The 55,993-nt window shown below is 72.0% G+C and carries 56 protein-coding genes (1 of these 56 cut by a window edge); 35 read left to right on the top strand and 21 right to left on the bottom strand.

From position 1 onward, the window contains the following. The first annotated feature begins 87 nt into the window (after positions 1–87). The 5 genes from A4R43_RS17840 (at position 88) to A4R43_RS17820 (ending at position 7,024) form a co-directional block, all read left to right on the top strand. Complete coding sequence (locus A4R43_RS17840; protein WP_113693364.1) at positions 88–1,461, top strand: NYN domain-containing protein; 1,374 nt, start codon at positions 88–90, stop codon at positions 1,459–1,461. A 129-nt stretch (positions 1,462–1,590) separates the two neighbouring features. Next, a complete protein-coding gene (locus tag A4R43_RS17835) occupies positions 1,591–2,115 on the top strand; it encodes a PadR family transcriptional regulator (RefSeq protein ID WP_113693363.1) in 525 nt (174 codons plus the stop codon). Continuing rightward, positions 2,112–2,792, top strand: coding sequence for an ABC transporter ATP-binding protein (locus tag A4R43_RS17830; RefSeq protein WP_113693362.1), 681 nt, complete (start codon positions 2,112–2,114; stop codon positions 2,790–2,792). Before A4R43_RS17835 ends, A4R43_RS17830 begins: the two co-directional genes overlap by 4 nt. Next, positions 2,789–5,107 (top strand): FtsX-like permease family protein, encoded by a 2,319-nt coding sequence (locus A4R43_RS17825; RefSeq protein ID WP_113693361.1) that lies wholly within the window; start codon positions 2,789–2,791, stop codon positions 5,105–5,107. Before A4R43_RS17830 ends, A4R43_RS17825 begins: the two co-directional genes overlap by 4 nt. A 135-nt stretch (positions 5,108–5,242) precedes the next feature. Continuing rightward, positions 5,243–7,024 carry a D-alanyl-D-alanine carboxypeptidase family protein gene (locus tag A4R43_RS17820; protein ID WP_113693360.1) on the top strand — a complete coding sequence of 594 codons (1,782 nt, stop codon included), beginning with the start codon at positions 5,243–5,245 and terminating at the stop codon, positions 7,022–7,024. Between the two features lie 573 nt (positions 7,025–7,597). Here the strand turns inward: A4R43_RS17820 and A4R43_RS17815 are convergent. After that, positions 7,598–8,212 carry a maleylpyruvate isomerase N-terminal domain-containing protein gene (locus A4R43_RS17815; protein ID WP_113693359.1) on the bottom strand — a complete coding sequence of 205 codons (615 nt, stop codon included), beginning with the start codon at positions 8,210–8,212 and terminating at the stop codon, positions 7,598–7,600. Positions 8,213–8,746: 534 nt separating this feature from the next. Between A4R43_RS17815 and A4R43_RS17810 the strand changes: the two genes are divergently transcribed. Continuing rightward, a complete protein-coding gene (locus A4R43_RS17810) occupies positions 8,747–9,799 on the top strand; it encodes an NlpC/P60 family protein (protein ID WP_113693358.1) in 1,053 nt (350 codons plus the stop codon). Between the two features lie 77 nt (positions 9,800–9,876). Further along, positions 9,877–11,022, top strand: a complete 1,146-nt coding sequence (locus A4R43_RS17805; RefSeq protein WP_205215363.1) for a glycosyltransferase family 4 protein — start codon at positions 9,877–9,879, stop codon at positions 11,020–11,022. On the opposite strand, the gene A4R43_RS17800 is transcribed toward A4R43_RS17805, so the two are convergent. The 3 genes from A4R43_RS17800 to A4R43_RS17790 form a co-directional block, all read right to left on the bottom strand. Next, complete coding sequence (locus A4R43_RS17800; RefSeq protein WP_236809229.1) at positions 10,991–11,815, bottom strand: sigma-70 family RNA polymerase sigma factor; 825 nt, start codon at positions 11,813–11,815, stop codon at positions 10,991–10,993. The two genes, A4R43_RS17805 and A4R43_RS17800, sit on opposite strands and share 32 nt — an antisense overlap. A gap of 86 nt (positions 11,816–11,901) precedes the next feature. Further along, entirely contained in the window at positions 11,902–12,528 is a 627-nt protein-coding gene (locus A4R43_RS17795) for a nucleoside/nucleotide kinase family protein (RefSeq protein WP_113697692.1), read from the bottom strand. Further along, complete coding sequence (locus A4R43_RS17790) at positions 12,521–13,087, bottom strand: TetR/AcrR family transcriptional regulator (RefSeq protein WP_113693356.1); 567 nt, start codon at positions 13,085–13,087, stop codon at positions 12,521–12,523. The genes A4R43_RS17795 and A4R43_RS17790 overlap by 8 nt, the downstream gene beginning before the upstream one ends. A 72-nt stretch (positions 13,088–13,159) precedes the next feature. Between A4R43_RS17790 and A4R43_RS17785 the strand changes: the two genes are divergently transcribed. From A4R43_RS17785 to A4R43_RS17745, 9 genes are all read left to right on the top strand, one after another. Further along, complete coding sequence (locus A4R43_RS17785) at positions 13,160–13,630, top strand: HXXEE domain-containing protein (protein ID WP_236809098.1); 471 nt, start codon at positions 13,160–13,162, stop codon at positions 13,628–13,630. A 30-nt stretch (positions 13,631–13,660) separates the two neighbouring features. Further along, complete coding sequence (locus tag A4R43_RS17780) at positions 13,661–14,884, top strand: cytochrome P450 family protein (protein WP_113693355.1); 1,224 nt, start codon at positions 13,661–13,663, stop codon at positions 14,882–14,884. Between the two features lie 25 nt (positions 14,885–14,909). Next, positions 14,910–16,193 (top strand): adenosylmethionine--8-amino-7-oxononanoate transaminase, encoded by a 1,284-nt coding sequence (locus A4R43_RS17775; protein ID WP_113693354.1) that lies wholly within the window; start codon positions 14,910–14,912, stop codon positions 16,191–16,193. Between the two features lie 236 nt (positions 16,194–16,429). Continuing rightward, on the top strand, positions 16,430–18,673 hold the full coding sequence (locus A4R43_RS17770) for a SulP family inorganic anion transporter (protein WP_113693353.1): 2,244 nt from the start codon (positions 16,430–16,432) through the stop codon (positions 18,671–18,673). Positions 18,674–18,684: 11 nt separating this feature from the next. Then, complete coding sequence (gene bioD, locus A4R43_RS17765; protein WP_113697690.1) at positions 18,685–19,407, top strand: dethiobiotin synthase; 723 nt, start codon at positions 18,685–18,687, stop codon at positions 19,405–19,407. Between the two features lie 73 nt (positions 19,408–19,480). After that, a complete protein-coding gene (gene bioB / locus A4R43_RS17760; protein ID WP_113693352.1) occupies positions 19,481–20,500 on the top strand; it encodes a biotin synthase BioB in 1,020 nt (339 codons plus the stop codon). Further along, complete coding sequence (bsaP, locus tag A4R43_RS44775) at positions 20,497–20,694, top strand: biotin synthase auxiliary protein BsaP (protein WP_113693351.1); 198 nt, start codon at positions 20,497–20,499, stop codon at positions 20,692–20,694. Before bioB ends, bsaP begins: the two co-directional genes overlap by 4 nt. A 14-nt stretch (positions 20,695–20,708) precedes the next feature. Further along, positions 20,709–21,317 carry a DUF2567 domain-containing protein gene (locus A4R43_RS17750; RefSeq protein ID WP_113693350.1) on the top strand — a complete coding sequence of 203 codons (609 nt, stop codon included), beginning with the start codon at positions 20,709–20,711 and terminating at the stop codon, positions 21,315–21,317. A gap of 71 nt (positions 21,318–21,388) precedes the next feature. After that, positions 21,389–22,447 (top strand): M48 family metallopeptidase, encoded by a 1,059-nt coding sequence (locus A4R43_RS17745; RefSeq protein ID WP_113693349.1) that lies wholly within the window; start codon positions 21,389–21,391, stop codon positions 22,445–22,447. Positions 22,448–22,453: 6 nt separating this feature from the next. Here the strand turns inward: A4R43_RS17745 and A4R43_RS17740 are convergent, their stop codons facing one another. Further along, entirely contained in the window at positions 22,454–23,173 is a 720-nt protein-coding gene (locus tag A4R43_RS17740) for an LON peptidase substrate-binding domain-containing protein (protein WP_113693348.1), read from the bottom strand. Between the two features lie 88 nt (positions 23,174–23,261). Then, a complete protein-coding gene (locus tag A4R43_RS17735; RefSeq protein ID WP_113693347.1) occupies positions 23,262–23,900 on the bottom strand; it encodes an NUDIX hydrolase in 639 nt (212 codons plus the stop codon). Positions 23,901–24,011: 111 nt separating this feature from the next. Here A4R43_RS17735 and nadA point away from each other — a divergent pair, with 111 nt between their 5' ends. The 4 genes from nadA to A4R43_RS17715 are packed head-to-tail and all read left to right on the top strand — an operon-like array spanning position 24,012 to position 28,812. After that, entirely contained in the window at positions 24,012–25,046 is a 1,035-nt protein-coding gene (gene nadA, locus A4R43_RS17730; RefSeq protein ID WP_205215362.1) for a quinolinate synthase NadA, read from the top strand. Further along, entirely contained in the window at positions 25,043–26,689 is a 1,647-nt protein-coding gene (locus tag A4R43_RS17725) for an L-aspartate oxidase (RefSeq protein WP_113693346.1), read from the top strand. The genes nadA and A4R43_RS17725 overlap by 4 nt, the downstream gene beginning before the upstream one ends. Next, complete coding sequence (gene nadC / locus A4R43_RS17720; RefSeq protein ID WP_113693345.1) at positions 26,686–27,564, top strand: carboxylating nicotinate-nucleotide diphosphorylase; 879 nt, start codon at positions 26,686–26,688, stop codon at positions 27,562–27,564. Before A4R43_RS17725 ends, nadC begins: the two co-directional genes overlap by 4 nt. A 51-nt stretch (positions 27,565–27,615) precedes the next feature. Further along, positions 27,616–28,812 carry a S8 family serine peptidase gene (locus A4R43_RS17715; RefSeq protein WP_236809097.1) on the top strand — a complete coding sequence of 399 codons (1,197 nt, stop codon included), beginning with the start codon at positions 27,616–27,618 and terminating at the stop codon, positions 28,810–28,812. An 83-nt stretch (positions 28,813–28,895) separates the two neighbouring features. On the opposite strand, the gene A4R43_RS17710 is transcribed toward A4R43_RS17715, so the two are convergent. The 8 genes from A4R43_RS17710 to eccCa all read right to left on the bottom strand — a co-directional run bounded on the left by A4R43_RS17710 (position 28,896) and on the right by eccCa (position 36,974). Continuing rightward, a complete protein-coding gene (locus A4R43_RS17710) occupies positions 28,896–29,222 on the bottom strand; it encodes a GatB/YqeY domain-containing protein (RefSeq protein ID WP_113693343.1) in 327 nt (108 codons plus the stop codon). Between the two features lie 46 nt (positions 29,223–29,268). Further along, the gene (locus A4R43_RS44630; RefSeq protein ID WP_113693342.1) at positions 29,269–29,703 is read right to left on the bottom strand and encodes a deaminase; all 435 of its coding nucleotides are present in this window, start codon (positions 29,701–29,703) and stop codon (positions 29,269–29,271) included. Beyond that, positions 29,696–30,370, bottom strand: a complete 675-nt coding sequence (locus A4R43_RS44625; protein ID WP_113693341.1) for a RibD family protein — start codon at positions 30,368–30,370, stop codon at positions 29,696–29,698. The genes A4R43_RS44630 and A4R43_RS44625 overlap by 8 nt, the downstream gene beginning before the upstream one ends. 18 nt (positions 30,371–30,388) lie before the next feature. Then, positions 30,389–31,702: a WXG100 family type VII secretion target gene (locus A4R43_RS42795; protein WP_162788508.1), complete on the bottom strand. Its 1,314-nt coding sequence runs from the start codon at positions 31,700–31,702 to the stop codon at positions 30,389–30,391. After that, complete coding sequence (locus tag A4R43_RS17690; RefSeq protein WP_113693340.1) at positions 31,699–32,088, bottom strand: hypothetical protein; 390 nt, start codon at positions 32,086–32,088, stop codon at positions 31,699–31,701. The genes A4R43_RS42795 and A4R43_RS17690 overlap by 4 nt, the downstream gene beginning before the upstream one ends. 101 nt (positions 32,089–32,189) lie before the next feature. After that, positions 32,190–32,492 carry a hypothetical protein gene (locus tag A4R43_RS17685; protein WP_113693339.1) on the bottom strand — a complete coding sequence of 101 codons (303 nt, stop codon included), beginning with the start codon at positions 32,490–32,492 and terminating at the stop codon, positions 32,190–32,192. 18 nt (positions 32,493–32,510) lie between these two features. Continuing rightward, complete coding sequence (locus A4R43_RS17680; protein ID WP_205215361.1) at positions 32,511–32,867, bottom strand: WXG100 family type VII secretion target; 357 nt, start codon at positions 32,865–32,867, stop codon at positions 32,511–32,513. A gap of 156 nt (positions 32,868–33,023) precedes the next feature. Beyond that, positions 33,024–36,974, bottom strand: coding sequence for a type VII secretion protein EccCa (gene eccCa / locus A4R43_RS17675; RefSeq protein WP_162788507.1), 3,951 nt, complete (start codon positions 36,972–36,974; stop codon positions 33,024–33,026). Between the two features lie 141 nt (positions 36,975–37,115). Here eccCa and A4R43_RS17670 point away from each other — a divergent pair, with 141 nt between their 5' ends. Genes A4R43_RS17670 through eccD form a run of 4 tightly spaced genes read left to right on the top strand, consistent with a single transcriptional unit; the run spans position 37,116 to position 40,754 of the window. Then, positions 37,116–37,847 (top strand): WXG100 family type VII secretion target, encoded by a 732-nt coding sequence (locus A4R43_RS17670; protein WP_113693338.1) that lies wholly within the window; start codon positions 37,116–37,118, stop codon positions 37,845–37,847. A 38-nt stretch (positions 37,848–37,885) separates the two neighbouring features. Beyond that, on the top strand, positions 37,886–39,040 hold the full coding sequence (locus A4R43_RS17665) for a WXG100 family type VII secretion target (protein ID WP_236809096.1): 1,155 nt from the start codon (positions 37,886–37,888) through the stop codon (positions 39,038–39,040). An 11-nt stretch (positions 39,041–39,051) separates the two neighbouring features. Further along, the gene (locus A4R43_RS17660) at positions 39,052–39,378 is read left to right on the top strand and encodes a YbaB/EbfC family nucleoid-associated protein (RefSeq protein ID WP_113693337.1); all 327 of its coding nucleotides are present in this window, start codon (positions 39,052–39,054) and stop codon (positions 39,376–39,378) included. Beyond that, on the top strand, positions 39,375–40,754 hold the full coding sequence (eccD, locus tag A4R43_RS17655) for a type VII secretion integral membrane protein EccD (RefSeq protein WP_113693336.1): 1,380 nt from the start codon (positions 39,375–39,377) through the stop codon (positions 40,752–40,754). Before A4R43_RS17660 ends, eccD begins: the two co-directional genes overlap by 4 nt. Positions 40,755–40,818: 64 nt before the next feature. Here eccD and A4R43_RS17650 read toward each other — a convergent pair whose 3' ends face one another. Beyond that, positions 40,819–41,964 carry a type VII secretion protein EccE gene (locus A4R43_RS17650; protein ID WP_418190829.1) on the bottom strand — a complete coding sequence of 382 codons (1,146 nt, stop codon included), beginning with the start codon at positions 41,962–41,964 and terminating at the stop codon, positions 40,819–40,821. A 145-nt stretch (positions 41,965–42,109) separates the two neighbouring features. On the opposite strand from A4R43_RS17650, the gene eccB reads away from it, so the two are divergent. The 4 genes from eccB (at position 42,110) to A4R43_RS42790 (ending at position 45,516) form a co-directional block, all read left to right on the top strand. Beyond that, positions 42,110–43,519, top strand: a complete 1,410-nt coding sequence (gene eccB / locus A4R43_RS17645) for a type VII secretion protein EccB (protein ID WP_113693335.1) — start codon at positions 42,110–42,112, stop codon at positions 43,517–43,519. 6 nt (positions 43,520–43,525) lie between these two features. After that, the gene (locus A4R43_RS17640) at positions 43,526–44,179 is read left to right on the top strand and encodes a LuxR C-terminal-related transcriptional regulator (RefSeq protein ID WP_236809094.1); all 654 of its coding nucleotides are present in this window, start codon (positions 43,526–43,528) and stop codon (positions 44,177–44,179) included. Positions 44,180–44,395: 216 nt separating this feature from the next. Then, positions 44,396–45,142 (top strand): DUF262 domain-containing protein, encoded by a 747-nt coding sequence (locus tag A4R43_RS17635; RefSeq protein WP_113693333.1) that lies wholly within the window; start codon positions 44,396–44,398, stop codon positions 45,140–45,142. 50 nt (positions 45,143–45,192) lie between these two features. Further along, positions 45,193–45,516: a hypothetical protein gene (locus tag A4R43_RS42790; RefSeq protein WP_162788506.1), complete on the top strand. Its 324-nt coding sequence runs from the start codon at positions 45,193–45,195 to the stop codon at positions 45,514–45,516. A 255-nt stretch (positions 45,517–45,771) separates the two neighbouring features. Here the strand turns inward: A4R43_RS42790 and A4R43_RS17630 are convergent, their stop codons facing one another. Beyond that, positions 45,772–46,563: a carbon-nitrogen hydrolase family protein gene (locus tag A4R43_RS17630; protein WP_113693332.1), complete on the bottom strand. Its 792-nt coding sequence runs from the start codon at positions 46,561–46,563 to the stop codon at positions 45,772–45,774. Between the two features lie 40 nt (positions 46,564–46,603). Between A4R43_RS17630 and hisD the strand changes: the two genes are divergently transcribed. The 5 genes from hisD to A4R43_RS43345 are packed head-to-tail and all read left to right on the top strand — an operon-like array spanning position 46,604 to position 50,941. Beyond that, positions 46,604–47,920, top strand: a complete 1,317-nt coding sequence (gene hisD / locus A4R43_RS17625) for a histidinol dehydrogenase (RefSeq protein ID WP_113693331.1) — start codon at positions 46,604–46,606, stop codon at positions 47,918–47,920. After that, positions 47,917–49,041, top strand: a complete 1,125-nt coding sequence (locus A4R43_RS17620) for an aminotransferase class V-fold PLP-dependent enzyme (RefSeq protein WP_113693330.1) — start codon at positions 47,917–47,919, stop codon at positions 49,039–49,041. The genes hisD and A4R43_RS17620 overlap by 4 nt, the downstream gene beginning before the upstream one ends. 29 nt (positions 49,042–49,070) lie before the next feature. Next, a complete protein-coding gene (locus A4R43_RS17615; RefSeq protein WP_205215360.1) occupies positions 49,071–50,186 on the top strand; it encodes a histidinol-phosphate transaminase in 1,116 nt (371 codons plus the stop codon). Beyond that, positions 50,183–50,782, top strand: coding sequence for an imidazoleglycerol-phosphate dehydratase HisB (gene hisB / locus A4R43_RS17610; protein ID WP_113693329.1), 600 nt, complete (start codon positions 50,183–50,185; stop codon positions 50,780–50,782). Before A4R43_RS17615 ends, hisB begins: the two co-directional genes overlap by 4 nt. After that, the gene (locus A4R43_RS43345; RefSeq protein ID WP_205215359.1) at positions 50,783–50,941 is read left to right on the top strand and encodes a hypothetical protein; all 159 of its coding nucleotides are present in this window, start codon (positions 50,783–50,785) and stop codon (positions 50,939–50,941) included. It begins immediately after the preceding gene. Here the strand turns inward: A4R43_RS43345 and A4R43_RS17605 are convergent. The 5 genes from A4R43_RS17605 to soxR are packed head-to-tail and all read right to left on the bottom strand — an operon-like array spanning position 50,938 to position 54,566. Continuing rightward, positions 50,938–51,462 carry an RNA 2'-phosphotransferase gene (locus A4R43_RS17605; protein WP_113693328.1) on the bottom strand — a complete coding sequence of 175 codons (525 nt, stop codon included), beginning with the start codon at positions 51,460–51,462 and terminating at the stop codon, positions 50,938–50,940. The two genes, A4R43_RS43345 and A4R43_RS17605, sit on opposite strands and share 4 nt — an antisense overlap. Continuing rightward, entirely contained in the window at positions 51,462–51,773 is a 312-nt protein-coding gene (locus A4R43_RS17600; RefSeq protein ID WP_113693327.1) for an STAS domain-containing protein, read from the bottom strand. The genes A4R43_RS17605 and A4R43_RS17600 overlap by 1 nt, the downstream gene beginning before the upstream one ends. Continuing rightward, entirely contained in the window at positions 51,770–52,786 is a 1,017-nt protein-coding gene (locus A4R43_RS17595) for a cobalamin B12-binding domain-containing protein (RefSeq protein ID WP_113693326.1), read from the bottom strand. Before A4R43_RS17595 ends, A4R43_RS17600 begins: the two co-directional genes overlap by 4 nt. Beyond that, positions 52,783–54,051, bottom strand: coding sequence for a PP2C family protein-serine/threonine phosphatase (locus tag A4R43_RS17590; RefSeq protein ID WP_113693325.1), 1,269 nt, complete (start codon positions 54,049–54,051; stop codon positions 52,783–52,785). The genes A4R43_RS17595 and A4R43_RS17590 overlap by 4 nt, the downstream gene beginning before the upstream one ends. Positions 54,052–54,104: 53 nt before the next feature. After that, positions 54,105–54,566: a redox-sensitive transcriptional activator SoxR gene (gene soxR, locus A4R43_RS17585; protein WP_113693324.1), complete on the bottom strand. Its 462-nt coding sequence runs from the start codon at positions 54,564–54,566 to the stop codon at positions 54,105–54,107. A gap of 53 nt (positions 54,567–54,619) precedes the next feature. Here soxR and A4R43_RS17580 point away from each other — a divergent pair, with 53 nt between their 5' ends. Together A4R43_RS17580 and A4R43_RS17575 are read left to right on the top strand one after the other, a co-directional pair. Further along, a complete protein-coding gene (locus A4R43_RS17580) occupies positions 54,620–55,306 on the top strand; it encodes a thiamine pyrophosphate-dependent enzyme (protein WP_113693323.1) in 687 nt (228 codons plus the stop codon). Further along, positions 55,306–55,993: the 5' portion of a transketolase family protein gene (locus A4R43_RS17575; protein WP_113693322.1), read on the top strand. The gene runs 206 nt beyond the window's last position; the window shows 688 of its 894 coding nt (coding positions 1–688); it begins with the start codon at positions 55,306–55,308; its stop codon lies beyond the right edge, outside the window. The genes A4R43_RS17580 and A4R43_RS17575 overlap by 1 nt, the downstream gene beginning before the upstream one ends.

Here is a 55,993-nt window from a genome sequence, read left to right as displayed (position 1 = left end):
CCACCGACAATCTTGGCTTGGTCACAACATGCCACCGCGGTGCGGACACGTCCTGCCGCGCCGTGGTGCCGGGTCTACCCTGGGCTGATGACCGCATCCGCGTCCCCCGAACCGGAGCACGCCGGCCGCGTGCCACCGGTGCCGGAGGTGCGCGCGGAGCCGGAGCACCCAGCGCGCCCGGTGAACTGGGCAGAGCTGCCGGAGGCCATCCGCGAGCGGATCGCCGAGCTGGCGGCGGCCGCGCTGGGCAAGCTCCCGGTCGCCGACATACCGCGTCAGCTGCGCCCGGTGGCGCGGTTCGCCCCGGCGAAGCGGGCCAAGCTGGGCGGCTCCGCGCTGCTCGGCACGCTCGGCGAGTCCAGCCGGTTCCGCACCGCGGTGCTGGAGTGGCTGCGCGAGCACCGCCCCGACGTGCTCGACCCGAACGCCCTCGATTCGGTCGCCGCGGCCACCGCCGCGGTGCTGCTCGGCGAGGCGAGCGCGGACTCGCGCGTGCGGCTGGTGGCGAAGAACGCGGAGGAGTCCAGCCTCCGTGCCGAGCGGGACGCGGCGCTGGCCAGGATCCAGCGGCTGGAAGCCGAGTTGGAGCGGGTCCAGGCGGAGCTGGCCGAGGCCAGGCGCGTGGCGGAGACGGCGCGGGCCGATCGTGAGGACGAGCTGGACCGGTTGCGCGGGCGCCTGCGCGAGCAGGGCGTGAAGCTGCGTCAGGCCAAGGACGCCGCCGAGGAGGCCAAGGCGGCCGCCGCCGAGGCGGGCGGGGCCAGGGCGGAGGAAGTGGCGGCGCTGACCGCCCAGCTCGAACGGGAGCGCCAGCGCGCGGCCGCCGAGCGCGCCCGTGCCGACAACGCGGTCGCGGACGCCGATGTGGCCCGCCAGTCCGCCAGGGAAGCACGCGAGGCCGACGAGGTCCGCCTGGCGTTGCTCATCGACACCATCGAGGGGGCGGCGAAGGGGCTGCGCCGGGAGCTTTCGCTCGGCCACGCCGGGCCGCTGCCCGCCGACGTGGTCCGCGGCGCCAGCACCCGCTCCGACGGCGGTGGCAAGGTCCAGGACCCGGCCGCGCTGGACAGGCTGCTCGCACTGCCCGGCGTCCACCTGATCGTCGACGGTTACAACGTCTCCAAGACCGGCTATCCCGAACTCGCGCTGGCCGACCAGCGTGACAGGCTGGCCCAGCAGCTCGGCGCGCTGTCCGCGCGAACCAGTGCCGAGATCACCGTGGTGTTCGACGGCGCGGGTGTGATCTCCGTGCCGGCCGCGGCCGCGCGCGGGGTCCGGGTGCTCTTCTCCGACAAGGGCGTGCTCGCCGACGACGTGATCCGCACGCTCGTCGCGGCCGAACCGGCGGGCAGGCCGCTGGTGGTGGCCACCTCCGACCGGGCCGTCGCCGACTCGGTCCGCGCCCGTGGCGCGCACCCGGTGCCGTCGGCCGTGTTGCTCACCCGCCTCGGCCGGGTCTGACCCTCTCTTCTCCGGCAACCCCCGTTGACCTGGTCTTTTGTTGTATACTCTCGGGGTATACCCAAGGTGTATACCTGCCGTGTATAGTCCAGCGGCACAGGCAAGCAACACCAAGGGGAAGGAGGTCGCATGTCGGTATCGCGCACATTGCTCGCCCTGCTGGAAACGGGGCCGCGACACGGCTACGACCTGAAGCGCTCGTACGACGAGCAGTTCGCCCAGGGGCGGCCGCTCGCCTACGGGCAGGTGTACTCGACGCTGTCCCGGCTGCTGCGCAACGGGCTGGTCGTCGAGGCGGGCGTCGAGCAGGGGGACGGACCGGACCGCAAGCGCTACACCATCACCGACGCCGGGGTCACCGACGTCGAGTCGTGGCTGGCGACACCGGAGAACCCGGAGCCGTACCTGCAGAACACGCTCTACACGAAGGTGGTGCTGGCGCTGCTGTCCGGGCGCAGCGCCACCGACGTGCTGGACAGCCAGCGCGCCGCGCACCTGAAGGTGATGCGGGAGCTGACCAAGCGCAAGACCGGGGGAGACCTGGCCGACCAGCTGATCTGCGACCACGCGTTGTTCCACCTGGAGGCCGACCTCCGCTGGCTGGAGCTGACCGCGGCCAGGCTGGACGCGCTCGCCGAGGCGGTGCGCCGGTGAACCAGCCACTGCTGAAAGCCCGCGACCTGCACAAGTCCTTCGGGCCCACGGCCGCGTTGCGCGGGGCCGACGTGTCGGTGCGTGCCGGTGAGGTGCTCGCCGTGATGGGGCCGTCCGGTTCCGGCAAGTCGACGCTGCTGCACTGCCTGGCCGGGATCGTCACCCCGGACTCGGGCGCGATCGAGTACCAGGGCCGCGACCTGATCGGCATGAGCGACAAGGAGCGCAGCGCGTTGCGGCGCACCGAGTTCGGCTTCGTTTTCCAGTTCGGCCAGCTCGTTCCGGAGCTGACCTGCCTGGAGAACGTGGCGCTGCCGCTGCGGCTGACCGGCACCAAGCGCGCGGCGGCCGAGGCCAAGGCCCGCCAGTGGCTCGACCGGCTCGAGGTCGGGGAGCTGGGCGGACGCCGTCCCGGTGACGTTTCGGGCGGGCAGGGACAGCGGGTCGCCGTGGCCAGGGCGCTGGTCACCGGGCCGAAAGTGATCTTCGCCGACGAGCCGACCGGCGCGCTGGACTCGCTCAACGGCGAGATGGTGATGCGCATGCTCACCGACGCGGCGCGGACCACGCAGGCCGCCGTGGTGCTGGTGACGCACGAACCGCGTGTGGCCGCGTACTCCGATCGTGAGGTCGTCGTGCGTGACGGGAAGGCGAGCGATCTGGAGCTGGTCTCGTGATCCGCGACCTGCTGCTCGGGCTCCGGCTGGCCGTCGGGGGCGGCCGGATGTCCGGGCAGGCGCTGCTGCGGCTGGTGATGACCACCATCGGCGTGGCACTGGTGGTGGCGATCCTGCTGCCGGCGGCCGCGATCGGGAACGTGGTCTCCGAGCGGGACGCGCGGGTCGCGGCGAACACCGAGATCGAGGAGCCGCGCCCGGGCGTGGACCCGCTGCTGGTCAACTACTGGTACGCCGAATTCGACGACGACTACCTGAACACCATGGTGGTCGCGCCGACCGGGCCGAATTCGCCGGTGCCGCCCGGTCTCGACCGGCTCCCGGCGCCGGGGGAGCTCTTTGTCTCCCCGGCGGTGTCCGAGCTGCTCGCCGGGCCGCGCGGTGACTCGCTGCGGGCGAGGGTGCCCGGCACGGTGGCCGGGGAGATCGGCAAGCCGGGCCTGTCCGACGCCAGCGACCTCAAGCTGTACCTCGGCAGCACCGTGGACCGGCTGAGCCAGGTGGAGGACGTCACGCGGGTCACCGGTTTCGGCGGTCCCAGCGAGGGGTTCACCCTCGACGCGGTCACCGCGCTGGTGATGGCGCCGATCGTGGTGGCGCTGTTGCTGCCGCTGCTGATCTTCGTCACCACGGCGTCGCGGATGGGGGCGGCGCAACGCGAACGACGGCTCGCCGCGCTGCGGTTGCTCGGGGTGGACGCCCGGCAGGTGCGCCGGATCGCCGCGGCCGAGTCACTGCTCGGCGCGGTCGCCGGGCTGGTGGTCGGCGGGGCGTTGTTCGCCGCGTTGCGCCCGCTGATCGGGCAGCTGGACCTGTTCGGGCTGAAGCTGTTCGCGGAGGACTTCGTGCCGTCGTGGCAGCTGACCGTGGTGATCGCGCTGCTGGTGCCGGGACTCGCGGTCGGGGCGGCGATCTTCGGCCTGCGCCGGACCATCGTCGAACCGCTGGGCGTGGTGCGGCAGAGCAAGCCGATCCGGCGCCGGATGTGGTGGCGCTGGGCCATCGCCGGGGTGGGCGCGCTGCTGATGGGCGCCACCTTCCTCGCCGAGGAGCGGGACAACTCCGATGCCGTGGGCATGGCGCTGAGCGTGGGCAGCGCGCTGCTGCTGATCGGCGTGGCGGTGCTGCTGCCGTGGGCGGTGGAGAAGGTGGTGCGCGGGATGCGCGGGGGCACGCCGGCGTTGCAGTTCGCGGTGCGGCGGCTCCAGATGGACGGCGGGACCGCGAGCCGGGTGGTGTCCGGGCTGGTGGTGGTGCTGGCCGGGACCATCCTGGTGCAGACGCTGATGGTCTCGCTCACCGCCGGGGAGGGCGAGCGCGACGACTGGCAGCCCGCCGAGGTGCAGGCGGCCGAGGTGTGGACCGACTCCACGCACGTGGACCAGGCGCGGCAGCTGCTGGCCGGGGCGGAGGGGCTGACCGGGGTGCACGAGGTGTCGCATTCGACGCTGGGCGAGCCGGGTGCGTCCGCCGGGCGAGGGGTCCCGGTCGACATCGGCGACTGCGCGGCACTGCGGACCATAGCCAACCTGCCCACGTGCACTGACGGCGACGTGTTCTTCGTCAACCTGCCGAGCGAGTCGTCACAGCCGCCGCGTGCGGTGCCGGTCGGGGAACAGCAGTTCTCCGGGTACCGGGGCGGCGAGCCGGAGCCGGGTCCGATGTGGACGGTTCCGGCGCAGGTCCGGACCGTGTCCGCCGACCAGGCGACCCGGACCGCGGCGGGCAACCTGCTGATCACCCACCGCGCGCTGGGCTCGGTGCGCCCGCCGGCGAACGCGATCACCCTCTCGGTGGCCGGGCCGGGTGGCGCCGACGCGGTGGTCGACCGGACCTCGATCGCGCTCAGCCCGCTGGCCTGGGAGGTCAGCGTGCGGGCGGTGGCCGACCCGGTGGCGATGAGCAGGCGGCTCGACGAGGGCACCGGCACGTTCCGCGCCGCAATGATGACGGCGTCCGGGTTCGTGTTGTCGGTGGCCGCGCTGAGCCTGCTGATGCTGTCCATCGAGCAGATCGTCGAGCGGCGGCGGCCGCTGGCGGCGCTGTCGGCCTCCGGGGTGCCGCTGTCCGTGCTCACGCGCGGTTCGCTGTGGCAGAACGCGATCCCGGTGGTGATCGGGGTCGGGCTGGCCATCGTCGCCGGGCTGGCGCTGACCCTGCCCACGGTGCGGTACGCCGGTCTGCCGTTCACGCTCGACGTCGGCCTGGTCGCCACCATGGCGGGCGCGGCGGTGCTGGCCGTGCTGGTCACCACCGCGCTGACCTGGCCGCTGCTGCGGCAGGTCACCCGGCTGGACGGGCTGCGCGCGGAGTAGGCGGTTCGGCGTCGGGGTGTTTCCCCGATGCCGAACCGCAACCGTTCCGAAGAGTGACCCGAGTGGCCTTCACCCGTTGATGACGGTAGGACAACAAGCGTTTGTCCGACTTGTTCGCACTGGTGGAGGTGGTGGATGCGGGCCAGATCCGGCCTGGCGCTCCCGCTGGTGTTCGCGGGCGCGCTGCTCGTGGCACCGACGGCGGGCGCCCAGAACGACGTGCCTGCCGACCCCGGCGACCTGCGGGTGGAGGCCGGGGTGGCGCCGGGCACCGGGCCAGGGGATCCGCGGCCGGGTGAGGCGTTCGCCGATCCCAAGGTCGCCGACCTCCAGCGCACGGCCGGTGAGGTGCAGCGGGAACTCGGGGACCTGGCGGGCCGGATCGAGGCGGCCGAAGCCGAGCTCGGCACCGCGACCGCGCAACTGCAGCACGCCACCGCCGAGCGGCTCGACGCCGAGGCGCAGCTGAACGCGGTGCGCGCGGAGGCCGACGAGTTCACCCGGTCGGTGTTCACCTCGTTGGGGCGCCCGGACAACGTGAGGTTGTTGTTCAGCGCCACCAACGCGAGCGATCTGCTCAACGGCAAGTCCATGGTGGACCACCTGCGTGCCGACCAGGACGCGCGGCTCAACGGTGCGCTGGAGCGGCAGCGCAAGGCGGTCGAGGCCGAGGGCGTCGCGGCCGGTGCGGAACGGACGGCGGCCGAGCGCAGGGCGGAACTGGACCGCCGCAACGGGGACGCCACCAACCGCGCGGACGCGATCAGCTCGGAACTGCGCGGCCCGATCGACGACGCCAACGCCGCCGTGGTCGAGCAGCAGCGCGCGCAGCGGGACCGGAACACGCAGACGGCGTCGAACTGGAAGGCCTACACCGATCGGCTGGCGGCGGCCGGGATCAAACCACCGCCCGCCGCGGCGCTGGCCGACCCGGCGAAGCTGCCCGCCGGGCTGCGGCCGCTGGCCGGTGTTGGAGGTCCGCAGGCCGGTGTCGCTGAGTCTACTGTGGACGGCCAGCGGATTCTGGTGCTGCCGAAGGAAACCATCGACGCGGTGAGCGCGGGCATCGGTGCGCTGGGCAAGCCGTACGTGCCGAAGGACAACGGCGAGGGGCCGGTGTCGTACTCGTGCGACGGGCTGGTGCGGTCGGTGTTCTCCGGGGCCGGGCTCCCGTTGCCGGGCACGGCGGGGGAGCAGATGGCGGTGGGCAAGCCGGTGCCGCCCGCCGACGCGCAGCCGGGGGACCTGGTGTTCGTCGGGCCCGCGAAGTACGGGGTGCAGTCGGTGGGGGTGGTGCTGGACGGGCGCACCATGCTGGCGGCGGACGCGCGGCTGGCCGGGGTGGTGGTCGCGGACATGCCCGCCGGGGACAGCGTGCTCGGCGTCGCCAGGCCCGCCTTGGGCACGCGGCCCGCGGAGCCGGTGCCGCAGCGGGCTTCGGAGGAGCTGACCTGGCGGTGCGGTGGCGTCGAACTGCCACCCGCCGCGCCGGGCGCGGACCAGGCCGCGGGCGCGTGGGGCGGATTCCCGAACGGCCTGATCCCGGCGGGGGCGCTGTGTCCGGTCGGTATCGGCGCCCACGTCCTCCGCTGCGACGCGGCGCAGACGTTCGCGGCTCTGTCGGAGGCTTTCGCCCGGACTTTCGGCAGGCCGCTGTGCCTGACGGACTCGTACCGCACGTTCGCCGGTCAGGTCGACTTGTACCGGCGGAAGCCCTCGTTGGCGGCGGTGCCGGGGACAAGCAACCACGGCTGGGGGCTTGCGGTGGACATGTGCGGTGGGGTGCAGTCGTTCGGCACCCCGGAATACGGCTGGCTGGCGGCGAACGCGCGCAACTACGGCTGGGTGAACCCGGGCTGGGCGCAACCAGGACGGGGCCGGGAAGAACCGTGGCACTGGGAATACGCGGGCCGCTGACTCCCGGCCGGTGTCACGAATGTGGCTTTCGAGACATTAAACGCCTCGAATGTGGCTTTCGTGACACGCGCCGGGCCCTCCACGACCGCCGGGCCCACCGGGATGGACACGAATGTGGCTTTGGGGGCCGATTCCGCCCCGAAAGCCACATTCGTGTCCCAAGACCGGGCCGCCGCGCGCTATGAAAGCCACATTCATAGCATTCGCTCCCGCCGCCAATCGGAAGCCGGGCGACTCGGCCAGCAACGGCCGAGAGTCCCCATCAGCAACCGGAGGCGGGGCGCCTCAGCCAGCAACCGCCGAGAGTCCCCCATCAGCAACCGGAGGCGGGGCGCCTCAGCCAGCAACCGCCGAGAGTCCCCCATCAGCAAACCGGAAGCCGGGCACCCCCAGCCACCAGCCGCCCAAACTCCCCCTTCCCCGCCCCGGTCCACAGCCAAAAACACGGCGAAGACCCGCTTGTCAAGGTACTCTCCCCAGCCTTGACAAGCGGGTCTTCGCCGTCGTCACAATAAAAAGCCGGGGCGGCCCGCCCCAAAACCCGCCCCAAAACCCGCCCCGAAAACACCCACCTCAAGAACCGCTGTACCACCGCCACGACTCCACCCGCGCCAACCCCGGCAAAGTCCCCCGCCCCGTCGCCCAAAGAAGCGTCGCCCACCGCGGCGTATCAGTGGGCGCGTCCGGGAAGAGGCGCCGCAGGACCCGATCGCACAGATCCTCCGGCGGGGTCCACGGCACCCCCAGCCCCAACGCCAGGTCGTGCGTGTGCACCAGCACCTCAACCACCCCCATCCCAGCCGTGCTCGAAGCGTCCGCGGCGCCGTGTACGTGGAAACCCCGCGCCGTCGGCGGGGCCGTGCGCACCATCGACGCCAGCAGCGCCCCGCACGACTCCAGCACCTGGAGCAGACCCGACGGCCCAGACGACCGGTCCGCGAACACCACACCGTCCGGGGCTTCCGGCCGACGGCGGATCAGCTCGAACGGCACATACCGGTCCACCGGCCCCCGCCGCAGGCCGAGTTGGGCGGCGTAGGCGAACAGGTCGTCGGCCAGGTGCTCGGCGGTTTCCCAGCAGGTCCACGTCAGCGTGCCCGCCGGGTTTTCCCACTTCTCCGCCGGTGCGTCGCCGAGCGTCGCCAGTGCGAGCCCGACCGCTGTTTCCACATCTTCCGCGGTGATCACTACCGAATGGTAGGAACACCAGGCGGCGGGCGGGCGAGCGATCGGCGCGCGGTCGCCACGGCTCGCCGGGCGGGCTTGTGATCCCGCTCACCGTCAGACGACGCGCCGAGCGGTCGATCCCATCGGGTGAGCGGTCCGCACACCGCAGAGTAGTGAACTGTTGCGCTGGTCACACCGATCGTGTCCACGCTGGTCCATCTGGTGATTCATCTCGCTACGGAGAGTTTTTGACCCTCCGATAGTGGACGCACCGGCCCCTATTTCGTAACCTGGCCGAGATCTCGTGGCCGGTAGCCGTCGCACAAGGGACGGCGACACGGGATTGCCGCCGTAGCAGCTTTGTCGGGGAGCTGAACCGGAAATACTGCGTGCTCTGCTGCCTCGCCTGGTGCGGTGGCTGGTGGGCGCGCGGTTGTCCGGCACCGGCCGGAACGGGTGCTGTGTCCGCCCATCCGGCCAGAGGACGAGGGCCCCCGACCTCGTCGTCGCAGGTGTCCCGGTGAGGCGGCCGAACGCAAAGGAGACACGCGCGACGTGCAGTCGCATCCGGTAAAGCGCGTGGTTTCAGGCGCTCTGGCAGCAACCGCCGTGATCGCGGCCGTGACGCTGGCCCAGGCTCCCGCCACCGCCACCCCCATCCTCGCCCCCCAGCAACCCCCGAGCAGCGAGTCCGAGGCGCTCAAGAAGTACCGCGAACTCGCCGAACAGGCCGAGAAGCTCAACGAGGACCACCTCAACGCCGTCGAGGACGAGAAGGCCAAGCAGGCCGAACTCGACAAGGCGAACCAGGACCTCGAAGCGGCCAAGCAGACCGAGAGCACGGCCAGCGCCGACATCGAGCGCTACCGGCTCGACGTGGACAAGTTCGCCGGCGCGTCGTTCACCAGCGGCGCCCAGCTGAACAAGATGTCCGCGCTGCTGACCGGCAACTCGGCCCAGGACTTCCTGGACCGCTCGTCCGCGCTGGACGTGCTGGCCACCGACCAGAACAACGTGCTGCAGGGTTACGCCGGCTCGCTCAAGCAGGCCGCCGACGCCCGGCAGCTGGCCGCCGACGCGCAGGGCCGGGCCCAGGCCGCGAAGGACGAGGCCTCCCGGCTCAAGTCCGACATCGAGCAGCGCAAGAAGTCGCTCGAGGACCAGAAGGACAAGCTCGAGGACGCCTACGGCAACCTCAGCGACGGCGACAAGGCCGCGCAGAAGGACACCGGCGAAGACGTCGGCCCGATCAAGGCACCCGGCGCCGCCGCCCAGACCGCGGTCGACGCGGCCATGGGCAAGCGGGGCAAGCCCTACTCGTGGGGTGCCACCGGCCCGAACTCCTTCGACTGCTCCGGCCTGACCGGCTGGGCCTACAAGCAGGCCGGGATCAGCCTCCCGCGCACCTCGAAGGCGCAGTCGACCTTCGGCAAGGCGGTCTCGCGTGACCAGCTGCAGCCGGGCGACCTGGTGTTCTACAACTCGCCGGTGTCGCACGTCGGCATCTACATCGGCGGCGGCAACATGGTCCACGCGCCGACCACCGGTGACGTGGTGAAGGTCTCGCCGCTGCAGAAGAACTACGTGGGTGCGCGCCGCGTCGCCTGACGCGCCGGAAAGCCACTGGCGAAGGCCGCCTTCCTCCCGGGGAAGGCGGCCTTCGTGCGTTTCGCTAGCCTCGCCTGGTGCGCCGAACGCTCCTGGTGACCAACGACTTCCCGCCCCGGCCGGGCGGTATCCAGTCCTATCTGCACTCGCTCGCCACGCGGGTGCCCGCGGAGGACCTGGTGGTCTACGCACCGGCGTGGCGCGGTGACGCGGAGTTCGACGCGGCGGCGCCGTTCGAGGTGGTCCGCCACCCGACCTCGCTGATGCTGCCGACCCCCGGCGTGCTGCGGCGGGCGAAGGAGATCATGCGGGCCCGCGACTGCGAGGCGGTCTGGTTCGGCGCGGCGGCGCCGCTGGCGCTGCTCGGCCACCCGCTGCGGGCGGCCGGGGCGCAGCGGGTGCTGGCCAGCACCCACGGGCACGAGGTCGGCTGGTCGATGCTGCCCGCCGCGCGGCAGGCGCTGCGGCGGATCGGTGACACCGCCGACGTGGTCACCTTCGTCAGCGAGTACACCCGCAACCGCTTCGCCGCCGCCTTCGGCCCGATGGCCGGGCTGGAGCACCTGCCGTCCGGAGTGGACCCGGAGCTGTTCCGCCCGGACCAGTCCGCGCGCGAAACCATCCGCAAGCGCTACGGGCTCGGCGACCGGCCGACCGTGGTCTGCGTGTCCAGGCTGGTGCCGCGCAAGGGCCAGGACGTGCTGATCGTGGCCATGCAGATGCTGCGCCAGCGCGTGCCGGACGCCGCGTTGCTGCTGGTCGGCGGCGGGCCGTACCGCCAGAAGCTGGCCGCGACGGTGGACGCGTTCGGCCTCGGGAACGACGTGGTGCTCACCGGCTCGGTGCCGTGGGAGGAACTGCCCGCGCACTACGCGGCGGGTGACGTGTTCGCCATGCCCGCGCGGACCCGCGGCAAGGGGCTCGACGTGGAGGGCCTCGGCATCGTCTACCTGGAGGCGTCGGCGACCGGGCTGCCGGTGGTGGCCGGGCGCTCGGGTGGCGCGCCGGAAACCGTGCTCGACGAGGTGACCGGGCACGTGGTCGACGGCAGGGACCTGATGCAGCTGGTGGACACGCTCGCGCCGCTGCTGGACGACCCGGCCCGCGCCCGCCGCATGGGCGAGGCGGGCCGCGAGTGGGTCAGCCGGAGCTGGCGCTGGGACGTGCTGGCCGACCGGCTGGCCACCATGCTCAGCGGTGACCCGATCGCGGTGGTTCGCTGAGCGCCAGCTCGAAGGTGGCCAGGCGGCGCGGGGACGCGATGACCTCGTAGCCGGTGACCAGCCCACCGTCGATGGTGAAGGTGAGCACGAGGGCCAGCCGTCCACCCGGGGCGACGACCACGCCGAGTTCGCCGTTCACCAGCGCGATTTCGGCCAGGTGCGCCCGCCGCCCGAACTGCATGATGCTTTCGGCCACGGCCCGCGCGCCTCGCACCTCGGCAGGCGCGCCCGGCGGAAGTACGGCCGGGTCGGAGCGGCGGACGGCGTCCGGGGCGAGCACGTCGAGCAGCGTGTCGAGGTCGCCGTCGCGGGCGGCGGCCAGGAACGCCTCGATCACCTTCCGCCGGGCAGCCAGTTCGCTCGCGGACGCGGTGGGATTGCTGCGCAGCCGCTGCCGCGCGCGGCTGGCGAGCTTCTTCGCGGTGGCCGGGCTGCGGTCCACGATCGGCCCGATCCGGTCGAACGGCACGGCGAACAGGTCGTGCAGCACAAAGGCGATCCGCTCGGCGGGGGCGAGCGTGTCGAGCACCACGAGCAGCGCGCGGCCCACCGAATCGGCCAGCACCGCCTCGGCCTCCGGGTCCTCGCGGGCCCAGCCGCGCTCGGGCACGTCGTCCAGCGGTTCTTCGCGGCGTGCCTGGCGTGCCCGCAGCATGTCCAGGCAGATGCGGGACACCACGGTGTGCAGCCAGCCGCCGAGGTTGCCGATCTGGTCCACGTCGTCGCCGACGCGGTTCAGCCGCAGCCAGGCCTCCTGCACCGCGTCGTCGGCTTCGGACACCGAGCCCAGCATCCGGTACGCCACCGCGCGCAGGTGCGTGCGGTGGGCTTCGAAGTCGTCCACACCTGCTTGACGAGCCGGCGGCGGAGAAGGTGACATCAGGCCCGCTCGATCAGGGCCGGGTGGCGCGGGTCGTCCATGCGGACCACCACGTCGGCGAACTCACCGGGCGCGACCTCGTCGGCGTACCGCTCGAACGCGGGCAGCGCCCAGTGCTCGGCCGCGGGCAGGTGCCTGGCCAGCGCGCCGGGGGAGAGCAGGAGGTGCACGGTGAAGTCGAACGGCAGGCCGTGCCCGAGCAGCAGTTCACCGTCGACCAGCACCACCGCACCGGGACGCAGCCGGACGCGGTCGAGCCGGGTGGCGCGGTCGCGCTCGGCGTCCCAGAGCGCGGGCAGCGCGAGACCGGAGCCGCCGGGACCGGCCGGGTCGAGCACCTCGCGGCGCAGGCCGCCGATGTCGAGCCAGTCGTCGTAACGCGCGTCCGGATCGCGCTTGCCGCGTTCGTACCGCAGTGAGGCCGCGCGCAGGAAGTCCTTTGTGGACACACGCAAGGTTTCCCTGCCGTGTGGGCGAAGCAGCTCGGCCACGGCGTCGGCGAGCGTGCCGGGTGCCGCGCCGGCACCGTCGATGGCGACCCGCGAGATCGGGCCCGCCAGGATGGCTTCGGTGAGTTCGCGGGCGAGCAGGTCCGGGGAAATCGGGCGGTAGCGGCGCTCAGGCAACGGCGGCACCTCGCAGCACCACGTCGACGATCTCGCGGACGAACGCCGGTTTCGGGGCTTCCTGCCGGATCAGCGCGCGCATCCACAGCGCGCCGCCGAGCAGGTCCATCAGCAGCCGGGGATCGGTGCCGTCGGGCAGTTCACCGCGGGCGCGGGCGCGGTCGAAGATGGGCAGTTCCTGGCTGAGCCGGTCGCCGAAGAAGGCGCCGAGCACCGTCGCCAGCTCCGGGCGGTGGAGCGCGGCACTCAGCGCGGCCGAGGCGATCGCTCCGGTCTTCGCCCCGGTGAGCAGGCGGTTCACCTGGCGCAGCAAGGATTCCAGGTCACCGCGCAACGATCCGGTGTCCGGAATGGACAGTTCGAAGATGCGGGCGTCGAGCAGGGCCGCGCCGAGCAGCGCGTCCTTCGACGGCCACCAGCGGTACAGCGTGGTCTTGTTCACCCCGGACCGCGCCGCGACGCCCTCGACGGTCAGCCCGTCGTATCCGAGTTCGGTGAGCAGCTCCAGCGTCGCGGTGAAGATCTCCTGCGCCCGCCGGGGCCCGCGTCCGTCCGGCATCGACAACCTCCTGCCTGTTGTGGTTAACATAGCAACGCAACGGTGCGTTGCGTTTCTTGGGAGGTGGGTGAAGTGGCGGAAGTGTCGAAGGCGGCCACGCTGGGCCTGTTCGGCGCGTGGCTGGTGCACGATCTGGAGGAGCTGGCCACCATGCCGAAGTGGGCGGGGGTGTCGCGTGAGCACGCCGCGGTGGCGATCGGCCTGATGGGCGGGGTGGTGGCGGCGGCAGCGGTGGCCGGTGCGCGGACCGGTGGCCGGAGCCGGTTCTACCGGACCGCGCTGGCCGCGTTCGACCTCCACGGCTGGGTGCACCTGGCTGGTTCGGCGGTGACACGCGGTTACACGCCCGGGGTGGTGACCTCGCCGCTGGTGGTGATCCCGTTCTCGCGCTGGGCACGCAAGCGCTTGCGGGCGGCGGGAATCGAGGAGGGGACCTCGTGGGCGGGGCTGGCCCTGCTGCCCGTGCTGCTCGGCGCGGTGCACGGTACGGCCGTTCTGGTGACCCGGGGCACCAAAGCCCGGTATGCGTCGTTGACCAACTGACAACGCGCTTACGGAAACTAGGGGGCGAAGATGGCGGCAGTCGTGGAACCGGTCCGGCTCGACGACGCGTTCATGCAGGACCCGCACGCGGTGGCGGAGGTGTTCCGCCGGGAGGGCCCGGCGCGCCCGGTGGTGATGCCGCGTGGCCTGCGCGGCTGGGTGGTCACCGGGTACCACGAGGCGCGGGCGCTGCTCGCCGATCCGCGGCTGAGCAAGGACGCCGGCCGGATCTCCGAGCTGTTCGAGACCCAGGTCGACCATCGCGACGGCGAGGAGAGCCCGCGCACCTTCGCCTCCGCGCTGACCGCGCACATGCTCAACTCCGACCCGCCCGAGCACACCCGCCTGCGCAAGCTGGTGAACAAGGCGTTCACGCCGAAGTCGGTGGAGCGGCTCCGGCCACGCATCGAGCAGATCACCGACGCGCTGCTCGACCAGATGGAGGCGGCCGGCGGGGAGGTCGACCTGCTGGAGACCTTCGCCTTCCCGCTGCCGATCACGGTGATCTGCGAGCTGCTCGGCGTGCCGGAGGCTGAGCGCGCCGCGTTCCGCGACTGGTCGAACACGCTGGTCTCGGCCGATCCGGCGGCACCGATCGAGCAGGCGGCCGGTGAGCTGGTGACCTACCTGCGTGAATTGATCGAGCGCAAGCGGGCCGAACCGGGGCCGGACCTGCTGTCCGACCTGGTGCAGGTCTCCGAGGACGGTGACCGCCTCGCCGAGCACGAGCTGGTGCCGATGGCGTTCCTGCTGCTGGTCGCCGGGCACGAGACCACGGTGAACCTGATCGGCAACGGCGTGCTCGCGCTGCTGCGCGACCCGGAGCAGCTGGCCGCGCTGCGGGCAGATCCCGCGCTGCTGCCCGGTGCGGTCGAGGAGTTCCTGCGCCTCGACGGGCCGGTGAACCTGGCCACGCTGCGGTTCACCGCCGAGCCGGTGCGGGTCGGGGAGGTGGAGATCGGCGCGGGCGAGTTCGTGCTGATCTCGCTGCTCGCGGCGAACCGCGACCCCGCGCGCTTCGAGGATCCGGCCAAGCTCGACGTCAAGCGCCCGGCGGGCGGGCACCTGGCCTTCGGGCACGGCATCCACTACTGCGTCGGCGCGCCGCTGGCCAGGGCGGAGGCGGAGATCGCGATCGGCCGCCTGCTCGCCCGCTTCGACGGGCTGGCGCTGGCGGGTGAGCCATCGCGGCTGCGGTGGCGGGCCAGCACCCTGATGCACGGCATGGAGCAACTCCCGGTCCGACTGGGGTAGCCGGGGCGCCCGTAGGGTGCCAGCCATGACGAGCCAGGAGGAACTGCTCGCGCTCGACGCGCGTCACGTGTGGCACCCGTACGGCCCGATGCCCGGCACCGTGCCCCCGCTGCTGGTCCGCGAGGCGGCGGGGGTGCGGCTGCGCCTGGCCGACGGCCGCGAGCTGGTGGACGGCATGTCCTCCTGGTGGGCGGCCGTGCACGGTTACCGGCACCCGGTGCTCGACGCCGCGCTGACCGCGCAGGCCGGGCGGATGAGCCACGTGATGTTCGGCGGGCTCACCCACGAACCGGCGATCTCGCTCGCCCGCACCCTGGTGGAGATCACCCCGGACGGGCTGGAGCACGTGTTCCTGTGCGACTCCGGCTCGGTCTCGATCGAGGTCGCGGTCAAGATGTGCATGCAGTACTGGCAGTCCACCGGGCAGCCGGGCAAGCGGCGGCTGCTCACCTGGCGCGGTGGCTACCACGGCGACACCTTCCAGCCGATGAGCGTGTGCGATCCCGACGGCGGCATGCACTCGCTGTGGAAGGGCACGCTCGCCGAACAGGTTTTTGTGCCCGCCCCGCCGCCGGGGTTCGGCGCCCCGCTCGACCAGTCCTATGTGGACATGCTGGCCGAGCAGGTCGCGGCGCACGCGCACGAACTGGCCGCGGTGATCGTGGAACCGGTGGTGCAGGGCGCGGGCGGAATGCGTTTCCACAATCCGGGATACGTGCGCGCGCTGCGCGAGATCACCGCGGAAAACGGGGTGCTGCTCATCCTGGACGAAATCGCCACCGGATTCGGCCGGTCCGGCGCGTTGTTCGCGGCGGACCACGCCGGGATCACGCCCGACGTGCTCTGCGTCGGCAAGGCGCTGACCGGCGGTTATCTGAGCATGGCGGCGGCATTGTGCACACCGGAAATCGCCGATGGCATTTCGCGTGGCGAACTGCCGGTGCTCGCGCACGGGCCGACCTTCATGGGCAATCCGCTCGCCAGCGCGGTGGCGAACGCCTCCATCGAAGTGCTGCTCGGCCAGGACTGGCTCGCCGAGGTCCGGCGCATCGAGGCTGGACTCCAAAGTGGACTTTCGGCGGCGGCGGAGCTGCCCGCGGTGCGCGAGGTCCGGGTGCTCGGGGCGATCGGCGTGGTGCAGCTGGACCACCCGGTCGACATGGCCACCGCGACCAGGGTGGTGACCGAGCACGGCGTGTGGGTGCGGCCGTTCCGCGACCTGATCTACACGATGCCGCCGTACGTCAGCTCCGACGAGGACGTGGAGTCGATCGCGCGCGCCATCGTGGCGGCCGCGGCGGTGGCTTGAGTGAAATTCACCCGATCATGTGACAACGCCGGTTAACTGAATGTTGCTCGGGTTAAATCCGTACGCAGCGCGACAATTTTCGGCGGTTGCCCTCCGGATAGGGTGAGACCTGGCCCACGTGAATGACCGAGATAGCGGTTCGTGTTCCCGAATACGTGACGAAGCCGCCGGGTGCAGAACATGAGGATCTCTTCACAAAGCGGACTTTTCGCGCGGACCTGTGTTTCCTGGTGATCATGAGCTTCGCCACCCTATTGCGGCGTGACGTGCCCGCTTCGCTTGTTGTCTTCCTGGTCGCCGTGCCCCTTTCGCTCGGCATCGCACTGGCTTCCGGTGCCCCGATCGTGGCCGGGCTGATCGCCGCCGTGGTGGGCGGGGTGATCGCCGGTCTGTTCGGCGGTTCGGCGCTCCAGGTCAGCGGCCCGGCCGCCGGGCTGACCGTGGTGGTCGCCGAAACCATCTCCCGGTTCGGCTGGGCGGCCACCTGCGCCATCGTGGTCGCCGCCGGCGCGCTGCAGGTCCTGCTCGGGCTGAGCCGGATCGCGCGGGCCGCGCTGGCCATCTCGCCCGCCATCGTGCACGGCATGCTCGGCGGCATCGGGCTGACCATCGTGCTCGGCCAGTTGCACGTGGTGCTCGGCGGTTCCGCGCAGAGCTCCGCGCTGGACAACCTGCTCGCCCTGCCCGGCCAGCTGATCGGCAGCCACGACACGGCCGCCTTCATCGGCGTGCTGACCATCGGCATCCTGCTGCTGTGGCCGCGCCTGCCGCAGTCCGTGCGCAAGGTGCCGGGCCCGCTGGCCGCGATCACCTTCACCACCGTGCTCGCGCTGGTCGCGGGCATGCAACTGCCCCGCATCGAGCTGCCGGGCAACCTGCTGGAGATCTCCTTCGCGCCGCGGCTGCCCGGGGGCGGCTGGTTCGACATCGGCATCGCGGTGCTCACCATCGCGCTGGTCGCCAGCGTGGAAAGCCTGCTCTCGGCCATCGCGGTGGACAAGCTGCACACCGGCCCGCGCACCAACCTCAACCGCGAACTGGTCGGGCAGGGCATGGCCAACATGGCCTCCGGCGCGATCGGCGGCCTCCCGGTCACCGGCGTGATCGTGCGCAGTTCCACCAACGTCGCCGCCGGGGCCCGCACGCGTGCTTCCGCGGTCATGCACGGGATCTGGGTGCTGTTGTTCAGCGTGCTGCTGGCCGGGCTGCTGGAGAGCATCCCGCTGGCCGCGCTCGCCGGGCTGCTCGTGCACGTCGGCGCGAAGCTGCTGCACGTCGGCCACATCCGCGACGTCCACCGCCACGGGGACCTGCCGCTGTACCTGGTCACCCTGCTCGGCGTGGTTTTTGTCGACATGCTCTCCGGCGTGCTGCTGGGCATCGCCACCTCGCTGGTGCTGATGCTGCTGCGCACCCGGTCGAAGATCCACGCCGAGTCCGACGGCGACCGCTGGCGCGTGGTGGTCGACGGCGCGCTGACCTTCCTGTCCATCCCCAAGCTGTCCAAGGTGCTCGCCAACATCCCCGAACGCGCCGACGTCACCCTGGAACTGGTGGTGGACTACCTCGACCACGCCGCCTTCGAGAACCTGTCCAGCTGGCAGCAGGCGCACGAGCGGACCGGCGGCACCGTGGTGGTCGACGAGATCGGGCACCCGTACTACGAGCGCGGCAAGTCGGGCGCGCCGACGGTGAGCAGGCTGGCCGCCGCGCCGGTGCTGCCGCGCTGGCTGGCGTCGTGGTCGGACTGGCAGGCCAAGGCGGGCCCGCGCCTGCCCGACCAGCGCACCGCGCCGCCGTCCACCGCGCAGCTGGCGCTGGGCACCTCGGAGTTCCAGCGCCGGACCGCGCCGCTGGTGCAGGGCACGCTGAGCGGGCTGGCCGACGGGCAGAACCCGCACACCCTGTTCATCACCTGCGCCGACTCGCGGATCGTGCCGAACCTGATCACCACCAGCGGCCCCGGTGACCTGTTCGCGGTGCGGAACATCGGCAACCTGGTCCCGGCCGACAGTGGCGTCACCGGGGTCACGGGAGACACCGGCCCGCCTCTGGACTCGTCGGTCGGCGCCTCGATCGAGTACGCCGTCGGTGTGCTCCGGGTTCCGGAGGTGGTTGTCTGCGGCCATTCCGGCTGCGGTGCGATGAAGCTGATGCTGGACCGGACCCCGGAACTGCCCGCGGTTCGCGAATGGCTCCGCCACGCCGAGCCGAGCCTGCGCCGGTACGAGCTGAACCCGCCGGTGTCGCTCGACGGCGAACCCCCGGCCGCCGAGGGCGACCGGCTCGCCCTGCACAACATCCTCCAGCAGCTGCGGCACCTGCGGCGCTACCCGGTGGTCGCCGAGGCCGAAGCACGCGGTGAGCTGCACCTGACCGGGATGTACTTCGACGTGGGCGCGGCGCAGGTCTACCTCTTCGACCCGGAGTCGGGCGCCTTCGAGCCCGCCGGGGAACGGGCGGCTTGCACACGGGACTAGGGTCGATGGCCGTGACTGTGCTGGTGATCTCGGGTACCGGAACCGGAGTCGGCAAGACCGTGGTCACGGCGGCGATCGCCGCGCTGGCCAAGGCGGACGGCAGGCGGGTCGCCGTGCTCAAGCCCGCGCAGACCGGGGTGGCCGACGGCGAGCCCGGCGATCTGGCCGACGTCCGGCGCCTGGCCGGTGACGTCACCACGCGCGAGCTGCGGCGCTACCCCGATCCGCTGTCCCCCGAAGCCGCCGCGCGGCGCAGCGGCATCGCGCCGGTGACCCCGGCCGAGGCCGCGAACGCCGCCGGCGAGCTGGACCAGTCCCACGACCTGGTGCTGGTCGAAGGCGCCGGTGGGCTGCTGGTGCGGTTCGATCCGGGTGGCGGCACGCTGGCCGACGTCGCGTGGTCGCTCGGCTCGCTGGTGCTGGTGGTCGCCGAGGCGGGCCTCGGCACGCTGAACGCGACCGCGCTGACCGCCGAGGTGGCCACCCGGCGCGGGCTCAACGTGGCGGGCGTGCTGATCGGCGCCTGGCCGCCGGAACCGGACCTCGCCGCCCGGTCGAACCTCGAGGACCTGCCGGTCGCGGCGGGCGCGCCCCTGCTCGGGGCGTTGTCCGCCGGGATCGGCCAGGCCGGGCCGGAGGAGTTCCTCGCCGAGGCCAGGCGCGGCCTTTCGCCGTGGTTCGGCGGTGAGTTCGACCCCGAGTGCTTCGCGAAGGGTGAATCCGCCCAGAAGTGACTTGGGTCGCTTCTTCGCGGCGGGGTGTTCGGGCACACTGTGCCGGACGCTGCCCGGACCAGAAGGAGAACCCGTGACCTCAGCACCCGAACGCGCGACCGACGTCCTCGCCACGGCGCGGGAGCAGGTTCTCGAGCGGGGCGAGGGGCTGGCCGAGGCGCAGGTGCTCGAGGTGCTGCGCCTGCCCGACGAGCGGCTGTCGGACCTGCTCGCGCTCGCGCACGAGGTGCGCATGCGCTGGTGCGGGCCCGAGGTGGAGGTCGAGGGCATCATCAGCCTGAAGACCGGCGGCTGCCCGGAGGACTGCCACTTCTGCTCGCAGTCCGGCCGGTTCCCGACCCCGGTGCGCTCGGCGTGGCTGGACATCCCCGGCCTGGTCAAGGCCGCCCGCCAGACCAAGGAGACCGGCGCCACCGAGTTCTGCATCGTGGCCGCCGTTCGTGGCCCCGACAAGCGCCTGCTGTCCCAGGTCCGCGAGGGGATCAAGGCCATCCGCGAGGACGGCAACGACATCCAGATCGCCTGCTCGCTCGGCATGCTCACGCAGGAGCAGGTGGACGAGCTGGTCGAGATGGGCGTGCACCGCTACAACCACAACCTGGAGACCGCGCGCTCGCACTTCCCCCAGGTGGTCACCACGCACACCTGGGAGGAGCGCTGGGAGACGCTGCTGATGATCCGCGAGGCGGGCATGGAGGTCTGCTGCGGCGGCATCATCGGCATGGGGGAGACCGTCGAGCAGCGCGCCGAGTTCGCCGCGCAGCTGGCCGAGCTGGGCCCGGACGAGTGCACGATGAACTTCCTGATCCCGCAGCCCGGCACCCCGTACGAGCACTACGAGGTGGTCGAGGGCAAGGACGCGCTGCGGACGGTCGCCGCGTTCCGGCTGGCCATGCCGCGGGCGCTGCTGCGGTTCTCCGGCGGCCGTGAGCTGACCTTCGGCGACCTCGGCACCAAGCAGGGCATGCTGGGCGGGATCAACGCGATCATCGTCGGCAACTACCTGACCAATCTCGGCCGCCCGGCCGCCCGCGACCTGGACATGCTCACCGAGCTGAAGATGCCGGTGAAGGCGCTGAGCGACACGTTGTGAACCCACCGGAATACTGCGTCCACTGTGGACTCGGCCTGGCCGCGGACCACGGAGATCATCGCGCCTGCGACAACCCGCGCACCGCGCTGGAGCCACCGCGGTTCTGCGCGTACTGCGCGCGGCGGATGGTGGTGCAGGTGACCCCGGTCGGCTGGACGGCGCGCTGCAGCAGGCACGGCGAACTCACCGGTTAAGCTTTCCCTCTCGTATGTCAGGAGGTACACCGGTGGCAGAGCCTTCGGTCGGGATGCGCCCGCCCGCCGAACCCGCGCACCACTTCTTCGCCATCCCGCGTGAGCGGCCGAAGGTGGTGGTGGCCGCGGACATCCTGCCCGCGGTGACCGTGCTGTCGATGGTGATGCTCACCGGCATCCCGCTGGCCGCGCTGTGGGCGCTGCTGGCGCCGCCGCAGCGGGTGCGCGTGGTCTCCGCGGCCGAGGAGCCGATCCCGCTGCAGCTGGAGAGCTGGCACCGGTTCGACGACCTCGCCGTGTTCGCGCTGCTGGCTTTCGGCTTCGGCATCGTGGTCGGCGTGGTGATCTGGCTGCTGCGCGAGCGCCGCGGCCCGGTGGTGCTGCTGGCCGCGGTCGGCGGCTCGGTGCTGGCCTGGTGGCTGGCCTCGATGCTCGGGCCGGGCACGTTCGCCGGGATGATCTACGAGGTGAGCGCCGCGCCACGGGTGGGTGACGTGCTGGAAACCGCGCCGGTGCTGGAGTCGGCCTGGGTGCTGCTGGCGCAGCCGCTGGCGGTGGCCGCCACCTACGGCCTGCTGGCCGGCTGGAACGGCCGGGACGACCTGGGTCGCCGGCTCGGCTGAATTCGCCTGATCGGCAGCGCGGTCCGCGTGGTTTCCGTAGGCTGGCCCCAACTGAGGGAGGCCTGCATCACATGACCGACGACGTAGTTTCCGGCTCGAACGGGCGCATCCGCTTCCCGGGCATCAGCCCGCGGGCCTACGAGCACCCGGTCGACCGCGGCGCGCTGGCCACGCTGCGCACCATTCCCGGGTTCGCCGAGGTGCTCAAGGCGGTGGCCGGGTTCTTCAGCGAGCGCGGCGAGCGGCTGATGGCGCTGGCGTCGTCGATCCGGGTGGGGGAGAAGCAGTACCCGGAGCTGAACAAGCTGCGCCTGGAATGCGCGCAGGCGCTGGACATCTCGCCGGTGCCGAACATCTTCGTGGCGCAGGACCCGTCGGTCAGCGCGTACACCATCGGCATGGACGAGCCGTTCATCGTGCTCAGCACCGGGCTGGTCGAACTGCTCGACACCAACGGCCTGCGGTTCGTGATCGGCCACGAGATGGGGCACGTGCTGTCCGGGCACGCGGTGTACCGGACCATGCTGATCCGGCTGATCAACATGCAGATGTCGATGTCGTGGACCCCGGTCAGCGCCTTCGGCCTGCGTGCGGTGATCGCCGCGCTGAAGGAGTGGTACCGCAAGTCGGAGCTGTCGTGCGACCGCGCCGGGCTGCTGTGCGGCCAGGACCCGGCCGCCGCGCTGCGGGTGCACGTGCTGCTGGCCGGTGGCATCGACCCGGCGCGCATCGACATCCCGTCGTTCCTGCAGCAGGCCGAGGAGTACGAGTCGGTCGACGACATCCGGGACAGCCTGCTCAAGCTGCGCAACGTCGAGCACATGTCGCACCCGCTGGCCGTGGTGCGGGCAGCCCAGCTGCAGAAGTGGGCCGCCTCGGAGGACTACCGGGCGATCCTGGCCGGGCAGTACCCGCGGCGGGACGCGGACAGCCCGTCGAGCACCTGGTCGGACGACGTGAAGTCGGCGGCGAAGTCGTACAAGGACTCGTTCAGCAACTCGACGGACCCGCTGGCGAAGGTGTTCACCGACGTCGGCGAGGCACTTTCGGGCGCGGCGGGGAAGGTGTGGAGCAAGTTCGGCGGCGGCAACCGCACCAACGGCGACGCCGACCCTTCCGCGACCTCTTGACATGGGTTAGTTCAGGCTGGCTGGACGCGTCAGGGCGGTCAGCTCGGCCGGGGGAGCCGGGACGGCGCGCAGTGCGGTCAGGAAGCCCGCCTCCCGGGTGAGCAGGCGGCACACGTCCCGCAGCCGTCGCAGTGGCTGGGTCTGTTCCAGCAGGGCCTGCCGGTCGTCCAGTGGCAGGAGGCAGTCGGCCGCCAGCTGGTAGGCGAGGTCGGCCAGCGGCGTGTCCGGCGGCGGCTCGGTCCAGTCGTCGTGCTCCCAGGCCGAGCGGCAGTACCGCCGGTGCGCGGCCCGCGCCACCTCCGCCATCCGCTGCCCGGCCTCCGCCGAGCCGCGCGGCATCGGCGCGTCCGTCACCCACTCGATCGTGCCGACCAGGTACGGCGCCGCCTCGCAGTCGATGTCGAGCAGCCGGAACCGCTGCCGCCCGGTGGTGACCACGTCGAACCGCCCGTCCGGCAGCCGCTTCGCCTCGCGCAGCCGCGTCGTGCAGCCGATCGCGTGCACCTGGTCCAGGCCGGTGACCTCGCGGGTCAGCGAGGTGCGCATGGCGATCACGCCGAACTCCTGGTCGGGCACGGTGCCGGTGACCAGGTCGACGGTGAGCTGCCGGTACCGCGGCTCGAAGATGTGCAGCGGCAGGTGCGCCCCCGGCAACAGCACGCTCTGCAGCGGGAACAACGGCAAAGTTGTCGTTCCCGTACTGTCTCCCGCCGCGCCGTCAGCCACGGGTACACGGTACGACGAAGCCGTCCGGCGCGCAGGTCTTCACTCGAATGCCGTGCCGGGCAACGGAAAACGTGCGCTGGGTGACCAGTTATCGCGCAGCGGGCGGGGGACGGAGCACGGCGAACGGGTCGGTGACCTGGATTCCCTTGCACGCGAAGGAGAACAGCGCCGCCGGACGTCCGCCGCTGCGACCGGGTGGCGCGGTCTGCCCGGTCGGCTCGAGCAGGCCGCGGCGCGCCAGCACGCGCTGCAGGTTGGTCGCCGCGATCCGGTAGCCCAGCGCGGCGGAGTACAGCCCGCGCAGCTCGGAGATGGTGAACACGTCCGGCGCGAGCGCGAAGCCGAGATTGGTGTAGCTCAGCTTGGACCGCAGCCGGTCGCGGGCGCGCAGCACGATCTCGGCGTGGTCGAAGGCGGTGCGGGGGAGGTCGTCGACGCGGTGCCACGAGGTGTCCTCCGGCACCTCCGGGTCCACGTCCGACGGCACCAGCCCGAGGAAGGCGGTGGCCACCACCCGCGGTCCGGGCACCCGGTCCGGCGTGCTGAACACGGCGAGTTGCTCCACGTGCTTGAGCTTCTTGATGTCCACCTTCTCGGCGAGCTGGCGCCGGATGGAGGTCTCCACGTCCTCGTCGGGCCGCAGCCTGCCGCCCGGCAGCGACCAGCGGCCGATGTGCGGATCGAGCGCGCGGCGCCACAGCAGCACCTGGAGTGTGTCCGATCGCACTTGCAGTACCGCGGCCAGAACCTCGTGTGCCAGGGGGGCGCTGCTGTTAATATGGCTTCGCACGGTTTTCGATTGTAAGGCGAAAACCCGCGTCAGGCTAGGAGGGCCACCATGGCCGGCACGTCGACCCTGAGGGCGAGCGAACTCGCCGAAGCCGATCTCATCCCGTTCGACGGGGTGGCACCGGACGAGCAGTGGGCGGAGGAGGTGCGACGGCTCGCCGAGGAGCGCGACGCCGTGTTGCTCGCGCACAACTACCAGGTCCCGGCGATCCAGGACGTCGCGCACCACACCGGCGACTCGCTCGCGCTGAGCCGGATCGCGGCCGGCAGCGACGCCTCGACCATCGTCTTCTGCGGGGTCCACTTCATGGCCGAGACGGCCAAGATCCTGGCCCCGGAGAAGACCGTGCTGATCCCGGACGCGCGGGCGGGCTGCTCGCTGGCGGACTCGATCACCGGTGAGCAGTTGCGGGCGTGGAAGGCCGAGCACCCCGGCGCGGTCGTGGTGTCGTACGTGAACACCACGGCCGAGGTCAAGGCCGAGACAGACATCTGCTGCACCTCGTCGAACGCCGTCGACGTGGTTGCCTCCATCCCCGCTGACCAGGAAGTTCTCTTCCTGCCGGACCAGTTCCTCGGCGCCCACGTCAAGCGCGTGACCGGCCGCGAGAACCTGCACATCTGGGCCGGGGAGTGCCACGTGCACGCCGGGATCAACGGCCCGGAGCTGGCCGAGCGGGCGGCCGCGAACCCGGACGCCGACCTGTTCATCCACCCCGAATGCGGCTGCGCCACCTCGGCGCTCTACCTGGCGGGCGAGGGCGCGGTGGCCGCGGACCGGGTCAAGATCCTGTCCACCGGCGACATGGTGCACGAGGCCAAGGCGACCAAGGCGGGCTCGGTGCTGGTGGCCACCGAGATCGGCATGCTGCACCAGCTGCGCAAGGCCGCGCCGGGCATCGACTTCCGCGCGGTGAACGACCGCGCCTCGTGCCGGTTCATGAAGATGATCACTCCGGCCGCCCTGCTGCGCTGCCTGCGCGAGGGCCTCGACGAGGTCGACGTCGACCCGGAGACCGCTTCGCGGGCCCGCGCCTCGGTGCGGCGGATGATCGAGATCGGGCAGCCCGGCGGCGGGGAATGAGCACCCCGGTTACTGCCCGTGAGGCGAAAACCACGCCTCGCTGGGAGGCGGCCGCCGATCTGGTGGTGATCGGCAGCGGCGTCGCCGGGCTGACCGCGGCGCTGCGCGCGCGGGCGCTCGGGCTGCGCGCGCTGGTGGTCACCAAGGCCGCGATCGAGGACGGCAACACCCGCTGGGCCCAGGGCGGCGTGGCGGTGGTGCTGCCCGGCGAGCACGACGACGGCGATTCGGTCGCGCGGCACGTGGACGACACGCTCACCGCCGGTGCCGGGCTCTGCGACGAGGCCGTGGTGCAGTCGATCCTCGACGGCGGGCCGGGCGCGGTCGCGCGCCTGCGTGAGCTGGGCGCCAGCTTCGACGCCGGGGCCGGTGGCGGGCTCGCCAGGACACGCGAAGGCGGGCACACCGCGTTCCGCGTGATCCACGCGGGCGGCGACGCGACCGGGGCCGAGGTGGAACGCGCGCTGGTCGCGGAGACCACCGGCCGTCGGCTGCCGGTGCTGGAGCGGCATGTGGCGGTCGACGCGCTGCGCACGCCGTCCGGCGCGGTGGCCGGGGTGTCGGTGCTCGACCCGGACGGCGTGCTCGGCGTGGTCCGCGCGCCCGCCGTGCTGCTCGCGACCGGCGGGCTGGGCCAGCTGTACCAGGCCACCTCCAATCCGGAACCGGCCACCGGCGACGGGCTGGCGCTGGCGCTGCGGGCCGGTGCGCTGGCGGCCGACATGGAGTTCGTGCAGTTCCACCCGACCGTGCTCTACACCCCGGGCGCGCGCGGGCGCTGCCCGCTGGTCACCGAGGCCGTGCGCGGCGAGGGCGCGCGCCTGGTCGACGGGGCCGGTGAGCTGGTCATGCTCGGTGTGCACCCGCTCGGTGACCTCGCACCGCGCGACGTGGTGTCGGCGGCGATCACCCGGCGGCTGGCCGAGGCGCCGGGCGGCATCGACGACCACGTGTTCCTCGACGCCACCCGGATCACCGGGTTCGCCAAGCGCTTCCCGACCGTCTACCGGGCCGCGCTGGCCGCCGGGATCGACCCGCTGCGCGAGCCGATCCCGGTCACCCCGGCCGCGCACTTCGCCTGCGGTGGTGTGGTGACCGACGCGACCGGGCGGACCGGCGTGACCGGGCTGTACGCGGCGGGCGAGGTGGCGCGGACCGGCCTGCACGGGGCGAACCGGCTGGCGTCGAACAGCCTGCTGGAGGGCCTGGTGATGGGGGAGCGGGTCGCCGAGGCCGCGGCCGCCGACCTGGCGTCGGGGGTGCTCGCCGATCCGCGGCACGGGCTGGCGCCGGAATGCCGTCACGTCGAGGCGGCCGAGCGGGACGCGCTGCAGCGGGCGATGAGCCGGTACGCCGCGATCGGCCGCGACGCCGACGGGCTCGCGGTGCTGGGCTCGGTGCTCGACCTGGCCACCAGCGACAGTCCACTTAAGACTCAGTCCGAAGTGGAGGACGCGGCGCTGACGCTGGCGGCGCAGGCACTGGTCGCCTCGGCCGCGCGGCGCACCGAGTCGCGTGGCTGCCACGTGCGGCTGGACTTCCCCGAGCGGGACGCGGCGTGGCAGCGCGGGCAGCTGATCCGGTTGAGCCCGTCGGGGCAGCCGGTGCTGGCCGATCCGATCCTGCAGGAAGTGGTGGCATGAACGAGCTGACCCGCGAAATCCTGGCCGAGGGCGGCCTCGACGTGACCGACGTACTGCGCGTGGTCGACACGGCGCTGTCCGAGGACCTGCGTTACGGCGCCGACGCGACCACGCAGGCGACCGTGCCCGACGGCGTGGTGTCCACGGCGGCGTTCACCCCGCGCGTGGCGGGCACGCTGGCGGGTGTGGGCCCGGCGCTGGCCGTGCTGGACCGGGTGCTGGATGCCTACGAGGTGCTCGAGCGGCGCGTGGACGGGAGCTGGCTGGCCGCCGGCGAACCGGCGCTCGTGGTGCGCGGCCCGGTGCGCGGCCTGCTGACCGCCGAGCGGACCGCGCTGAACCTGCTGTGCCACCTGTCCGGCATCGCCACCACCACCGCGGCCTGGGTGTCCGAAGTGGAGGGTACGGGCTGCGCCATCCGCGATTCCCGCAAAACCCTGCCGGGGCTGCGATTGCTGGAGAAGTACGCGGTGCGCTGCGGCGGCGGGGTCAACCACCGCTTCGGCCTCGGTGACGCCGTGCTGATCAAGGACAACCACGTGGTGGCGGCCGGTTCGGTGACCGCGGCGCTGCGGGCGGCGCGTGAGCACGCCGCCGAGCTGGCGTGCGAGGTCGAAGTGGACGACCTGACGCAGCTCGAAGAAGCGTTGCGGGCGGGCGCGGACGAGGTGCTGCTCGACAACTTCACCCCGGCCCGGTGCGCGGAAGCCGTCCGCCTGCGTGACGAGCTGGGCTCGAAGGCGCGGCTGGAGTCGTCCGGCGGGCTGCGGCTGGAGAACGCGCGCGAGTACGCGGAGTCGGGCGTGGACTACCTCGCGGTCGGCGCGCTGACGCACTCCGCGCCCGCGTTGGACCTCGGCATGGATCTGGGGTAACGGGGAAAATTACCCGCGCGGCCCGGTGGTCGCGCGGCTTAGGGTCGCCGCGTGAGGTGGTGGAGTGCGGTGCCGGCCGTCCTGGTGGCGTCGGCGGTGCTCGTTCCCGGCGCGGCGGCCCAGCCTTCGGCGCCGCCCCCGCAAAACACGTGTGCGAACCCGTCCGGCAGCTATGCCGGTGCGGTGCCGTGGGGCCAGCGGGTGGTGGACGCGTCGCGGGTGTGGCCGCTGACCGACGGTTCCGGCCAGCTCGTCGCGGTGATCGGGACCGGGGTGGACGCCGCCAACGCGCAGTTCGGGCCCGACCAGGTGATGCCGGTGCGCGGCATCGGCGCGGGCGCGACGGCTCCGGCGCCGGACTGCGACGGGCGCGGCACGGTCGCCGCGGGCATCGTCGCGGCGAAGCAGCACCGGTCAACCACCTTCGCGGGCGTCGCGCCCGGGGCCAAGGTGCTGCCGGTGCGGTACCTGCGGCCGGGCGGCAACGCCGCGGACGGCGCCGATCCGGACGCGCTGGCCGCGGCGATCATCACCGCGGTGGAGGCGAAGGCGGGCGTCATCCTGGTCGCCGTGCCGTCGCCGGTGGACTCGCCCGCGCTGACCGCCGCGGTGAACGACGCGCGGCGCCGCGGTTCGGTGGTGATCTCGGCGGCGTCGGCGAAGGAGGACGGTGCCGTCACCTATCCGACGGCGACGCCGGGTGTGCTCGCGGTGGGGTCGCTGAACGAGCAGATGCAGCCGGTGCAGCGGGAGGCGGGCAGGCACCTCTCGCTGTCCGCGCCGGGGGCCGAGCTGGTCAGCGTTTCGGCTGGGGGACAAGGAAAGCTCGCGCACCGGTGGCCGGTGACCGACCCGTCGATGGCGGCCGCGTACGTGGCGGGCGCGGCGGCGTTGCTGCGGGCTTACCGGCCGGAACTGACCCCCGACCAGGTGGTCACCCGGCTGACGCTGACCGCGAACCGCCCGCCGGGTGGCACGCACGACCCGCGGCGGGGCTGGGGTCTGGTGGACGCGTACAGCGCGGTCTCCGCCGACATCCCACCCGACGCGGTCGCCCCGGGCGGCCCGCCGCCGCCCCCGGTCGCGGGCACCATCGTGCCGGCGGCCGCCCCCGCCCGGCCCCCGGTGAACGAGGCGGCGGGCGTGATCGCGATCGCGGGGGTCGGCGTGGCGGCCTTGGTGGGCCTGGTGGTGGCCACCTTCCGGCGAGGCCGGACCCGAGCCTGGCGCCCAGGCCGACGCACCTGACCCGGAGGTGTCACGAAAGCCACATTCGAGACGTTTGGCGTCTCGAAAGCCACATTCGTGACATCGGGCGGGCGTTGCGCGGGTCAGGAATCGGGGAGGTAGCGCCGGAGGACCTCGGCTTCGGCGCGGAGGCGGGTGGCCTGGTCGTCCCGGCCCAGTTGCGCGTATTCGTCGGCGGCCTCGGTGCGCTGCCGGACCTCGGCTTCGACGATCGCCTGGACGTCGGCGTCGGTCAGTTCGAGGCGGTCGATCTCGGTCGAGCCGACCCCGGCGACGGGGAGGGCCTGGTGCTCCACGGAAGGCGCCTCGGAGTTGTCGATGGCCGCGAGCGCCGACCGGATCGCCGAAACGGCCACCCGGTCCTTGCCCTTGATCGCGTCGGTCAACCCGCGGCGAAGCTTGGTACGCACCCAGCGGACGATACCCAGCGCGTGCTTGCACGCAACCGAATTCCCCTCACCGGAGGTGCGCGTTCGTGGCCCGGACCGCGTCGGCCAGTTCGGGGAGTTCGATGACCGTGCGGCCCGCGGCGGCCAGCGTTTCCGCCCCGACGCAGTCGACAAAAACGGCGGGTTCCCGCCAGGCGAAGACCACCCGCGGAATGCCCGACTCCAGGATGAGCGTGGTGCACGTCTTCGGCCGCGAAGCGCGCGTGCTGCACGGCTCCAGCGACGTGTACATCGTGGCACCCGCCAGCCGCGGATCGGCTGAGTCCAATTTGGCCAGTGCGGCTTCTTCGGCGTGGTCGTGCGGGTCGGTTTCGCCGGAATAGCCGGTCGCGAGCACGGTCCCGTCGGCGTCGGTGATCACCGCGCCCACACGGAAGGTGCTCGACGGCGGGCACTTGTCACCCAGTGCGATGGCCTTGGCGAGCAGTTCACGATCATCCATGACGGCCCACCAGGTACTTGAGCAGCACAAGATCCCCGATCCGGCGGACTTCGGAAAGCGTCATCGGCCGCGCCGGTGACTGCGGGAAAACCGCGGGGTGCACAAAGCGCGGCGCCTCGGCTTCACCGACAAAAAAGGGCGCGTAGACCAGGTGGATTTCGTCCACCACGTCCGCGGCGAGGAACTGGGTGTGGATGTGCCCGCCGCCTTCGACCATCAACCGGCCGACACCGCGGGAATGCAGATCCTCGAGCAAACTGCTCAGCCCCGAAACCCCGACCACCGTCGCCGCGGGACCCAGCGAAGCGGAAAGCTCCGCGACCACCGAATCGGGCGCGTAGACCAGTTTCTCGACATCCCCGGTGGTGAAGAAATTCGAGGACGGATCCAGCGAACCGGTCCGCGTGAACGTCACCTTCACCGGGGAAGCGCTCCGGCCCGCGGCCACCCGGGCCTCCCGGCGGGCGGCGGAGCGGACCAGGAGGCGCGGGTTGTCGGCGCGGATCGTGCCCGCGCCGACCAGGATGGCGTCGGCAGCCGCCCGCTCGGCGTCCACCCGGTCGAAATCGTCCTCATCGGACAGCACGAGCCGGGTGGCGCTGGTGTCGTCGATGCACCCGTCGAGCGAGGCGGCTACCGACAGCAGTACGTATGGCCTTGGCTGCACCAGGCCACCGTACCCCGCCTACCGCCGGTCGTCCGGCTCCTCGCCGATCACCGAAGGCGCGACCACCGACGACTCACCCCACACGTCCTCGGTTTCCACCAGCCACGGCGGAATCCGCCTGCCGGAGCCCATGTCGCCGGCGCCCATGCCCATCGGCATGAACGGCATCATCGGCATCATGCCCTTCGCCGCGGCGGCACCGGCCGCTCCGGCGGCACCACCGGCCAGCCCGGACAGGCCGTTGGCGGCGGCACCCGAACCGGCCATGCCCGGCGCGGCGGCCGCGCCGTCACCGACCCCGCCGACGTCCACCCCGCCGACCCCGCCGATCCCGCCACCACCGATGCCGCCGACTCCGCCGACGCTGCCACCACCGATCGGCACGCCACCACCGGCACCACCGCCGAACCCGTCACCGAGCTTGCCGGTGCCCTCGCCGGGCGGCTTCTCGCCGTCCTTGCCGTCCTTCTTGCCACCGGCCCACGGCGGCACCTTCGGCATGATCGAACCGAACCGGCCGAAGGCCGCGGCCGAAGCGGCGGCCAGCCCGGCGGTGAACATGTTGCCGAACAGCGGGCTGGACGGCGGCTTGGCCGGATCGGACGACGGCGGCACCGGCTGCGTGCCGTCACCGGGCAGGGTCTGCGGGGCACCCGGCACCACCGAAACCCCACCGGGCGGCGGCGGGGCCACCGGTGCGCCACCACCGCCACTGGCACCACCCGCCGGGGGCGTCAGCGCGGGCGGCACGGCCGCGTTCGGCGAAGCCGGGATGGCCTCCTCGGCGGCGGTGTAGTCGCCAGCCAGATCGGTCATCACCTGGATCGCCTTGCTGTGCGCGGCGTTCGCCACGTTCGACGCCTGCTGCTGCGCCTCGACGTTGCCGATCGCGGCCGCGCGGCGCTGGGCCGCGGCCTGCACCAGTTCCGGCGAGGCGTCCGCGGGCAGCAGCGGGGGGTTCACCGCCAGCGACAGGTCCGCGGGCGAGACCTCCGGCACGGTCACCGGTGCTGGCATCTCGGCCTTCGCGGTGTCCAGCTCGTCGGCCGCGTCCTCGAGCAGGTGCCGCATGGCGACCGCGGTCTGCCCGACCTTGCGGATGCCGCCGACCAGGTCGTCGATCATGATCTTGTACTTGTCGGCGGCGCCACCGGTCCAGTGGCCGTCGAACTCGGTCAGCTGCGACATCAGGTTGTCGGCCTGCTCGAACAGGCCGAACCCGGCCGCCCGCCACTTCTCCGCCGCCGCGCGGGCGCCGCCGGCGTCCCCGGCGTGCAGCATCGCGTAGAGCTGCTGGTGGCTGAACGAGCCGAAGTTGGTGCGCGCGGTCATCCCTTGGCCCCCTTGCCGTCACCGCCGCCGAGCAGGTTGCCGAGACCGGCGACGATGCCGCCGACCACGTTGCCCGCGGTGACGTGCAGATCGGTGGCCACGCTCTGGTCGGCCTGCTGGTAACCCTCGGCCACGGTGTGCGTGACCTCCTGCGCGAAGGTGATCGCGCCCTTGACCTGGTCGAGCAGTCCCTGCATCTCGGCGACCGCGGCGCGGTGCGCTTCGGCCAGCGAACTCGCTTCGCCGAACTCCCCGAGCCGCAGCGGATCCCCGCCGAGCGTGAGCAGGAAGTCGTTCGGCTTGGTCATGCACTCGAGCTGGATTTCCAGCTCCCTGGCGAAGTCCGTCAGGGACTCCAGGTGAACGTAGTACGACCGGTCTTGCATCCCGACTCCCTCGTTCTCCTTCTCACCTCAGGGGACGGCAGGCCGGAAGGCCGGTGCGAGTGGGGGTTGGCTCGCACCGGCCATCCGGGATACTCCGCCGGTCACACGGCGAAGTAGTTGGTGTTCCGGTTTTCCAGCGCGTACTGCAGGTCGTGCGCCTCGCCCACCTTGCCGCCGAACTGCGCGATGATCGCGACGATGTCGGCGGTGGCCTGGCGGAGCCGGGTCTCGGAGGCTTCGGCGGCCTGGCCGGCGGAGCTGCCAGACGCGTACCAGGTGGCCTTGATGGGCTGCAGGTTCTGCTGCAGCGCCTCCAGCTGACCGGTCAGCTGCTTGGCCTTCTCCGCCAGCGAGGCGGAGCTGAACTGCAGTGCGTTGAAATTGACTTCGACCATGTCGGCCATGTCGGATTCCCCTCTTGGTCAGTTCGCGCCGGACAGGCGGCCGAGCACGGAGCCACCGGCGTCGGAGGCGAGGCTGGAGACGCTGTGCAACTGCTGCGCCACGTCGGCGTCACCGCTGCCGTAGTTGTGGAAGCTCTGGTTGACCAGGCTGGACATGGTGTCCAGCTCGCGGACGGCGAGCGCCATCTTCTCCTGCAGCCTGCGCTGCAGGTCCCAGAACGCCACCGCCTGGTCGCCCTTGTAGTTGCGCAGCGTTTCGGTCAGCTCCGCTTCCAAGCTGGCCATGGTGGTCTTGGCGCCAGAAGCGGTCTCCTCGAACCCCTGGACCGCACGCGTCATGGCCGCGGCATCACTCTGGTAGCCGGCACTGCTCACGGGCTGGCCACCTCCTCTCAACTCGCGGGAAAGATCTCCGGTAGAGCCAGAGCGGGAATTCCTCCGGCTCGGTGCGAATCACACGCTAGAAAAGCCGCCAGTACGTTCAAACGGCACAACTGCCGGTCGCGGTGGCGGTACTTGTACCCACGACCTTCAGTCCGCCGGCGGGGTCCAGGCCACCTGGAGCAGCCCGGTGCCGAGCCGCCTGCTGACCAGCGTGCCGCGGCCGGGCGGCAGCGGGCCCGCCTTGACGTCGCCGATCAGCGGGCCCTCGTCCTTGGACCCGGACATCACCAGGCCCGGCGAGCCGAGTTCGCGCACGCGCTGCACCACCGGCTCGAACAGGGCCCGTCCGGCGCCACCGCTGCCGCGGGCGATCACCAGGTGCAGCCCGATGTCGCGGGCCTGCGGCAGGAACTCCAGCAACGGCAGCAACGGATTGCTGCCCGCGGTGGCCACCAGCTCGTAGTCGTCGACGAGCACGAACAACTCGGGCCCGGTCCACCACGACCGGTTGCGAAGCTGCTCGGCGGTCACGTCGGGGCCGGGCAGGCGCAACCGCATCGCCTGCACCACCTCGTTGATCAGCCCGGTCAGCGTGGGCGCCGAACCCGCGTACCCGAGCAGGTGCCGCCCGGTGACCGCGTCGAGCAGGCCGCGCCGGTAGTCGGCGACGATGATCGCGGCGTCGTCGTCGGAATAGGCGGACATGATGCCCTGCCCGATCACGCGCAACAGCGCCGTCTTGCCGGATTCCACGTCGCCGAACGCGAGAAAGTGCGGATCCGCCCCGAAATCGAGCAACACGGGCTCCAAAGTGGACTCCGCGACGCCGAGCGTGACCTGCTTCGGCGGTGCCGGTGGCAGCCCGGACAGCTCGATGCGCGCGGGCAGCAGGCGGACCTGTGGTGCCGGATCGCCCTGCCACGACTCGCTGATCCGGCGCACCAGATCGGTGGCGCCCACGCCGATCGTGGCGGCCCGCTGGTCGCCGTCGACGCGGGGGAGCGCGCCGAGGAAGTGCAGCTTGTCCGCGGTGATGCCGCGGCCCGGCGCCTCGGCGGGCACGTTGCGGGCCGCCTTGCGGTCGATCAGCGAATCGCCGGGATCACCGAGGCGCAGTTCGAACCGCGTGCCGATGGCGTCACGCAGCTGCGCGCGCACGCCCATCCAGGTGTTCGCCGAGATGACCACGTGGATGCCGAACCCGAGTCCGCGCGCGGCGAGCGCGGTGATCTGCTCTTCGAGCTGCTCGTAGTCCTTGCGCACGGTGGCCCAGTCGTCGACCACCAGGAACACGTCGCCGAATTCACGGCCGTCGGTGCTTTCGGCGAACTCCGCGCGGCGGCCGCGGAACTCCGCGGCCGACTCGATTCCGTTGGCGGCGAAGAACTCCTCGCGTTGTTCGAGCAGTGTGGTCACCTCGGCGACCACGCGGCGGCAGCGCTGCGCGTCGCGCCGGGTGGCGTAACCGGACACGTGCGGCAGTCCGGCGACCGGTGAAAGCGCGCCACCGCCCATGTCCAGCAGGAAGAACTGGGCCTCGGCCGGGGTGTGCGTCAGCGCGAGCACGCCGACCACCGCCCGCAGCAGCGTGCTCTTCCCGGTCTGCGGCGCGCCGACCACCAGCGCGTGCCCGCCCGCGCCGGAGAAGTCCGCCCAGAGCAGGTCGCGGCGTTGTTCGAGCGGCTTGTCCACCAGCGCCACCGGCACGGTCAGCCGCCCGTTGCCGCCCCAGCCGACCGGGTGCAGGCCTCGTTCCGGTGTCTCGCCGAGCGGCGGCAGCAGCTGGTCCAAAGTGGGCGGTTCGGCCAGTGGCGGCAGCCAGATCTGGTGTGCGGCGGGGCCGTCGAGTCGTGAGAGCATGGCGTCGATGACGGTCTCGCCGGTGCTCGGTTCCTCGTAGACGATCTCGTCTTCGCCCGGTTCGACCGGCACCGGAGGACTGACCGGGCCCAGCGTGAACGGCACGATGTGCTGTGCCGGCGCGCCTTTCTCCCGCACCACCTGCCGCGGTGGCAACTCACCGGAGACGTAGGCGGCCTTGAGGCGGATCAGCGAATCGGTGTCGGCCTTCAGATACGCCGAGCCGGGCACCGGCGGCAGCTGGTAGGCGTCGGCGACCCCGAGCACGGCACGGCTTTCCGAGGCGGAGAAGGTACGCAGGCCGATCCGGTAGGACAGGTGCGAGTCCAGCCCGCGCAGGCGGCCTTCCTCCAGTCGCTGGGACGCCAGCAGCAGGTGGATGCCCAGGCTGCGGCCCAGCCGTCCGATGGAGACAAAGAGGTCGATGAACTCCGGCCGGGCGGACAGCAGCTCGCTGAACTCGTCGATGATCACCAGCAGCGAAGGCAGCGGCCGGAGGTTCGCGCCCGCCTCGCGAGCGCGTTCGTAGTCGCGTGCCGAGGCGTAGTTTCCCGCCGCGCGCAACAGTTCCTGCCGCCGGATCACCTCGCCGTTGATCGCGTCGGCCATGCGGTCGACCAGGATCAGCTCCTCGGACAGGTTGGTGATCACCGCGCAGGTGTGCGGCAGGTGGGTCATCCCGGCGAAGGTGGCGCCGCCCTTGAAGTCGATCAGCGCCAGGTTGAGCCGTTCCGACGAGTGCGTCACCGCGAGCGCGGTGACCAGGGTGCGCAGCAGCTCGCTCTTGCCGGACCCGGTGGCGCCGATGACCAGCCCGTGCGGCCCCATCCCGCCCTCGGCCGACTCCTTGAGGTCCAGCTCGACCGGGCGCCCCTCGGGGTCCACGCCGAGCGGGACCCGCAGCCGGTCGCGGGCGGCCCTGGCCACCCAGGTGACCGAGGTGTCCACGTCACGCGGGTCGCCGATGCCGAGCAGCCCGGCCAGGCCGAAGGTGGACGACATCGGGTTGTCGCCGGTGACCACGGTGCCGACCTGGTGCAGCGGGGTGAGCCGCCGGGCCAGCGCTTCGGCCGCGCCCGCGTCGAGGCCGTCCGGCACGCCGAGAAAGCCGAGCTGCTGTTCGCTGCCCTCGCCGACCAGCATGCCGAGCCGGGTGCGGTCGGTGTGCAGGCACAGCGTGCGGTCGCTGGGCACCGCGCGGGGTTCCTCGGCGCCGACGTCGAGCACGGTGATGCCGTGCTTGCCGCCGTGGGGCATCAGCCGGGTGTCGCCGTCGGTGTCACCGCCGTCCACCACCAGCACGATGTGCGGCAGGTCGTGGCCCAGCCCGGCGGCGCGGGTGAACGCGGCGCGCTCGCCCAGGTCCTGCCCGAGCGCGTCGACCAGCCCGGCCAGGTTCTCCGCGACCAGCCGCGCCGGGCCCGCGGCGTCGGTCCCGGTGGCGGAACCGGCGTGCGGCAGCCATTTCAGCCAGTCCCATTCGGCCTGGCGCTCCGCCGGTGCGCACAGGGCGATGCGCAGGTCGTTCGGCGAGTGGAAGGTGGCCAGCTGGGCCAGCACCGCCCTGGCCAGGTCGAGCACCTCACCGCGGCGCCCGCTCACCGAGACGGTGGCGAAGGAGCGCAGCGAGATGGCCACCGGCAGGCCGTCCACCGTGGAATAGGTGCGGATGAAGTGCCGCAGGCTGGTCGACGACACCGGGTCGAGGTCCTCCAGCGGCACCGTCTGCGGGGCCTTGAGCGGGGTCATCAGCCGCTGCGGGCCGGTGCCGACCCGCACCTGCCCGAAGTGGCCGTCGTGGCGCCGCCGGTCCCACATCCGGCCGCTGGTGACGTAGGCCCACAGGTCCGCCGGCTCCGGCTGCTGCGAGATCATCGCCGAGCGCTGGTTGCCGGCGATGTCCCGCACCTGCCCGCGCAGCCCGGCCAGGTAACGCTGGTAGTCGCGGCGCTCCTCGTTGATCTGCGCCTTCTTCTGCTGCCCGCCCCTGGCCAGCGACATCACGATCATGCCGCCCATCGCGGTGATGAACAGGGCGCCGAACACCCAGGTCATCGCGCCGCCGTCGCGTCCGATGTAGACGAACGACATGGCGCCCATGCCGAGCATCATCGGCAGGAACAACATCAGCTGGAGCGCGCCACCGCTGCCGCCCTTCGGCAGCATCGGCGGGGACTGCAGGACGATCTCGCCCGGCTGCTCACCCGCCAGGGGCAACCGGTCTCTGGCCAGGGTCATCTAACGCCGTTCCCCTTGGTACGTGTGGGTACTTTGCCGCTCATTTTGGCCACTCGCCGGGCGGTCACGGTGGGTACTTTTGCCGTCCGTCGCCCTTCTCGGCCGTCCTTACGCTGGTCGCGACCGGTGGAAGGGAGGGTGATGGGCGGCAGCCAGGAGTTCCGGGCCGAGCCCGAGGCGATGAGATCGGCGGCGGGCAACGTCGGCGGGATCATCATGCGCGGGGTGAACTCCGTCGGCGACCTCGAACGGCTCGAGGTGCCCAGTGCTTCCTTCGCCGGCATCGGCGACGCCGTGGCCGCGGCCGGTGCGGCCCTGCAGCAGCAGCAGGTTTCCGCGGTCCGCACGCTGCTCTCCCTCATGCAGGAAGTGAACGACCTGGTGCGCAGGTGCGCCGACGACTACCAGGCCGCCGACGAGGCGGCCGCGGCCGGCTACGGCGGCAAGCCGCAGGCGGCGGCGGGCCCGGCGATCTGGGGCACACCGGTGGCGGCCGAGCTGGCGGTCTGCGCGGTGCGCGACAGCGCCGGTGCCGGTGGTGAACCGGGCTCCGTGGGCAACGTGTTGCGCTATATGGAACAGGCCGGGCTCGCCGGGCCGGGCCCGCGCTTCGACGATCCCGCCCAGTTCAACGCCTGGCTCGAAGGCAACGCGGACAACCAGGCCAGCGTCGGGGTGATCGAGGTGTACTCGGGCACCGCGCGCGACCTGCGCGACGTACCCGGCGGGGTGCGTGGTGGTGACGTGGTCATCGTCGCGGATTCGGTGATCGGCGTCGCGGGCGACAACGGCCAGCTGTACAACCACGGCCTGGTGGACTCCGGTGTCCACGGGCCGTCGAAAGTGAGCGTCTATCGACCGGCGTTCGCCTGAACCCGTTTCCGGCTCGTGTCTCGAAGAAGAGGTGTGCAGTGTATTTCCCGAACTCCAGCGCGATGGACGCGACCGCTTCTTCCGGCGGGCCGATCACCATTCTGCCGCAGATCGTTTCCGGGTCCCCGGAGCAGATCGCCAAGCACGTCGGTGAACTGCTGAAGAAGGCGACCGAATTCGCCACGCTGCTCAACGAGTTCGCCGGGGCGGCCAAGCAGCTGGAAAAGGTGTGGGAGGGCGGGGCCAGCGAATCCGCGCTGAAGAAGATCGCCGATTCGCTGGCTTCGCTGAACAAGATCATCGACGTGGTGCGCAGAGGCGCGGACCTGCTCGGCATTTCCGGCACGCTGGTCCAGACCGCGCAGCAGGCGTACCGGTCGGTGGTTTCCGCGGTGAATCCGACGGTCGCGTCGCTGATGTCGAACCCGTGGACCTACGGTGCCGCGGTGGCGCTGTCGACCGCGACGAGCGCCTCGCTGAAGGGCTTCATCCAGGCCATCGCGGCGCTGCTCAAGACCCTCGGCGTGGTGGATCTGGCCAGCCAGATCAGCCAGCTGGTCACCATCATCGGTGAGATCGAGAAGCTGTTCGGCGGCGGTGACAAGGAATCCGGCGCGGCGCTGAACACCGGTGGGGTCAGCGGGACCCCGGTCACCGCGCCGCAGGCCCCGGCGCAGGTGGCCAGCCCGTCCGGCCAGCAGGTCGCGGGCTACGGCGGCAGCGGTTACGGCGGCGGCACCGGTGGCGGCTACGGCGGTGGTTACGGCAGCGGCGGTGGTTTCGGCGGTGGTTTCGGCGGGAGCACGGCACCGGGCGGGTTCACCAACTACCTGCCGCCCGCGCTGAGCGGGTTCACCGGCAACCAGGGCCAGTCGCCCTGGGAATGGGCCGCCGGCGGTGGGGGCACCGCCGGTGGCTCGCTCGCCCCCGGGCTGATCGACCCGCGCAACGCGTGGATCCCGGTCGACCCGCCGTCGAACGCGGTGCCGGGGCAGACCCTGCCCGCGCCCGCGCCGGGTGACCAGGGCGGCGAAGAGATCGTCATCCGCACCGAGCAGGGCGACGTGGCCACCTCGATCGAGGTGCCGATGGGCCGCGACATCGAACTCGACCTCGAGTTCACCGTGGACGGCAAGGAATACGAGCAGCACATCGACATCGACGCCGACGGCACCGTGTCGGTCGACCGCTGAGAGGGAAGCAGATGAGCGATCCGTACCAGGTCCCGGACATGAACGCGCTGCTGGAGGAGGTCCGCGCGCAGACCGAGCAGGTACAGCGGATCCAGCGGTCGGTGGAGCAGCTGGAGGTGAAGGGCTACTCGCGCGGCAACGAGGTGGTCGCCACCCTGCGCGGTGACGGCCGGTTCACCGACATCAACATCGATCCCGATGCCGTGCGCCGCTTCCCGGCCAGGGAACTGGGTGAGATCGTGCTCGAGGCGGTCAACAACGGGCTGACCAAGCTCGGTGAAGCCAGCCGGGCGAAGTTCGCGCCGGTGATCGAAGCCGCGGGGGCCGCGCAGCAGTGACCGAGACCGTCACCTCCGGTACCACCACCCGCCGCGTCACCGTGGTGACCCCGCTCGCCAGGGTGGACGTGGCGCTGCCACCGCAGAGCACGCTCGCCGAGCTGGTGCCGCAGCTGGTCCGGCTGGCCGGGGCCGACGGCCAGGCCACCCCGGAGCACCCCGGCTGGGTGCTGTCCCGGCTCGGCGGCGCGCCGCTGGCGCCGGGGCTGACCGTCGCCGCCGCCGGGATGCGTGACGGCGAAGTGCTCTACCTGAGCCCGCGGGAACGCCCGCGTGCGCCGCTGCTGTTCGACGACGTGGTGGATTCGATCGCCAGCGCGAGCGAGTCCGACCGCGAATGGGGCGCGGACCTGGCCCGCCGCACCGGGATCGCGGCCGCGGTGGTGCTGCTGCTCGGCGCCGCCGTGCTGGTCCAGACCAGTTTCGCGGGCACGATGTTCGCGCCCATCGGCTGCGGTCTGCTCGCGCTGGTATTGCTGCTCGGCGGCGGCGCGCTCAGCCGCGCCTACGGGGACGCGCAGGCCGGTGCGGCGGCGGCGCTCGCCGGGATCGGCGCCGCGCTGCTCGGCGGGGTGTCGGCGTTCCCGCCGCACCCGCTGTTCTCGCTCGACGCCGGTCCGCTGGGCACCGGGCTCGCGGCGGTGGCGGTGTTCGGCGCGCTGTCCGCGGTGACGGTGGCCGACCGGCTGCCGTGGTTCGTCGCGGTCACCGTGTCCGCCGTGCTCGCCGCGCCCGCCGCCGGGATCGTGCTGCTGACCGGGGTCCGGCCGGTCAGCGCGGCGTCCGTGTTGGCGGTGCTCGCCACCGCGATGGCCGCCTTCGCGCCGATGCTCGCGCTGCGGCTCGGCAGGCTGCCGCTCCCGCGGGTCCCCGACGACATGGCCTCCTTCCGCGCCGACGAACGCCCTTCGCTGGGTGAGGCGATGGCGGGGCAGACCGCGTACGCGCAACGCCTGCTCACCGGATTGCTGGTCGCGCTGGGCAGCGTGGTGCTCGGCTGCTCGGTGGTGCTGGTGTGGAACGGCGGCGCGTGGGAGGCCGGGCTGACCGCGTTGCTCGGGCTCGCCTGGGTGCTGCGGTCGCGGTCGTACGCCGGTGGCCCGCAGCGGCTGGTGCTGATCGGGTACGGCCTCGCTTCGCTGGCCTGCGCCGGGATCTGGCTCGGCCTGCAGGGCGACCGCTCGCTGGTTTTCGCCGCCGGGCTGGCCGTGGCGCTGGCCGCGGTGGTCTGCCTGGTCTACGCCGCGCGCGTGGCCAAGGGACACCGGTCGCCGTACTGGTCGCGCCTGATGGACATCATCGAATTCCTCGCGCTGCTTTCGCTGGTGCCGATCGCGGGCGTGATCATCGGCGTCTACGAAGCAGTCCGGGGTTAGCGCCGATGTCACGAATGTGGCTTTCGAGACGCCAGACGTCTCGAAAGCCACATTCGTGACATCGCTACGGCAGGGCCAGCGGGAGCGAGCGGCGCACGTGCTCGGCGTGTCGTCCGTTCACCGCGACCAGCGGCACCCCGCACAACGTGGGCGAACCGGTCGGCGGCTCGGCCGCGCCGCGCGTGCCCACCCGCACGGTCACCTCGGCGCGTTCCCGGCCCGCGGCCGTCCGGCTCAGCGTGTACGACACGGTGGTGAAGGCCGCGGTCGGCACGTGCCCGGTGACCAGCTTCGGTAGGTCCCGATCGGACAGCGGCCGGAAGCACGACTGCCGGATGCGGCCGTCGCCGGTGCCGGCCGACCACCAGCGCCAGCCGTCGGTGAACTCCGGAACCTCTTGCACCCCACCAAAATCCGGTTCCGCGCCGAGCGCGACGCGCAGTTCCTCGGCGAGTTCGCCCGCCTCCAGCACGGTGCTCTCGTAGCCGACGTCGGCCAGTGCGCCCGCCAAGCCCAGCGCCGCGCTCGCCGTGGTGCGCAGGGCGCCGAGTTCACCGCCACCCCTGGCCAGCGCGGCGATCGGCGCGTCGGCGGGCCGGTAACGCACGGCCAGCCAGCACACCCGCAGCGGCTGCCGCCCCGGCCGCGGCGCTGTCCAGACCACCAGCTGCGCGCTGTCCAGCGGGAGATCGGCCCGGCGGTAGGTCGCGCCGAGCACGTCGAGCAGGGTGCCGACCGCGGGCAGCCCGCCGCCGGTCAGCCGGACCACCGACGTCCAGCCGTCGCCGACGCCGACGATGCCCAGCCGGTTGCCGGCGCGGTCGGTGTGCTGCCGGATCGGGTACTCGCCGACCAGCGAGTGCAGCGGCCCGGCCCCGGCGCGGCGGTCGTCGTGCTGGCGCAGGCGGAAGGTGAGCCAGGTCCACAGCCAGCCCGCCAGGTGCCGCCCGGTGAACCGCACCGACGTGCCCAGGATGACCAGCGTGGCCACCGCGATCGCGGTGATGGTCAGCGCGGTGAAGCCGTCGCCGAAGCCGTACGCGGCCAGCGCGCCGAGCGCGGCCACCTCCCAGACCGCCACCTGCCGCGCGCGGATCGGCAGGATCCACGGTGCGACGGCGGGATCGGCGATCGAGCCACGCTCGCGGCCACCGGCGGGCAGCGGCACGGCGGACCGGCTCTGCCAGGGGGCAGGCGAAGTCAACGACACAGGATGGCCCCTCTCAAGCTCCCCTGCGTAACGGTATCCGGACACAGAACGTGGCGCTGCCGGAAAAATTGCCCACATCGGCGAGTGCATTCGTACCTAGCATTGGGCCCGGCGCTCGGCCTTCTTCCTTCGGGGGTAACAACCGGTGTGGACTCAGCGGGACCAGATCCAGGCGTACCAGTTCCTGCGCCGCCGGCTGGTTTCGGCACTCGTGTCGGCCGACGCCAACCACCCGGTGTCACCGGGGCGCAGGCTGGTGCTCGGCACCGTGATCGGGGTCGCGGTGGCGTTGCTGATCACCGCGGTGTTCGGCGTGATCGGCCTGCTCAAACCCTCCGGTGGCAAGGACTGGCTGTCGGGCGGCAAGGTGATCGTCGAAGAGGAGACGGGCGCGCGGTTCATCCTCGGCCAGGACGGCACGCTGCATCCGGTGCTCAACTACGCGTCCGCGCGGTTGCTGGCGGGCGGCGACGGTTCGGCCACGGTGAAGGTCCCGGCGAAGAACCTGGCGAAAGCCGGGCGTGGCGCCCGTGTCGGCATTCCCGGCGCTCCGGATTCCTTGCCGGGCAAGGAAAGACTGCTGACCAGTCCGTGGATTTCCTGTTCCCGCACCAGCCGCGACCAGCCCGCCGACGCCGAACCGGCCACCTCGGTGCTGCTCGGCGCCACCTCGACCGGACGTCCGCTCGCGGCCGGTGAAGGCCTGCTGGTCCGCCTTCCGGGCGGGGAGCGCTTTGTGCTCAGCGGCGGGCACCGGTTCCGGCTCAGCTCGGAAGCCGGTGCCGCGCTCGGGTACGACCGCCGCGTGCCGATCGTGGTGTCGAGCCGCTGGCTGGACACCGTGCCCGCGGGCCGTGATCTGGACTTCGTCGAAGTGGACGGGGCCGGGCGCAAGGGGCCGCGGGTCGGCGGGCGCGACACCGAGATCGGCCAGGTGCTCAGCGTCGCGGGCACCGACCCCGCCGGGTACTACCTGGTGCGTGCCGACGGGCTCGCGCCGATCACGCAGACCGAGGCCGCGCTGATCATGCAGGCGCCGGCGAACGCCGCGGCGCAGGTGTCCAGCGGGGGCGGGCAGACCATCGAGGTTTCCGCCGCCGACGTCGCCGCGACGGGACTGGCCGCGGACGCCGGTACCGCCGGTGGCGCCGATCCGGCGGGTTATCCGGACCGCATCCCGGTGGCGGTCGAGGTCAACGGCGACACCGTGGCGGTCTGCGTCGAAGGCGACGGCTCAGCCACGGCGAAGGTGACCATCGGGGCGAACGTGCCGCTGCCCGGCGGCGCGCGCATGCAGCCGGTCGCCGCGCGGGACGGCCGGACCGCCGACGAGGTCTACGTGCCGCCGTCCGGCGGGGCCGTGCTGGCCGAGCAGCCGTCGGGCACGGTGTACGTGGTCACCGATCTCGGGACGAAGTACCCCGTCGCGAGCGGTGAAGCGCTGGCCGCACTGGGTTATGGTGCAGTAGCTAAGCTGCCGGTGTCCGCCGGCCTGCTCGCGCTGGTGCCGAGCGGGCCCGCGCTGGACCCGGCGGCGGCCGCCGGATTCGGGTGAACTGGGGTGAGGCGAGCAGTGGTCAGCACGCAGGCGATCAGGGTCGGGGTGATCGAGGACCACCCGCTGTACCGCGCTGCCGTGGCGAGGGTGCTCGAGGAGGCGGAGGACATCGAGCTGGGCGCGGTCGCCGACTCGGTGGCGCGCTTCGCGGTGTGCCGCCAGCCCGCGGGCAGCGTGGTGGTGCTGGACCTGAAGCTGCGCGGGATCGCCGATGCCGCCGCGGTGATGGAGGTCGTCGGCATGGGGCACAAGGTGCTGGTGGTCTCGGCGCACGCGGGGCAGTCGGAGGTGCTGGGCGCGATCTCGGCGGGCGCGCGCGGCTACCTGTCGAAGGACGCCGACGGCGAGGAGATCCTGCGCGCGATCCGGGAAATCGCTTCGGGCAACTCGTACGTCTCGCCGACGCTGGCTTCGTTCGTGCTGAACTCCACGCGTGACCGCAACGCCGGGCCGAAACTGGTGCTGTCCGAGCGCGAGCGGCAGGTGCTTTCGCTGGTCGCGGCGGGGGAGCGGGACCAGGACATCGCCGAGGCGATGTCGATCAGCGTGCGGACCGTGCGCTCCTACCTGGACCGGATCCGCGACAAAACGGGACGGCGGCGGCGCCCGGAACTGACCAGGCTGGCCATCGAAGAAGGCATCGCCCACCCTTCGTAGCCGAGCGTGGCCAAGCGCTAGGATTGGGGCGTTACTTGCACTTAGCATGTAACGCCCACTGATCCGGTCTAGGGTGTTCAGCCGCCAATGAACGCTAGCCGTACCAACAGCTGTGGTGGGTTGAGCGCAAGCTTGCTCAGGTGCGAAAGGGGTTCAGTTCGGCGTCTCGGCAACTTGCTGTAGCTTATTCGCGTCGAGCATGCCACACTTGCCTTCATGGTGCAGACCGGCTTCAAGGACGCCTCGCTTGTTCGAGGCGGCCTGTCGTCGGGAACCAATGCCGCCGTGGCAAGCCCGGTCGACTCTGACGCAGATTTTGCTCCACGACAAATCGTGGCCCTAAACCGCAATCTATCCAATGTGACTGCGGCCGCATCGGGGTTCTCTTTTAAAGAGATCGGTCAGCTCTCGGTTGATGAATTCATCGTCCCTGAGTTTCAAAGGGGTTACTTCTGGTCGCTGGGCCAGGTTCAATCGCTGCTCGCAGTGTTTGCGACTCAGTGGGATCAGCCGATTGAGTCGCTGCGTGTTTGGTCCGTGGTTGAGAGAGAGACGCTTCCCTCGGCGGATTGCCCAGTGGGCCCTTCTCTTCTTGACGCGCGGCTGTGTCGTCCCTATTTCCTGCTCGACGGCTCGCATAGACTTTCGGCTCTCAGGCTCCGGTTCGAACGCCGGGCAGGCAAGGTCGATAAGTGGAAGTTGCAGTGGCTCGGTCCGCAGGAGACGTTGATGCGCTTCTTGGAGCGATTGACGGCGTTGGGGCGCCGCGCCGACTCGTCGCGTCAGTCGCGAGCTGCTCTGATGGTGACCGTTCGTGAGGAGCGGATCGTCTCGCGTGTGTGCGACCCTCCTGGGCACGTAGTCCCCCGGTCGGGGAGAGCGCCTCGTGCCCCCGGCATCTCGCCGATAGAACAAGGAACCTTTCCCTTGGTCTCCGGTGAGATAGTGCGTGTGGTTTCCTAGCTCCGTACGTCGATTCTCTTCCGGTCCATTAGCAAGAGAGTCGAGCACACATGACCGGAATTCCACACCAATTGATTTCGGCGATAGACAAGTTCGCTGGCAATGCGATATTATGGATTTTTCTCATAACAGTGGCGCTGCTCGTGCACTACTTCGAGCGCCTTACAAAAGGGCTTGTCAGGTTGAGTCGTGAGCGGCGTATTCGTGTTGCGCAGAAGGCGGCGATGGATATGGGCTCGTCCGCTTCAGCGCGCAAGGCGGCCCGCGAAATGCTAGAGAGATTACTTTCTGAAAGTCGGCCTCTGGATAGAGCGTATGAGCGCGGAGATGAGGGAGAAGAGTGGAAGGGGCCGTCGGATCCGAGTGCTCCGTGAATGGCGACCAGTTCCTCGTAGCAGGTGCCTTGCCGTCGCGCACCTGTGCGCCGCAGGCGATGGTCGATCGGCAGGCTGGTGTGCTCGGGGTTGTAGCAACGCATCGGCATTTTTGGCCCGCTTGATCAACAAGAAGCCGCAGAAGTACGCGCCCGGATAACCGTCGTAGTCCCTCGACACTAGGCGGTGCAACGTCACCACGACTATCCGAGCCCGAAGAACTGCGCGCTTCAGGGAGCAGTCTCCCCACCTCGCCTACACGCGGCGGTTCGGCAGGACGGCCGTCGCTTCCCGCGAGGCCGTGGACACCGCCGGGTCGATTTCCGTGATCAGGAGGTCCGCGCCCGCGCCCAGCGCCGCGTGTACCCGGCCGAACGGGTCGGCGACCGTCGAGTACCCGATGCCGGTCGGCGCCTTCGGGTTCACCGCGACCCCGGTCACCGCGGGATCGGCCTGGTCGCACGCGAGCACCCAGCTGCCCGAGTCCAGCGCCCGCGCCCGGACCAGCAGCTCCCACTGCTCCCGCTTGCCCTCACCGGCACCCCACGACGCGGGCAGCAGCACCGCCGCCGCGCCCTGTTCGGCCAGTTTCTGGAACAGCGACGGGAAGCGGACGTCGTAGCAGGTGGCCAGGCCGAGCACGGTGCCGTCGACGGTGACCGTCGCGAGGGCGTCACCCGGCGCGACCGTGTGGGACTCCTTGAACCCGAACGCGTCGTACAGGTGGATTTTGTCGTACCCGCGGTGCTCACCGAGCCCGGTGACCAGCAGCGTGTTGCGGACGCGGTCCCCGGCCGGGGTGAACATGCCCGCGACGATCAGCACGTCGTGCTCGGCCGCCACCGAAGCGACCGCGGAAGCCCACGGCCCGTCGAGCGGCTCGGCGAGCGGTCCGAGCGGCACGCCGAAAGCGGCCATCATGGCCTCCGGGAAGACCACCACCCGCGCGTCCCCGGCGGCGGCGCGGGCGGTCCACTCCCGGACCAGGTCCAGGTTGGCGGCCGGATCGGGACCGGAGGTCAGCTGGCAGAGCGCGATTCGGGGCACGGGCATTCTCCTCTCCGCCGTCGAAGCTACCCTCGTGCCCATGCTCAACCGCACGGACCTGCGAGGTCGTACCCCGTCCCCCGCCGAACTGCGTGCCGCCCTGCCGCGCGCCGGAACCGACGTGGACGCCGTACTGCATCTGGTCCGCCCGATCGTGGACGCCGTCCGCGACCGGGGTGCCGAGGCCGCGCTCGAGTACGGCGAGCGGTTCGACGGCGTGCGGCCGTCCGCCATCCGCGTGCCCGCCGACGAGCGCGCCCGCGCGCTGGCCGAGCTGGACCCGGCGGTCCGCGAGGCGCTGGAGGAGGCCACCACCCGCGCCCGCAAGGTGCACGCCGACCAGCGCCGCCCCGACGTCACCACCACGGTGGTGGACGGCGGCACGGTCACCGAGCGCTGGGTGCCGGTGGAGCGCGTCGGGCTGTACGCGCCGGGCGGGCTGGCGGTGTACCCGTCGACCGTGGTGATGAACGTGGTCCCGGCGCAGACCGCGGGCGTCGGCTCGCTGGTGCTCTGCTCGCCGCCGCAGGCGGAGTTCGGCGGGCTGCCGCACCCGACCGTGCTGGCCGCGGCCGAGCTGCTCGGCGTGGACGAGGTGTGGGCGGTCGGCGGCGCGCAGGCGGTGGCCCTGCTGGCCTACGGCGGCACCGACACCGACGGCGCCGAGCTGACCCCGGTGGACGTGGTCACCGGGCCGGGCAACATCTACCTGACCGCGGCCAAGCGCCTGCTGCGCGGCCTGATCGGCATCGACTCCGAGGCGGGCCCCACCGAGATCGCGGTGCTCGCCGACGACACCGCCGACCCGGCGCACGTGGCCACCGACCTGATCAGCCAGGCCGAGCACGACCCGCTGGCCGCCAGCGTGCTGGTGACCGACTCCGAGCGGCTCGCCGACGCCGTGGACGCCGAGCTGGCCCGCCGCGTCCCGGCCACCAAGCACACCGAGCGGGTCACCGAAGCGTTGACCGGCAAGCAGTCCGGCATCGTGCTGGTGTCCACTGTGGACGACGGGCTGCGGGTGGTGGACGCCTACGCCGCCGAGCACCTGGAGATCCAGACCGCCGACGCGCGCGCGGTGGCGGCCAGGGTCCGCAACGCGGGGGCGGTTTTTGTCGGCCCGTACGCCCCGGTCTCGCTCGGCGACTACTGCGCCGGGTCGAACCACGTGCTGCCCACCGGCGGTTTCGCGCGGCACTCGTCCGGCCTGTCGGTGCAGAGCTTCCTGCGCGGCATCCACGTGGTCGACTACAGCGAGGAAGCGCTGCGCGAGGTGGCAGGCAAGGTGGTCGCGCTCGCCAACGCCGAAGACCTGCCCGCGCACGGGGAGGCCGTCACCGCGAGGTTCGAGTCGTGATCTTCCTGGACAGCGCCGGTTCCTCGCTGCCGCCGCCCGAGGTGCTCGACGAGGTGATCGGGCACCTGCGGCGGGAGGCCGAGGTCGGCGGCTACCGCGCGGCCGCCGAGCGCGAGGACGACCTGGAACGCGCCTACCCGGTGTTCGCCGAGCTGCTCGGCTGCGAGCCGGACGAGGTCGCCTTCACCGACAGTGCCACCCGGTCCTGGCTGACCCTGGTCGATTCGGTGCCGCTGGCGGCGGGTGACCGCGTGCTGATCAGCGAAGCCGAGTACGGCGCGAACGCGGTCGCGCTGATGCGGCTGACCGAGCTGGCCGGCGCGCGGCTGGAGCTGGTGCCCTCCGACGAGTCCGGCCAGCTGGACGTGGCCGCGTTGCGGAACCTGCTCGACGAGCGGGTCAAGCTGGTCTCGCTGGTGCACGTGCCGACCAACGGCGGCCTGGTGAACCCGGTCCGCGAGGTGGCCGAGGCCGCGCACGAGGCGGGCGCGCTGGTGCTGCTGGACGCCTGCCAGTCGGTCGGCCAGCTGCCGGTGCGGGCGGACGAGCTGGGCGTGGACCTGATCGCCGGCACCGGGCGCAAGTGGCTGCGCGGCCCGCGCGGCACCGGCTTCCTGGTGGTCCGGCGCGCGGTCGCCGACCGGCTGCGGCCGCGGTTGTTCGACCACAGCGGCGCCGACTGGTCGGGGCTGTGGGAGTACCGGTTCCGCCAGGACGCGCGCCTGCACGAGCTGTGGGAGTTCGGCGTGGCCGAGCGGCTCGGCCTGGTCAAGGCCGCCGAACACGCGCTCGGCCTGGGCCTCGACCACATCGCCGCGGAGATCGGCGAGCGGGCGGCGCGGCTGCGGGCCGGGCTGTCCGCGATCCCCGGCGTGGCGGTGCACGACCTCGGGGAGCGGCCGAGCGGCATCGTCACCTTCACCGTCGACGGGCTCGCCCCGGGACGCGTGAAGGACCTGTTGTGGGACAAGGACATCGTGGTCAGCGTGACCTCGGAGGCGTCGACCAGGTTCGACATGGGACGGCGGGGCCTGAGTGCGATGGTCCGGGCGTCACCGCACTACTTCGTCGACCCGGCGCAGCTCGACGAGTTCCTCACCGTGGTGACCGGCCTGCGGTGAGGCCTTCGCCACGCCTTAGGCTGGACCTTGTGGACAAGTTGGACGCTGTGACGCTGGACGCGCTGCCCCTGCGGGAGGACCTGCGCGGCCGCAGCCCGTACGGTGCGCCCCAGCTGGACGTGCCGGTCCGGCTGAACACCAACGAGAACCCGTACCCGCCGCCGGACGCGCTGGTCGAGGACGTGACCGAGGCCGTCCGCGAAGTGGCCGCCGGGCTGCATCGCTACCCCGACCGCGACGCCGTCGAACTGCGCCGCGACCTGGCCGCCTACCTGTCCGTGAGCACCGGCGTGCCGCTGACCGAGCGGCAGCTGTGGGCGGCGAACGGGTCCAACGAGGTGCTCCAGCAGATCCTGCAGGCGTTCGGCGGTCCCGGCCGCAGCGCGCTCGGCTTCGAGCCGTCGTACTCGATGCACCCGATCATCTCGGCGGGCACGCGGACCGAGTGGGTGCCCGCGCCGCGCCGCGACGACTTCACCCTGGACACCGAGGCCGCCGCACGCGTGGTGGCCGAGCGTGCCCCCGACGTGGTGTTCCTGACCAGCCCGAACAACCCGACCGGCGGCTCGATCCCGACCGCCGAGCTGGAGGCGGTGCTGCGGGTGGCGCCGGGCATCGTGGTGGTGGACGAGGCGTACGCCGAGTTCTCCAGCCAGCCGAGCGCGGTGACCCTGCTGGAGCGGTACCCGGCGAAGCTGATCGTCTCGCGCACGATGAGCAAGGCGTTCGCGTTCGCCGGCGGGCGGCTGGGGTACCTGGCCGCCACACCGGCCATTGTGGACGCGCTGCAGCTGGTGCGCCTGCCGTACCACCTGTCGCTGCTGACGCAGGCCGCCGCGCGCGCCGCGCTGCGGCACGCCGACGCCACGCTCGCCTCGGTGGCCAAGCTGGCCGCCGAGCGGGACAGGGTGGCCGACGCGCTGCTCGGCCTCGGCGGCACGCCGGTGCCCAGCGACGCCAACTTCATCCTGTTCGGCCGGTTCGCCGACGCGCACGCCGCCTGGCAGTCCTTTGTGGACCAGGGCGTGCTGATCCGCGACGTGGGCATTCCCGGGCACCTGCGGGTGACCATCGGCACCCCGGAGGAGAACGACGCCTTCCTCGGTGTCGCCAAGGACGTTTTCGCGAAGGAGGTGCCCAGGTGAGCCGCGTGGGCAAGGTGGAACGGACCACCAAGGAGTCCTCGATCTCGGTCCAGCTGGACCTCGACGGCACCGGTGCGGTGGAGATCAGCACCGGCGTGCCGTTCTTCGACCACATGCTCACCGCGTTCGGCGCGCACGGCTCGCTGGACCTGAAGGTGGACGCCACCGGTGACGTGCACATCGACGCGCACCACACGGTCGAGGACACCGCGATCGTGCTGGGCCAGGCGATCCGCCAGGCGCTCGGCGACAAGAAGGGCATCCGCCGCTTCGGCGACGCGTGGATCCCGATGGACGAGACGCTGGCGCACGCCGCGATCGACGTGTCGGGCCGCCCGTACTGCGTGCACCTCGGTGAGCCGGAGCAGTTCAACGCCTTCACCATCGGCGGGAACTACCCGTTCGTGCTGACCCGGCACGTGTTCGACTCGCTGTCGTTCCACGCGCAGATCGCGCTGCACGTGCGGGTCCTGCACGGCCGCGACCCGCACCACATCGCTGAAGCGCAGTACAAGGCGGTGGCCAGGGCGCTGCGTGCGGCGACCGAGGCCGATCCGCGGGCGCAGGGTGTTCCGTCGACCAAGGGTGTGCTGTAGGTGCCGAAGGAATTCATCATCGTCGGCCTGCTGGCCCTGGCCGGTTTCCTGATCGGCGGCGTGTACAGCACGTGGAAGACCGCGAAGGTGCTGGCCGTCCTGCTCGGCGTCGGCGCGGTGCTCGCGGTCGGCGGCGCCATCGCCTGGCTCGCCGGTTAGTCCAGGTATTCGGGCGGCACGGCGTCGGTCAGCCAGACTCCGTTGGCGCTGAGCTGGAACGAGTGCCCGGCCTCGGCCATCCGCCCGGCGGCCACGCGCAGGATCACCGGCGCACCCCGTCGCGCGCCGACGCGTCGCGCGGTTTCCTCGTCGGGGGACAGGTGCACCGCGTGCCGCCGCATCGGGCGCAGGCCCTCCGCGCGGATCGCGGGCAGCGCGGCGGCCACCGTGCCGTGGTACAGGAACTCCGGCGGTTCCGCGGTGGGCAGGCCGAGTTCGACCGCCACGCTGTGGCCCTGGTTCGCGCGGATCCGGGTGCCCGTCCCGTCGAACGAGAACCGCTGTTTGTTGTTGCGTGCCACCACTTCCGTCAGCTGTTCGCGGCTCATGCCGAGTGCTTCGAGCACCGCGCCGACGTCGGCCCAGCCCGCTTCGTCCAGTTCCAGCCCGACCGCGCCGGGGTCGTGACGCAGGTGCCTCGACAGCCGTTTGGACAGCCTGACCAGCCGCTTTTCGTCCATCACCGCAGCACCGGCAGGAAGGAGTTGAGCCCGGTCACCGCGAGCAGCCTGGCCAGGAACGGCGGCACCCGGCTCAGCCGCACCCGCCCGCCACGCGCGGTGGCGTGCTTGTGCGCGGTGATGAACGCGCTCAGCCCGGTCGAGTCCACATAGGTCAGTCCGGCCACGTCGAGCACCAGTTCCCGGTGCCGTGCCGCGAGTTCGGCCAGCGCGTCGCGGAACTCGGCGCCGGTGTGCGCGTCCAGTGCACCCGCGGTGGTGACCACCACCTGCCCGCCGTCCACCGTCACCCGGTAGCTGAATTCCGTCATCGCCAGTGCTCCGTGACCAGTGCGCGTGCCAGCGGGAAGTCCGCCAGCACCCCGGCGAGCAGGTCCCCGAGTTCGGCCACCAGCCGCGGGTCCGCACCGCGGGCGGTGAGCACTTCGGCCACCCACGCCGAGGTTTCCGGGATGGGCCGCGGGTCGCCGGTGAGCAGGGCCGCGCCCACCGCGTGCAGGGACAGGTCGAGCACGTCCTTGGCCACCGACGCCAGGCTGTCGGCCACCACCGGTGCCTTCACCAGCACCTCGGTCGCGAGCGACCACCCGGCCCGCAGCGCGTGCTGCAGGCGCTGGTGCGCCACTTCGAGTTCGGCCTGCTCGGCGGCGGCCGCGGCGGGCAGCGGGGGTGCCGGCGGAACCACCCGGGGCAGCGCCCCGACCGCTTCGACCGCCGCGTAGGCCTCCGGCGCCCATGCCGTCGCACCCAGCGCGAGCGCGCGCCGGCTGTCCCGCCCGAAGCCGGGACCGCCTGCCAGCACCGGGATCCCGGCGGCGGTGGCGGCTTCGACGATCCGGCGGCAGGCGGGCAGCGCGCCCAGCACCGAGCAGCTGACCGCGACCGCGTCCGGGCCGAGGTCGTGCAGGTACTGGTTCAGCCGCGCCGCCGGGGTCGACGCGCCGAGCAGCGTGACGTCCCAGCCGTGCGCGCGCAACGCGTGGCCGACGAGCGACGCGGGCAGCGCGTGCCATTCGCGTTCGGCGCAGGCCACCACCACCCGGCCCCGGCTCACCGGCACGCGGCCCGCGTGCTCGGCCACCACGCCCACCGCCGCGGCGGAAACCCCGGTCGCCGCGTGCTCCCTGGCCACCGTCCATTCCCCGCGCTGCCAGTGCCCGCCGACCGCCCGCTGCCCGGCGGCGATCACCTCGACCAGCACCACCACCGGGTCGGCACCGCGGTCGAGCAGGCCGCCGACCAGCGCGGTGGCGGCCGGCGTGTCCACCGCGTCCAGTGCCCGGCCGAACCTGGTCGCCGCCTCAGCGGTGTCGAATGCGCTCATCGTCCCCAGGTCACCGCGAACAGGGCCATGTCGTCGTGCGGCCGCCCGCCGAGGTACTCGCGGACGTCCTGCTCCACCGCCTCGCACAGGGGCTCCGGCCCGGCTCCGGCGTAGGCGGGCAGCAACTCGGCTAGCCGGTCCATGCCGTAGAAGTCGCCCGCTCCCCGCGCTTCGTAGATGCCGTCGGTGCACAACAGCATGGTGTCGCCGACGTGCAGGCGCACATCGACCTCCCGGTAGGCCAGGTCCGGCAGCACCCCGGCGACCGTGCCGGTGGCCTCGATCTGCTCGATGCTGCCGCCCGCGCGGATGATCACCGGCGGCGGGTGCCCGGCCACGGCCACGCTGGCCACCGCCGAGCTGCCGTCACCGATCGGCCGCAGCCGCACGCACACCACGGCCACGAACCGGCTGGCGTCGGCTTCGTAGAGCACGGTGTTCAACGCGGTCAGCACCCGGGCCGGGCGGCGGTCGAAGTAGGCGGCGGTGCGGATGCTCTGCCGGGTGCGGCCGGTCAGCACGGCGGCCTCCGCGCCCTTGCCGCACACGTCGCCGAGCACCACCAGCCAGTCGTCGCCGGAGCCGAGCACGTCGTAGAAGTCACCGGACAGGTCGAGGTGCTCGGCCGCCGACCGGATCCGCGCGGCGATCCGCGCACCGGGCAGTTCGGGCAGCGCCGGCGGGCGCAATCCGGCCTGCAGCACCGAAGCCACGTGCGTGCGGTCCTCGTAGAGCTGTGCCGAATCGAGCGCCAGCGCGGCGCGGGCGGCCAGTTGCTCGGCGACTGCGACATCCTCGGCGGGAAAGCCCCGGCTCGCGGCGCGGACCAGGATCAGCACGCCGATGGTGGTACCGCGGGCGGTCAGCGGGACCCCGGCGACGTCGGCCGGGCGCAGCGCGGCGGCTTCGGCACGCAACCCGGCGTGCGGGATCATCGTGTCCAGCCCGGTCTCGGCGGCCTCGCCGACGTGCAGCACATCGGTGCGGCCCGCGGTCAGCACGTGGCCGAGGCCGGTTTCCCGGTCGACCCGCGAGGTGGCCGGGGTGGTCGCGGACGGCTCGGCGCCGCCGTGCAGCACCAGCCTGCCGGTGCGGAGTTCGGGCAGCGCGAGCACCGCCCAGTCGGCGAACGCGGGGCAGAGCAGGTCGAGCAGGCGCAACGCGGTCCGGTGCAGGTTCAGCGAGCCGGCCAGCTCGCTGGTGACCCGCTCGGCCAGGCCGGGCCACGGCCCGGTCGCGGCGGGTGCGTCCGTCCCAGGTTGCATCAGGCTCCTTCTCCGGCGATCGCGCCTTCGAGGGTACTTCCCGTGCGCCGGGTTCAGACCCCGCCTTCGGCGGCTGGTTTCAGCAGGCGGGCGCCGGGGCCGAAGCGGGCCATCTGGTCGTCGTGGTTGTAGAGCCCGCAGACGCGCAACGAGAGGCAGCCGCAGCCGACGCAGCCGGTCAGCCGGTCACGCAGGCGCTGCAGCGCGTCGATCCGCGCGTCGATCTCGGCCTGCCAGTTGCGGGAGAGGCGGGTCCAGTCGGCCTTGGTCGGCGCGTGGTCCTTCGGCAGCGTGGACAGCGCTTCGCTGATCTGCTCCAGGCTCAGCCCGACGCGCTGCGCGGCCCGGATGAAGGCGATCCGGCGCAGCACCGACCGGGCGTACCGGCGCTGGTTCCCGGCGGACCGCTCGGAGTGGATCAAGCCCTTGTCCTCGTAGAAGCGCAGGGCGGTGTGGGGCACTCCGCTGCGCTCGGAGACCTGCCCGATGCTGAGGTGGTCGGCGAGTTTGGTCACCCGGCCACCATAGCCTTGACTTCGACTTAGGTCGAGGTTGCACCTTCGTGAACATGACCACCACCGCCACCGGCTACCACGAACTGCCCCGGCTGATCGGCCTGATGACCGGCGACGAGAAGCATGCCGCGGCCGCCACGTCCACTGTAGACGTTCTGTGGGTGCTCTACGACCGGGTGCTCGACATTTCACCGCGGAAGATCGGCGATCCGCGTCGCGACCGCTTCCTGCTGTCGAAGGGGCACGGACCGATGGCCTACTACGCCGTCCTCGCCGCGAAGGGCTTCATCCGCGAGGCGGACCTGCTCGGCTGGGCGGGCGTGGAGTCGAAGCTGGGCATGCACCCGGACCGGGTCCGCGTGCCGGGCGTGGAGATCTCCAGCGGCTCGCTCGGGCACGGGCTCGGCCTGGCCATCGGGGAGGTCTACGGCCTGCGGGCGCAGCGGATCGGGGCGCGGGTGGTGGTGCTCGTCGGCGACGCCGAACTCGACGAGGGGTCCAACCACGAGGCGATCGCGCTGGCCGGGCGCGAGGGCATGGCGGCGCTGACCGCGGTGGTGGTGGACAACCGGTCCGCCAGCCACGGCTGGCCCGGCGGCATCGGGCGGCGGTTCGAGGTGGAGGGCTGGACGGCCAGGACGGTCGACGGCCGCGACCACGAAGCGCTCTACGAAGCCTTCACCGCGCCGCACCCCGGCCGCCCGCTGGCCGTGATCGCCGAAGTGGAGGCGAAGAACTGATGGTGAGCATGCGTGACGCGTTTGCGTCCACAATGGACGAAGCAATGGCGGTGGACCCGCGGCTGGCGCTGGTGCTCGCCGACATCTCGGTGGATCGGGTGCGCCCGGTGCAGCGCCGCCACCCGAACCGGGTGATCAACGTCGGCATCCGGGAGCAGTTGCTGGTCGGGGTCGCGGGCGGGCTGGCGCTGTCCGGGATGCGGCCGGTGGTGCACACCTTCGCGTCGTTCCTGGTGGAGCGCCCGTTCGAGCAGGTGAAACTGGACCTCGGGCACCAGGGCGTCGGCGCGGTGCTGGTTTCCTCCGGCGCCTCGTACGACATGTCCTACGCCGGGCGCACCCACCAGTCGCCGGGGGACGTGGCGCTGATGGACTCGCTGCCCGGCTGGACCGTGCACGTGCCCGGCCACCCGGCCGAGGCACGCAGGCTGCTCTGCGAATCGCTGCCCGGCGACAGCAGTGTCTACTTGCGACTGTCCGAAGCGGTCAACGCGGAACCGTTCATCGGCGTGGGTTTCCAGGCGCTGCGCCGGGGGAGCGCCGGGGTGGTGCTCGCGGTCGGGCCGATGCTGGACCGGGTGCTCGCGGCCACCGCGACGCTGGACGTCACCGTGCTGTACGCCTCGACGGTCCGCCCGTTCGACGCGGCCGGGCTGCGGGCGGCGGTGGACGCGTCGAGCGCGAACG

The sequence above is a fragment of the Amycolatopsis albispora genome (assembly GCF_003312875.1).
In the GTDB taxonomy this organism is placed as follows: domain Bacteria; phylum Actinomycetota; class Actinomycetes; order Mycobacteriales; family Pseudonocardiaceae; genus Amycolatopsis; species Amycolatopsis albispora.
Note: the sequence above shows the minus strand (reverse complement) of the source record. Positions and strands in the feature narration are given on the sequence as shown.

Excerpts from the sequence above, each read along its gene's own strand:
- A4R43_RS17840 (WP_113693364.1), top strand. The coding sequence starts at position 88 with ATGACCGCATCCGCGTCCCCCGAACCGGAGCACGCCGGCCGCGTGCCA.
- A4R43_RS17835 (WP_113693363.1), top strand. The coding sequence starts at position 1,591 with ATGTCGGTATCGCGCACATTGCTCGCCCTGCTGGAAACGGGGCCGCGA.
- A4R43_RS17820 (WP_113693360.1), top strand. The coding sequence starts at position 5,243 with ATGCGGGCCAGATCCGGCCTGGCGCTCCCGCTGGTGTTCGCGGGCGCG.
- A4R43_RS17800 (WP_236809229.1), bottom strand. The coding sequence starts at position 11,815 with ATGCTGGGCTCGGTGTCCGAAGCCGACGACGCGGTGCAGGAGGCCTGG.
- A4R43_RS17790 (WP_113693356.1), bottom strand. The coding sequence starts at position 13,087 with ATGCCGGACGGACGCGGGCCCCGGCGGGCGCAGGAGATCTTCACCGCG.
- A4R43_RS17780 (WP_113693355.1), top strand. The coding sequence starts at position 13,661 with ATGGCGGCAGTCGTGGAACCGGTCCGGCTCGACGACGCGTTCATGCAG.
- A4R43_RS17775 (WP_113693354.1), top strand. The coding sequence starts at position 14,910 with ATGACGAGCCAGGAGGAACTGCTCGCGCTCGACGCGCGTCACGTGTGG.
- A4R43_RS17770 (WP_113693353.1), top strand. The coding sequence starts at position 16,430 with ATGAGCTTCGCCACCCTATTGCGGCGTGACGTGCCCGCTTCGCTTGTT.
- A4R43_RS17750 (WP_113693350.1), top strand. The coding sequence starts at position 20,709 with ATGTCAGGAGGTACACCGGTGGCAGAGCCTTCGGTCGGGATGCGCCCG.
- A4R43_RS17745 (WP_113693349.1), top strand. The coding sequence starts at position 21,389 with ATGACCGACGACGTAGTTTCCGGCTCGAACGGGCGCATCCGCTTCCCG.
- nadA (WP_205215362.1), top strand. The coding sequence starts at position 24,012 with ATGGCCGGCACGTCGACCCTGAGGGCGAGCGAACTCGCCGAAGCCGAT.
- A4R43_RS17725 (WP_113693346.1), top strand. The coding sequence starts at position 25,043 with ATGAGCACCCCGGTTACTGCCCGTGAGGCGAAAACCACGCCTCGCTGG.
- nadC (WP_113693345.1), top strand. The coding sequence starts at position 26,686 with ATGAACGAGCTGACCCGCGAAATCCTGGCCGAGGGCGGCCTCGACGTG.
- A4R43_RS44630 (WP_113693342.1), bottom strand. The coding sequence starts at position 29,703 with ATGGATGATCGTGAACTGCTCGCCAAGGCCATCGCACTGGGTGACAAG.
- A4R43_RS42795 (WP_162788508.1), bottom strand. The coding sequence starts at position 31,702 with ATGACCGCGCGCACCAACTTCGGCTCGTTCAGCCACCAGCAGCTCTAC.
- A4R43_RS17690 (WP_113693340.1), bottom strand. The coding sequence starts at position 32,088 with ATGCAAGACCGGTCGTACTACGTTCACCTGGAGTCCCTGACGGACTTC.
- A4R43_RS17685 (WP_113693339.1), bottom strand. The coding sequence starts at position 32,492 with ATGGCCGACATGGTCGAAGTCAATTTCAACGCACTGCAGTTCAGCTCC.
- eccCa (WP_162788507.1), bottom strand. The coding sequence starts at position 36,974 with ATGACCCTGGCCAGAGACCGGTTGCCCCTGGCGGGTGAGCAGCCGGGC.
- A4R43_RS17670 (WP_113693338.1), top strand. The coding sequence starts at position 37,116 with ATGGGCGGCAGCCAGGAGTTCCGGGCCGAGCCCGAGGCGATGAGATCG.
- A4R43_RS17660 (WP_113693337.1), top strand. The coding sequence starts at position 39,052 with ATGAGCGATCCGTACCAGGTCCCGGACATGAACGCGCTGCTGGAGGAG.
- A4R43_RS17635 (WP_113693333.1), top strand. The coding sequence starts at position 44,396 with ATGGTGCAGACCGGCTTCAAGGACGCCTCGCTTGTTCGAGGCGGCCTG.
- A4R43_RS42790 (WP_162788506.1), top strand. The coding sequence starts at position 45,193 with ATGACCGGAATTCCACACCAATTGATTTCGGCGATAGACAAGTTCGCT.
- hisD (WP_113693331.1), top strand. The coding sequence starts at position 46,604 with ATGCTCAACCGCACGGACCTGCGAGGTCGTACCCCGTCCCCCGCCGAA.
- A4R43_RS17605 (WP_113693328.1), bottom strand. The coding sequence starts at position 51,462 with ATGGACGAAAAGCGGCTGGTCAGGCTGTCCAAACGGCTGTCGAGGCAC.
- A4R43_RS17600 (WP_113693327.1), bottom strand. The coding sequence starts at position 51,773 with ATGACGGAATTCAGCTACCGGGTGACGGTGGACGGCGGGCAGGTGGTG.
- A4R43_RS17595 (WP_113693326.1), bottom strand. The coding sequence starts at position 52,786 with ATGAGCGCATTCGACACCGCTGAGGCGGCGACCAGGTTCGGCCGGGCA.
- A4R43_RS17590 (WP_113693325.1), bottom strand. The coding sequence starts at position 54,051 with ATGCAACCTGGGACGGACGCACCCGCCGCGACCGGGCCGTGGCCCGGC.
- A4R43_RS17580 (WP_113693323.1), top strand. The coding sequence starts at position 54,620 with ATGACCACCACCGCCACCGGCTACCACGAACTGCCCCGGCTGATCGGC.